52 protein-coding genes, 1 tRNA gene and 1 pseudogene (2 of these 54 cut by a window edge) are annotated in these 56,155 nt (G+C 73.9%); 34 read left to right on the top strand and 20 right to left on the bottom strand.

The genetic code is table 11. The features are described from left to right. The 18 genes from EDC57_RS10590 to EDC57_RS10505 form a co-directional block, all read left to right on the top strand. Window positions 1-225: the 3' portion of a c(7)-type cytochrome triheme domain-containing protein gene (locus EDC57_RS10590; protein WP_211331960.1), read on the top strand. It extends 156 nt beyond the left edge of the window; the window shows 225 of its 381 coding nt (coding positions 157-381); its start codon lies off the left edge, out of view; the stop codon is at window positions 223-225. Between the two features lie 7 nt (window positions 226-232). After that, window positions 233-1,090, top strand: coding sequence for an NHL repeat-containing protein (locus EDC57_RS10585; protein WP_123401808.1), 858 nt, complete (start codon window positions 233-235; stop codon window positions 1,088-1,090). After that, a complete protein-coding gene (locus tag EDC57_RS10580; protein ID WP_123401807.1) occupies window positions 1,075-2,148 on the top strand; it encodes a 6-bladed beta-propeller in 1,074 nt (357 codons plus the stop codon). Before EDC57_RS10585 ends, EDC57_RS10580 begins: the two co-directional genes overlap by 16 nt. 5 nt (window positions 2,149-2,153) lie before the next feature. After that, window positions 2,154-4,667 carry a cytochrome c3 family protein gene (locus EDC57_RS10575; RefSeq protein WP_211331959.1) on the top strand — a complete coding sequence of 838 codons (2,514 nt, stop codon included), beginning with the start codon at window positions 2,154-2,156 and terminating at the stop codon, window positions 4,665-4,667. Between the two features lie 4 nt (window positions 4,668-4,671). Further along, the gene (locus tag EDC57_RS10570; RefSeq protein ID WP_211331958.1) at window positions 4,672-5,721 is read left to right on the top strand and encodes a cytochrome c biogenesis protein ResB; all 1,050 of its coding nucleotides are present in this window, start codon (window positions 4,672-4,674) and stop codon (window positions 5,719-5,721) included. Next, the gene (locus EDC57_RS10565) at window positions 5,722-6,543 is read left to right on the top strand and encodes a cytochrome c biogenesis protein (protein WP_211331957.1); all 822 of its coding nucleotides are present in this window, start codon (window positions 5,722-5,724) and stop codon (window positions 6,541-6,543) included. It begins immediately after the preceding gene. Beyond that, window positions 6,540-7,799, top strand: a complete 1,260-nt coding sequence (locus tag EDC57_RS12845; RefSeq protein WP_123401805.1) for a hypothetical protein — start codon at window positions 6,540-6,542, stop codon at window positions 7,797-7,799. The genes EDC57_RS10565 and EDC57_RS12845 overlap by 4 nt, the downstream gene beginning before the upstream one ends. Further along, the gene (locus tag EDC57_RS10555; protein WP_148051456.1) at window positions 7,796-8,548 is read left to right on the top strand and encodes a tetratricopeptide repeat protein; all 753 of its coding nucleotides are present in this window, start codon (window positions 7,796-7,798) and stop codon (window positions 8,546-8,548) included. Before EDC57_RS12845 ends, EDC57_RS10555 begins: the two co-directional genes overlap by 4 nt. Continuing rightward, the gene (locus EDC57_RS10550; protein ID WP_123401803.1) at window positions 8,545-9,075 is read left to right on the top strand and encodes a TlpA family protein disulfide reductase; all 531 of its coding nucleotides are present in this window, start codon (window positions 8,545-8,547) and stop codon (window positions 9,073-9,075) included. The genes EDC57_RS10555 and EDC57_RS10550 overlap by 4 nt, the downstream gene beginning before the upstream one ends. Then, window positions 9,053-10,573 carry a sensor histidine kinase gene (locus tag EDC57_RS10545; protein WP_123401802.1) on the top strand — a complete coding sequence of 507 codons (1,521 nt, stop codon included), beginning with the start codon at window positions 9,053-9,055 and terminating at the stop codon, window positions 10,571-10,573. The genes EDC57_RS10550 and EDC57_RS10545 overlap by 23 nt, the downstream gene beginning before the upstream one ends. 3 nt (window positions 10,574-10,576) lie before the next feature. Continuing rightward, the gene (locus tag EDC57_RS10540; protein ID WP_123401801.1) at window positions 10,577-12,121 is read left to right on the top strand and encodes a sensor histidine kinase; all 1,545 of its coding nucleotides are present in this window, start codon (window positions 10,577-10,579) and stop codon (window positions 12,119-12,121) included. After that, window positions 12,118-13,470 carry a sigma-54-dependent transcriptional regulator gene (locus tag EDC57_RS10535; RefSeq protein WP_123401800.1) on the top strand — a complete coding sequence of 451 codons (1,353 nt, stop codon included), beginning with the start codon at window positions 12,118-12,120 and terminating at the stop codon, window positions 13,468-13,470. The genes EDC57_RS10540 and EDC57_RS10535 overlap by 4 nt, the downstream gene beginning before the upstream one ends. Before the next feature lie 16 nt (window positions 13,471-13,486). Further along, entirely contained in the window at window positions 13,487-14,149 is a 663-nt protein-coding gene (locus EDC57_RS10530; protein ID WP_170165113.1) for a tetratricopeptide repeat protein, read from the top strand. Further along, window positions 14,146-14,454 (top strand): c-type cytochrome, encoded by a 309-nt coding sequence (locus tag EDC57_RS10525; protein WP_123401798.1) that lies wholly within the window; start codon window positions 14,146-14,148, stop codon window positions 14,452-14,454. Before EDC57_RS10530 ends, EDC57_RS10525 begins: the two co-directional genes overlap by 4 nt. Continuing rightward, entirely contained in the window at window positions 14,451-15,692 is a 1,242-nt protein-coding gene (locus EDC57_RS10520; RefSeq protein WP_123401797.1) for a ligand-binding sensor domain-containing protein, read from the top strand. Before EDC57_RS10525 ends, EDC57_RS10520 begins: the two co-directional genes overlap by 4 nt. After that, a complete protein-coding gene (locus EDC57_RS10515; protein ID WP_170165112.1) occupies window positions 15,692-16,936 on the top strand; it encodes a ligand-binding sensor domain-containing protein in 1,245 nt (414 codons plus the stop codon). The genes EDC57_RS10520 and EDC57_RS10515 overlap by 1 nt, the downstream gene beginning before the upstream one ends. A gap of 39 nt (window positions 16,937-16,975) precedes the next feature. Next, window positions 16,976-17,617, top strand: a complete 642-nt coding sequence (gene cysC / locus EDC57_RS10510) for an adenylyl-sulfate kinase (protein WP_123401796.1) — start codon at window positions 16,976-16,978, stop codon at window positions 17,615-17,617. Window positions 17,618-17,708: 91 nt separating this feature from the next. Beyond that, complete coding sequence (locus EDC57_RS10505; protein WP_170165111.1) at window positions 17,709-18,530, top strand: Wzz/FepE/Etk N-terminal domain-containing protein; 822 nt, start codon at window positions 17,709-17,711, stop codon at window positions 18,528-18,530. 4 nt (window positions 18,531-18,534) lie between these two features. Here EDC57_RS10505 and EDC57_RS10500 read toward each other — a convergent pair whose 3' ends face one another. Genes EDC57_RS10500 through EDC57_RS10490 form a run of 3 tightly spaced genes read right to left on the bottom strand, consistent with a single transcriptional unit; the run spans window position 18,535 to window position 21,198 of the window. Beyond that, window positions 18,535-19,440, bottom strand: a complete 906-nt coding sequence (locus tag EDC57_RS10500) for an AEC family transporter (protein WP_123401794.1) — start codon at window positions 19,438-19,440, stop codon at window positions 18,535-18,537. Continuing rightward, window positions 19,427-20,068: a hypothetical protein gene (locus EDC57_RS10495; RefSeq protein WP_123401793.1), complete on the bottom strand. Its 642-nt coding sequence runs from the start codon at window positions 20,066-20,068 to the stop codon at window positions 19,427-19,429. Before EDC57_RS10495 ends, EDC57_RS10500 begins: the two co-directional genes overlap by 14 nt. Beyond that, window positions 20,053-21,198 carry an FAD-dependent oxidoreductase gene (locus EDC57_RS10490; protein WP_170165110.1) on the bottom strand — a complete coding sequence of 382 codons (1,146 nt, stop codon included), beginning with the start codon at window positions 21,196-21,198 and terminating at the stop codon, window positions 20,053-20,055. Before EDC57_RS10490 ends, EDC57_RS10495 begins: the two co-directional genes overlap by 16 nt. Window positions 21,199-21,295: 97 nt before the next feature. On the opposite strand from EDC57_RS10490, the gene EDC57_RS10485 reads away from it, so the two are divergent. Further along, window positions 21,296-23,116, top strand: a complete 1,821-nt coding sequence (locus tag EDC57_RS10485) for an RNB domain-containing ribonuclease (RefSeq protein WP_245995230.1) — start codon at window positions 21,296-21,298, stop codon at window positions 23,114-23,116. A gap of 6 nt (window positions 23,117-23,122) precedes the next feature. On the opposite strand, the gene amrA is transcribed toward EDC57_RS10485, so the two are convergent. The 5 genes from amrA to EDC57_RS10460 form a co-directional block, all read right to left on the bottom strand. After that, window positions 23,123-23,701 carry an AmmeMemoRadiSam system protein A gene (gene amrA / locus EDC57_RS10480; RefSeq protein ID WP_123401790.1) on the bottom strand — a complete coding sequence of 193 codons (579 nt, stop codon included), beginning with the start codon at window positions 23,699-23,701 and terminating at the stop codon, window positions 23,123-23,125. Continuing rightward, window positions 23,688-24,473: an AmmeMemoRadiSam system protein B gene (gene amrB / locus EDC57_RS10475; protein ID WP_123401789.1), complete on the bottom strand. Its 786-nt coding sequence runs from the start codon at window positions 24,471-24,473 to the stop codon at window positions 23,688-23,690. The genes amrA and amrB overlap by 14 nt, the downstream gene beginning before the upstream one ends. 63 nt (window positions 24,474-24,536) lie before the next feature. Then, a complete protein-coding gene (locus tag EDC57_RS10470) occupies window positions 24,537-27,422 on the bottom strand; it encodes a valine--tRNA ligase (protein ID WP_123401788.1) in 2,886 nt (961 codons plus the stop codon). A gap of 81 nt (window positions 27,423-27,503) precedes the next feature. Beyond that, the gene (locus tag EDC57_RS10465; RefSeq protein ID WP_123401893.1) at window positions 27,504-27,929 is read right to left on the bottom strand and encodes a DNA polymerase III subunit chi; all 426 of its coding nucleotides are present in this window, start codon (window positions 27,927-27,929) and stop codon (window positions 27,504-27,506) included. Between the two features lie 8 nt (window positions 27,930-27,937). Further along, window positions 27,938-29,434, bottom strand: coding sequence for a leucyl aminopeptidase (locus EDC57_RS10460; protein ID WP_123401787.1), 1,497 nt, complete (start codon window positions 29,432-29,434; stop codon window positions 27,938-27,940). A 145-nt stretch (window positions 29,435-29,579) separates the two neighbouring features. Here EDC57_RS10460 and lptF point away from each other — a divergent pair, with 145 nt between their 5' ends. Next, window positions 29,580-30,641, top strand: a complete 1,062-nt coding sequence (gene lptF / locus EDC57_RS10455) for an LPS export ABC transporter permease LptF (protein ID WP_170165109.1) — start codon at window positions 29,580-29,582, stop codon at window positions 30,639-30,641. Continuing rightward, the gene (gene lptG, locus EDC57_RS10450) at window positions 30,638-31,696 is read left to right on the top strand and encodes an LPS export ABC transporter permease LptG (protein ID WP_170165108.1); all 1,059 of its coding nucleotides are present in this window, start codon (window positions 30,638-30,640) and stop codon (window positions 31,694-31,696) included. The genes lptF and lptG overlap by 4 nt, the downstream gene beginning before the upstream one ends. Here the strand turns inward: lptG and EDC57_RS10445 are convergent. From EDC57_RS10445 to EDC57_RS10435, 3 genes are read right to left on the bottom strand one after another with little or no spacing between them, the layout of a single operon-like run. Next, the gene (locus EDC57_RS10445) at window positions 31,680-32,123 is read right to left on the bottom strand and encodes an RDD family protein (RefSeq protein ID WP_123401785.1); all 444 of its coding nucleotides are present in this window, start codon (window positions 32,121-32,123) and stop codon (window positions 31,680-31,682) included. The two genes, lptG and EDC57_RS10445, sit on opposite strands and share 17 nt — an antisense overlap. Then, a complete protein-coding gene (ppdK, locus tag EDC57_RS10440; RefSeq protein WP_123401784.1) occupies window positions 32,104-34,872 on the bottom strand; it encodes a pyruvate, phosphate dikinase in 2,769 nt (922 codons plus the stop codon). Before ppdK ends, EDC57_RS10445 begins: the two co-directional genes overlap by 20 nt. 31 nt (window positions 34,873-34,903) lie before the next feature. Next, complete coding sequence (locus tag EDC57_RS10435; RefSeq protein WP_123401783.1) at window positions 34,904-35,953, bottom strand: class I fructose-bisphosphate aldolase; 1,050 nt, start codon at window positions 35,951-35,953, stop codon at window positions 34,904-34,906. A gap of 228 nt (window positions 35,954-36,181) precedes the next feature. Between EDC57_RS10435 and EDC57_RS10430 the strand changes: the two genes are divergently transcribed. Beyond that, window positions 36,182-37,249 carry a porin gene (locus tag EDC57_RS10430; RefSeq protein WP_123401782.1) on the top strand — a complete coding sequence of 356 codons (1,068 nt, stop codon included), beginning with the start codon at window positions 36,182-36,184 and terminating at the stop codon, window positions 37,247-37,249. Window positions 37,250-37,297: 48 nt separating this feature from the next. After that, window positions 37,298-37,633, top strand: coding sequence for a hypothetical protein (locus EDC57_RS10425; protein WP_123401781.1), 336 nt, complete (start codon window positions 37,298-37,300; stop codon window positions 37,631-37,633). A 54-nt stretch (window positions 37,634-37,687) separates the two neighbouring features. Here the strand turns inward: EDC57_RS10425 and EDC57_RS10420 are convergent, their stop codons facing one another. The 5 genes from EDC57_RS10420 to EDC57_RS10400 form a co-directional block, all read right to left on the bottom strand. Then, a complete protein-coding gene (locus tag EDC57_RS10420) occupies window positions 37,688-38,119 on the bottom strand; it encodes a universal stress protein (RefSeq protein ID WP_123401780.1) in 432 nt (143 codons plus the stop codon). Window positions 38,120-38,130: 11 nt separating this feature from the next. Next, a complete protein-coding gene (locus tag EDC57_RS10415) occupies window positions 38,131-40,320 on the bottom strand; it encodes a TRAP transporter permease (protein WP_123401779.1) in 2,190 nt (729 codons plus the stop codon). Window positions 40,321-40,413: 93 nt separating this feature from the next. After that, complete coding sequence (locus EDC57_RS10410; RefSeq protein ID WP_123401778.1) at window positions 40,414-41,391, bottom strand: TAXI family TRAP transporter solute-binding subunit; 978 nt, start codon at window positions 41,389-41,391, stop codon at window positions 40,414-40,416. 106 nt (window positions 41,392-41,497) lie between these two features. Next, a complete protein-coding gene (locus EDC57_RS10405; RefSeq protein ID WP_123401777.1) occupies window positions 41,498-42,796 on the bottom strand; it encodes a pyridoxal phosphate-dependent aminotransferase in 1,299 nt (432 codons plus the stop codon). Window positions 42,797-42,958: 162 nt separating this feature from the next. Then, window positions 42,959-43,033 (bottom strand) — tRNA-Glu (locus EDC57_RS10400). 164 nt (window positions 43,034-43,197) lie between these two features. Between EDC57_RS10400 and pcnB the strand changes: the two genes are divergently transcribed. From pcnB to panD, 6 genes are all read left to right on the top strand, one after another. Further along, the gene (gene pcnB, locus EDC57_RS10395) at window positions 43,198-44,493 is read left to right on the top strand and encodes a polynucleotide adenylyltransferase PcnB (protein ID WP_123401776.1); all 1,296 of its coding nucleotides are present in this window, start codon (window positions 43,198-43,200) and stop codon (window positions 44,491-44,493) included. Then, window positions 44,490-45,002, top strand: a complete 513-nt coding sequence (folK, locus tag EDC57_RS10390) for a 2-amino-4-hydroxy-6-hydroxymethyldihydropteridine diphosphokinase (protein WP_211331955.1) — start codon at window positions 44,490-44,492, stop codon at window positions 45,000-45,002. Before pcnB ends, folK begins: the two co-directional genes overlap by 4 nt. Then, window positions 44,999-45,649 (top strand): deoxynucleoside kinase, encoded by a 651-nt coding sequence (locus tag EDC57_RS10385; RefSeq protein ID WP_123401775.1) that lies wholly within the window; start codon window positions 44,999-45,001, stop codon window positions 45,647-45,649. Before folK ends, EDC57_RS10385 begins: the two co-directional genes overlap by 4 nt. A 67-nt stretch (window positions 45,650-45,716) precedes the next feature. Then, entirely contained in the window at window positions 45,717-46,532 is an 816-nt protein-coding gene (gene panB / locus EDC57_RS10380) for a 3-methyl-2-oxobutanoate hydroxymethyltransferase (protein WP_123401774.1), read from the top strand. A 14-nt stretch (window positions 46,533-46,546) separates the two neighbouring features. Next, window positions 46,547-47,398, top strand: coding sequence for a pantoate--beta-alanine ligase (gene panC / locus EDC57_RS10375; RefSeq protein WP_123401773.1), 852 nt, complete (start codon window positions 46,547-46,549; stop codon window positions 47,396-47,398). Window positions 47,399-47,412: 14 nt separating this feature from the next. Beyond that, on the top strand, window positions 47,413-47,793 hold the full coding sequence (gene panD / locus EDC57_RS10370; RefSeq protein WP_123401772.1) for an aspartate 1-decarboxylase: 381 nt from the start codon (window positions 47,413-47,415) through the stop codon (window positions 47,791-47,793). Between the two features lie 14 nt (window positions 47,794-47,807). Here panD and EDC57_RS10365 read toward each other — a convergent pair whose 3' ends face one another. Both EDC57_RS10365 and glgA read right to left on the bottom strand, forming a co-directional pair. Then, window positions 47,808-48,011 (bottom strand): SAP domain-containing protein, encoded by a 204-nt coding sequence (locus tag EDC57_RS10365; protein WP_123401771.1) that lies wholly within the window; start codon window positions 48,009-48,011, stop codon window positions 47,808-47,810. 54 nt (window positions 48,012-48,065) lie between these two features. Beyond that, entirely contained in the window at window positions 48,066-49,532 is a 1,467-nt protein-coding gene (gene glgA / locus EDC57_RS10360; protein ID WP_123401770.1) for a glycogen synthase GlgA, read from the bottom strand. A 93-nt stretch (window positions 49,533-49,625) separates the two neighbouring features. On the opposite strand from glgA, the gene gnd reads away from it, so the two are divergent. The 4 genes and pseudogenes from gnd to EDC57_RS13365 form a co-directional block, all read left to right on the top strand. Continuing rightward, on the top strand, window positions 49,626-50,540 hold the full coding sequence (gnd, locus tag EDC57_RS10355) for a phosphogluconate dehydrogenase (NAD(+)-dependent, decarboxylating) (RefSeq protein WP_123401769.1): 915 nt from the start codon (window positions 49,626-49,628) through the stop codon (window positions 50,538-50,540). Beyond that, a complete protein-coding gene (gene zwf, locus EDC57_RS10350; protein WP_123401768.1) occupies window positions 50,537-52,018 on the top strand; it encodes a glucose-6-phosphate dehydrogenase in 1,482 nt (493 codons plus the stop codon). The genes gnd and zwf overlap by 4 nt, the downstream gene beginning before the upstream one ends. 16 nt (window positions 52,019-52,034) lie before the next feature. Beyond that, the gene (gene pgi, locus EDC57_RS10345; RefSeq protein WP_123401767.1) at window positions 52,035-53,678 is read left to right on the top strand and encodes a glucose-6-phosphate isomerase; all 1,644 of its coding nucleotides are present in this window, start codon (window positions 52,035-52,037) and stop codon (window positions 53,676-53,678) included. Between the two features lie 224 nt (window positions 53,679-53,902). Further along, window positions 53,903-54,583 (top strand): annotated as a pseudogene (locus EDC57_RS13365) (fibro-slime domain-containing protein); the annotation flags it as partial. A gap of 60 nt (window positions 54,584-54,643) precedes the next feature. Here the strand turns inward: EDC57_RS13365 and EDC57_RS13185 are convergent. Beyond that, window positions 54,644-55,402, bottom strand: a complete 759-nt coding sequence (locus EDC57_RS13185) for a YdcF family protein (protein ID WP_123401765.1) — start codon at window positions 55,400-55,402, stop codon at window positions 54,644-54,646. 26 nt (window positions 55,403-55,428) lie between these two features. Continuing rightward, window positions 55,429-55,782, bottom strand: a complete 354-nt coding sequence (locus EDC57_RS10330; RefSeq protein WP_148051454.1) for a hypothetical protein — start codon at window positions 55,780-55,782, stop codon at window positions 55,429-55,431. Window positions 55,783-55,896: 114 nt separating this feature from the next. Here EDC57_RS10330 and EDC57_RS10325 point away from each other — a divergent pair, with 114 nt between their 5' ends. Then, on the top strand, window positions 55,897-56,155 hold the 5' portion of the coding sequence (locus EDC57_RS10325) for a universal stress protein (RefSeq protein WP_123401763.1). 218 nt of this gene lie beyond the right edge of the window; the window shows 259 of its 477 coding nt (coding positions 1-259); the start codon lies at window positions 55,897-55,899; the stop codon falls past the right edge of the window.

Raw genomic sequence — 56,155 nt, 5'->3', positions numbered from 1 at the left:
CGCTTCCGTTGCCGGGTCTGCCACCTGGAGCTCGGCTTCGAGATGCGGGCGGGGGCCAACGACATCACCATGGCCGCGATCGCGGAGGGGAGGTTCTGCGGTGCCTGCCATAACGGGGAGATCGCCTGGAGTCCGGAGAACTGCTTCCTCTGCCACTCGGGCAGGCCGGGGCTCAAGAGCGGGGTGCGCGGTGGACACCAGACCTCGGGTCCCGGCCGGTACTGAACGGCGTGTGCGCGCGGCGGCGCTGGTGCTCGCCGGTACGCTGCTCGCGGGCTGCGCCGGCGTGGGGGGGGCCGGGGCCGGGGGCGGGCCGCTCGTGCCGCTGGCCACCTTCGGCGGCGCCGACGCCGTGCGCCTGGGGCTGCGCTATCCCACGGAGGCGGCCGGGAACCTGAGCGCGGTCTTCGCCTACGATGCGCGCAGCCGCCGCATCGTCGCCCTCGACCCGTTCCGCAGCGAGGCGGAGGTGGTGAAGGTGCCGGACCTCGTGCCGGTGACCGATCTCTGGTACACGGGGAGCGAGACGCTGTATCTCGCCGAGCCGACGCGCTCGCGGGTGCGCAGGATCGACCGCCGCGGGCGCGTGGAGCGGGTCTACTCGGCCCCCGCGGAGCTGCCGCGGCCGGTGGCGGTGGCGGTGGAAGGGGCGGGGCGGCGCGTGTGGGTGGCCGACGGCGCCTTCGCCCGCATCGGCCGCTTCGACGCCCTCGGGATGCTGCTCGAGACCCGCGAGCTGCCTCCCGGTGCGGCGCCGACGGCGCTGGCGCTGGACGGCCAGGGCCGGCTCCTGGTCCTCGACGGGCGGCGCGGCGCGGTGCTCCGGGCCGGCCCCGACGGGGGCTGGGAGACGGTGCTCGGACCCGGGCGGGTGCCGGATCCGGTGGCCTTCGCGGCGCTGCCGGGCGGGTGGCTGGCGGTGGCCGGGCGCGACGGGGCACTGCACCTGGCGGAGCAGGAGCCGGGCCGGCGGCGGCTGCCGGTGCCGGCCCTCACCGGCGTGCGCGACCTCTGGTTCTCGGGCATGGTCCTGGTGGCGGCACGGCCCCTGGAGGGCGAGGTGGTACTCCTGCAATGGCGCGGTCCCTGACACGCTGGCCGCTCTGGGTCCTGCTCGCGGGCCTGCTCGCAGGCTGCGCCGAGACCCGTCAAGTCATGCGCTACGGCGTCGAGGACCTCGCCCCGGCGGAGCGTCCGGTGTGGCCGCCGCCGCCGGAGGTGCCGCGCTTCCTCTATGCCGGCGCGCTCACGGGCGAGGACAATTTGGTGCCGGACCCGGCGACGCGGACGCGGTCGGGCGCCGCCCGTCTCCTGCGCTGGCTCGTGGGGCTCGGGGGCGGGCGGCGGCAGCCGCGGGTGCTGCAGCGACCGGTGGCAGTGGCCACCGACGCCGCGGGGCGGATCCTGGTCTCGGACATGAGCCGCCAGGGGGTGTGGGTCTTCGACCCGGCGGCGGCGTCTTTGGCGCTGTGGCGGCAGGCGACGCCGACCGAGCCCTTCGAGGCCCCGGCGCAGCTCGCCGTGGCCGCGGACGGCACGGTCTTCGTCGCCGACGCCGAGCTCGGCGTCGTCGCGCGCCTCGACGCCGAGGGTCGTCCGGGGGCGCCGTGGGGCCGCGGGGTCCTGGTGCGGCCCACCGGCGTGGCCTGGGACCCGAAGCGCCGGCGGCTCTACGTCGCCGACACCCACGCCCACGACATCAAGCTCTTCGACGCCGAGGGGCGGCTGGAGGCGGTGATCGGCGAGCGCGGGACCGCGCCGGGCCGGTTCAACTTCCCGACCCACCTCGCCTTCCGCGGCGACCGGCTCTATGTCGCCGACACCATGAACGCGCGCATCGAGATCCTCGACCCGGAGGGACGTCCGCTCGCCGTCCACGGCGAGCGCGGCCTGGTGCTCGGCAGCCTCGTCCGGCCCAAGGGGGTCGCGGTGGACGATGAGGGTCGCATCTACGTCGTGGAGTCGTACTATGACCGGCTCCTGGTCTTCGACGCGCAGTGGCGTCTGCTGCTGGTGATCGGCGGTACCGGCTCGGCGCCGGGCCGCTTCTACCTGCCGGCGGGACTGTGGATCGATCCTCAGAATCGCATCTACATTGCCGATATGTTCAACGGCAGGGTGGTGATGCTACAGTTCCTGGGGGAGTGAGTGCCGTGGGTGGACCGTTGCTGCAGTGGGTGGCGTGCATCGTCCTGGCGGGGCTCGCGCCGGCGGCCTGGGCGGCCCACGAGAACCTGCCCAACCGGGTCAACGACATCGCCAGCACCAAGCACAACCTCTCGGCCGCCTCGTCCAACACGGTGCGCGCCGCCGCCGGCGAGACCACCGAGATCTGCGTCTTCTGCCACACCCCCCACGGGGCCACCCAGGCCAAGGCGCCGCTCTGGAACCGCAAGCTCTCCAGCGCCACCTACACCACCTACGGCTCCGACTCCATGGACGCCAGCGTCAACCAGCCGGGGGGGAGCTCGAAGCTGTGCCTGTCCTGCCACGACGGCACCCTGGCCATCGGCATGGTCAACGTGCTGGAGGGACAGGGCGGGCCCTCGAACCAGCAGCCCATCACCATGCAGGGTGTGGGTGCGGGCGGCGAGATGCCGGCGGGGCAGGGCACCCAGACCGGCTTCACGCGCAACCTGGGCACGGACCTCACCAACGACCATCCCATCTCGTTCACCTACGACTCGGCCCTGGCCGCCGGCGACGGCGAGCTTCGCGACCCGGCCACGGCGAGCCACATCGGGCTGCGCGGCCCGGGGGTGCACCCGGCGGTGCCGCTGGAGCCCACCGGGCCCGCGGGCGAGGCGCAGGTGCAGTGCGCGAGCTGCCACGATCCGCACGTGCGCTCCACCGACCCCACGGAGAACATCAAGTTCCTGCGTCTGAACCGCTTCCAGAAGGTGGGGGCGCCGAGCGGCGGCTTCGACCTCAACAACGACATCGTCTGCCTCGCCTGCCACGACAAGGCGGGTGACCTCTGGGGCCTGTCGGCCCACGCCCACCCCGGCGTCGCCGACGAGCGCTACAAGGACACGGAGGCGGCGCTGCGCGAGTTTCCGAGCGGGATCCAGGTCTGGGAGGCGGGCTGCCTCAACTGTCACGATCCGCACACGGTGCAGGGGGCGCGGCGCCTGACGCGGGAGGGCACGGACAGCACCGCCAGCCCCAAGTCCGGCGGCAACCCGGCCATCGAGGAGACCTGCTACCAGTGCCACACCAACGCCACCGAGTCGATCCTTACGGCCGACGGCGGCGGTGCCCCCACCCAGGTCCCGAACATCGAGGACGACTTCCGCCTCGCCCGGCACATGCCCATCACCAACGCCGACCAGCCGGCGGGCACCGAGGTGCACGACATCGAGGACAAGGACTTCACCGAGGCCCAGGCCAAGCTCGGCAAGGGCAACCTCACCAACCGCCACGCCGAGTGCACCGACTGCCACAACCCCCACCGGGTGACCAAGACGCGCCGCTTCAACGACGACCCGGCGGTGCCGGCGGCGGCGGGCACCCACGAGCACACCACCGGCACCCTGCACACCAACCTCGCCTCCGGCGTCCTGCGCGGGGCCTGGGGGGTGGAGCCCATCTACGCCTCGGAGGAGTTCGGTCCGCCGGGGATTCCGACCGGGTTCGAGGTCAAGAAGGGGGTGCCCCCCATCGGCGGCTCGACGGCGGTGAGCGCCCCCTACGTCACCCGCGAGTACCAGATCTGCCTCAAGTGCCACTCCAACTACGGCTACGACGACGACGGCGGCCCCGACGCCAGCACCACCCGCCCGGCCCTCGGCAGCTTCGGCGGCGGCACGCCCTCGGGCACCAACGGCCTGACCCACTACACCAACCAGGCCATGGAGTTCCAGGCCCCGGTGGCCCATCGCGGCGAGGGCCAGAATCTCGGCGCCGAGGGCGGGGCCTCGCCCCTCTACGACACCAACAACCACCGCTCCTGGCACCCCGTGATGGGGCCCACGGGCCGCACCGCCGCGATCCGCAACGCCGACGCCAGCAACTGGCTCGAGCCCTTCGACAACGACGTGGGCAACCAGACCATGTACTGCACCGACTGCCACGGCTCGGCCACCGCAAACGGCACCGCCGTCCCCAGCGGTGGCGAGGACGGCAATCCCTGGGGCCCGCACGGCTCGAGCAAGAACTTCATCCTCAAGGGCGACTGGGACAGCGGCACGGGCAGCGGGCAGGGCGACGACCTCTGCTTCAAGTGCCACGATTTCCAGACCTACCCCCGCGACGGGGGCGGGCGCACGGGCTTCTACGGCGGCGGCAGGGGCGACCTCCACTCCTATCACGCCGATAAGATCGGCAGGATGCGTTGCACCTGGTGCCACATCGCCGTGCCCCACGGCTGGAAGAACAAGGCGCTGCTGGTGAACCTCAACGACGTCGGCCCCGAGGCGGGGCTGCCCAAGGGGACCGAGGTCTGCACCGGCAACGACGGCTGGGGGACGGGCAACCGGCCGCCGGGCTCCTCCGGCTGCAACGGGAAGAACTCGGGCTTCACCATGCCGCCCTACTACCTCAACGCCTTCCTCAAGGTGGTGAACTTCGCCCCCAGCGGGAGCTGGTCCGAGACCAGCTGCGGTTCGCGAAGCGGCGTAAAGGGGCGGGACTGGATGCGTGACACGGCCTGCGACAACCCCCCCTGACGCGATGGCCGCTGCACGCGCATCCCTCGAGCGGGGCTGGCTTGGGCCTGCTGCGGGCGCGCCGGCCGGGCGGGGCTGGCGGGCGCTGCGGCGGCTGGCCTCGCTGCGGCTGACCTTGGCGGTGCTGGTGCTGCTCGCGGTGGGCGTGATCTGGGCCTACCGCTTCGGCTCCGCCGCCGGCGGTTCCGCCACCTGGCCGCTGGTGGGGCCGCTGGCGCTGCTCGCCCTCAATCTCGGCGCCGCCGTCGCCACCCACCCCGCCTTCCGACGCCACCCGGCGCTGCTGGTCTTCCACCTCGCGCTGCTGGCGGTGGTGGGCCTCGTGGCGGCGGGGCGGCTCACCTACCTCAAGGGCCGGGTGGAGCTCTCCTCGGGGGAGGTCTTCGCGGGCGAGCTGGACGGTCATGAGGCGGGGCCGCTGCATCCCTGGCGGCTCGACCGCGTGCGCTTCGCCAACGAGGGCTTCACCATCGAGTACGCCCCCGGGCGGCAGCGGCGCGAGACCTTCAACCGGGTGCGCGTGTGGCACCCGGACGGGCGGGAGGAGGTGCTGGTGATCGGAGACCACCGCCCCCTCATCGTCGCCGGCTACCGCTTCTACACCACCTTCAACAAGGGCTTCGCGCCGGCCTTCGTGTGGCGGCCCGACGCCGGGCCGCCGGTGGCGGGCACGGTGCACCTGCCCGCCTATCCCCTCAACGAGTACCGCCAGGCCAACACCTGGCGGCCGCCGGGCTCGCGCACCGAGGTCTGGGTGCAGCTGCGCATCGACGGCGAGGTCCTGCCGCCCGACCGGCCGGCCCGCTTCGCCCCGCCGGCCCGCTACCGTCTCGTGGTGCGGGTGGGCGAGATGCGCCGCGAGCTCGCGCCGGGCGAGTCCGTGCGCCTGCCCGACGGGGTGCTGGTCTTCCAGGGGCTTCGCACCTGGATGGGCTACCAGGTCTTCTACGATCCCACCCTGCCGTGGCTGGTGGCCGCGGCGGTGGTGGGGGCGGCGGCCCTCGGCTGGCACTACCTCGCCCGCTTCCGCCGCCACCCTTGGCGGGAGGCCTGAATGGCGCGGCTGGCCCTCGAGTTCCAGGCCCTGTGGGGCGCCGTCCTCGCCTATGTCGGGGCGGGGGCCGCAGGCCTCGCCGGCGTCGTCCTGCGGCGCCTGCCCGCGCGCCTGGTGCTCGGTCTGCTGCTCGCCGGCATCGCCCTGCACACCCTCTCCCTCGGGCTTCGCTGGGCGCGCCTCGGCCACGGCCCCTTCACCAGCCTGTTCGAGATCCTCTCCAGCGGCGTCTGGGGCTTCGCCGCCGCCTACGCCGCCGCCTTCGCCTGGCTGCGGGTGATGCGCCCCACGGTGGTGGTGGTGATGCCGGTGCTGTACCTGATGCTGGGATGGATGATCCGGGCGGGCGCCCACGACACCGTGCTGCCGCCCACCTACGAGACGGTCTGGCTCTACGTCCACGTGGCCCTCAGCAAGCTCTTCCAGGGCACGCTGCTCGTCGCCGCGGGTGTCGCCGGGGTGGTGCTTGCCCGCCGCGCGGGGCTGCGCGGGGGGCTGCTCGCCGCCATGCCCGCCGACGAGGCCCTCACCGAGCTCGCCTACCGCTTCATGGCCGTGGCCCTGGTCTTCGACAGCCTGATGCTGGTGGCGGGGGCGGTCTGGGCCCAGGACGCCTGGGGGCGCTGGTGGGCGTGGGACCCCCTGGAGACGTGGTCGTTCCTCACCTGGCTGACGCTCGGCTTCGCCCTGCATACGCGCGTCACCCTGCGGCCGGGGCCCGTGCTCTCGGCGGCGATGGTGTGGGCGGTGTTCGCGCTCGCCTTCCTGACCTTCTTCGGTGTGCCCTTCGTCTCGCAGGCGCCGCACAAGGGGGCCGTATGAGGGCCGGGCCCGCGCAGGGGCCGCGCCGCGAAGGCGCGGCGGCGGGCCAGCGGCAGGGGAACGCCCCGGCCGCCGGCACGGGGCTCCATGCCTGGGCGGTGGTGGCGGCGGCGGCCCTGGGGCTTTCGTGCCTGGCCGCGCTGACGCTGGTCCTCGCCCGCACGCCCGGGATCGCGCCGTGGTTCGGGGACGTCGCGGGTTTTCGCCGGGCGCTCGCGGCGCACGTGGATCTCGCCCTCGGCGCCTGGTTCCTGGCCTGCGCCGGCCTCGTCTGGGGCGGCGGTCGCGTGGCCCGCGCGCTGCTTGCCGCCGGCATCGCCCTGGTGGCGCTGACGCCGCTTCTCACCGACGCGCCCGCGCTCGCGGTGGACTACTTCCCCCTCGTCGCGCACCCCGCCTATGCGGCGGGGCTTGCGCTGCTGCTTGCGGGTGCGGCGGCGGCGGCGCTGCCGGCGCTGGCCCGGCCGGGGCGCGGTCCCGCGCGCGGCGCCGCGCTGCTGCTGCTCCTTGCGGTGGCGCTCCTCGCGGCCGGGCTCGGGCGGGGGCTTCCCGGGTGGGAAGGGGCGGCGCTCGGGGCCTTGGTGTGGGCGCCGGCGCACGTGCTGCAGTCGGTCTTCGCCCTGCTGCTGCTGGCGGCCTGGGAGCGGCTCGCGGGGGCGCAGGCGCGGCCGCGGCTGGTGGCCGCGGCGGTGCTGGCCCCGTTCGCGGCGGCGGCGGGCGCGGCCGCAGGCGCCGGTCCCTGGGTCTACACCGCGGCGATGGCGGCCTCGGGGCTCGCGGTGCTGGCGGCGGGGCTGCGGCTCGGGCCGGCGTTGCTGCGGGCCGAGGCCGGGCGGCGGGAGGCGGCGCTGGTCACCGGCGGGCTCTACGGCGCCGGGGTCGTGCTGGGCCTCGCCATCCGCGGCGACGGGGCCCTGGTGCCGGCGCACTACCATGCCATGATCGGTGCCGTGACCCTGGCCCAGATGACGGTGATCCTGGAGATCACGGCGACGACCGCGGCGGCGCGGTGGCTTGCGCGGGCCTACGGCGGCGGGACGGCGCTGCTCGTGGCGGGGCTGGCGGTGGCGGACCTGCCGCGCAAACTGCCGGCGGCGGCGGTGGCCGAGGGTGGACTCCGTCAGGACCTCGGCCTGGGGCTGACCGCCCTCGGCGGCGGAATCGCGCTGGCGGCGGCGCTCGCCTTCGCGCTCTCGGTGCTGGCGCGCGCGGGGCGGCGGGCGCGGGCGGCGGCCACCCTGGAGGCGGGCCGGTGACGGCACGGGTGAACAGGCGGCTGTTGGTGGTCCTGGCCACGGCCGCGGCGGTGGCCGCGGGCGGCTGGCTGCTCGCGCGCCTGCCCCGCTTCTACGACCGGTCGCTGGCGGTGGAGGCGCCTGCGGCGGCCGCCGTGGCGCTGCCCGAGGAGCCGCCGGCCCTCGGCATCGCGGCCCGCCCCAAGGGCCCCGGTCAGGCGCCGGACCCGCGTCGGGACCCCCGCCAGGCGGAGATCCACGCCCGCTTCCAGCAGGGGGTGGCGATGCTGCACGCCCGGCGCTACGAGGAGGCGATGACGGCCTTCCACCGGGTCCTGGAGCTGGCGCCGCGGCTGCCCGAGGCGCAGGTGAACATGGGCTATGCGCTGCTCGGGCTCGGCAGGCCCGAGGCCGCGCGGGACTTCTTCCGCGCCGCCATCGAAGTCCGCCCCACCCAGGCCAACGCCTACTATGGGCTGGCCGAGGCCCTGGAGGCGCTGGGCGAGCTGGAGGGGGCGCTGGGGGCGATGCGCACCTACATCCACCTCTCGCCGCCGGACGATCCCTACCTCGCGCGGGCGCGCTCGGCGCTGTGGGAGTGGGAGGCGCGCCTCGGCCGCGGTCCCTGGGGCCGCCCCCCGCCGCCGGAGATCGCCGAGGCCCTGGAGGCTGCGCGCAGGCGGGCCGAGGCGGCCGCGGGCGGGGACGGCGCCGGGGCCGGGCCCGCCGGGTCGGGGCCGCGACGGGGTCCGGCAGGGGGGGGGCGGTGAAGGTCGGCCGGGGGCGGGTGCCCGGGCTCGGGCGGGTGCTCGCCGTCGCCCTCGCGGCGTTCCTCGCAGGCTGCGGCGGGGATCCCGCGGCCGGGCGGGTGCTGCCGGAGGGCAGGTTGTGGCGCCTCGACGGTACCGCGGTGGAGGCGTCCGCCTACCGCGGCCGGGCCGTGGTCCTCAACTTCTGGGCCACCTGGTGCGTGCCCTGCCGCGAGGAGCTGCCGAGCCTCGAGCGGCTGGCACGCAGCCTCGATCCCGCCCGCTTCGCGGTGGTGGCGGTGAGCGTGGACGACGACGTCAACCTGGTGCGGGAGTTCCTGCGCGAGACCCCGCTGGCCTTCGATCTGTACCTCGACCGGGACCGGTGGTGGCAGGGGCGGCTCGGCGTGCGGGCGATCCCGGACACCTTCCTCGTGGCCCCGGACGGGCGCATCGTGGCCCGCGAGACCGGGCCGCGGCAGTGGGACGCCCCGGAGATGCGCCGGCGCGTGGAGGCGGCCTATCATGGTGCCGATGCCGGAGGCTGAGCGCAGGCACGGGTCGGATCGGTGCGGGCGGCGGGTGCTGCGCGGGCTGAGCCTGCGCAGCAAGGGCCTCATCGTCTTCTTCCTCGTGGTGGCCTACACGGCGCTGGTGGCCGCCTTCGCCCTGCACGAGAAGCAGGTGCTGCTGTCGCGCTTCATGGCCCTGCAGCAGCTGCACGAGCGCGAGGGCGCGCTGCGCCAGGCGGACCTGGCCGAGTTCCGCGACGTGGTGGCGCTCTTCCTCACCATCGACCACATGGACGCCGCCGCGCGCGAGCGCGTCCAGGCCCATCTCAAGGACCTGGTGCGCCGCCATGCCACCCTCGTGGCGCAGTTTCCCGAGGTGGCGCCGGCGCTGGCGGGGCTCGGCGAGGCCCTGAGCCGGGCGGTGACGGAGCCGTCCCACGAGGGGCTGCTGGCGCTGCGGCGCGAGCTGGAGCGTACGCGGCTCGACCTGCGCCGGCTCGCCGACGACACCGCGCGCAGGCAGCGGGCGCTGGCCGAGGAGTACCGCGTGCTCGGCAACCGCGCGGCGCTCGCCTCGCTGCTGCTGGGCGTGGTGGGGGTGGCGCTCTTCGGCGCCGTCACCGGCGCCTTCTTCACCCGCCTGACCCGCGACCTGCGGCTGCTTCAGCGCCGCGCCGTGGACATCGTGCGCGGCTACCGCGGTCCGCCCATTCCGGTGCGGCGGGCCGACGAGGTGGGTCAGCTCCAGCAGGCGGTCAACCAGATGGCGCTCGAGCTGGACGAGCGCGAGCGGGCCCTGGAGCTGGAGCGGCGCAAGTACTTCCAGCAGGAGAAGATGGCGGCGATCGGCTCGCTGGCGGCGGGCATCGTCCACGAGATCGGCAACCCCATCGCCGCCATCTCGGGGCTGGTGCAGGCGAGCCTGGCGGAGGGGGAGCGGCTGCCCGAGGCGGTGCGGGCGAACCTGGAGCTGATCCTGCAGCAGACGGAGCGGCTCTCGGCGCTCGCGCGCGACGTCTCGGACTTCTCCACGCCCCGCGCCGGTGAGCGGCAGGTCCTCGACCTCAACGGGCTGGTGCGGACCACGGTGCGCCTGATGCAGCACGACCGGCGCTTCAAGGCCTTCGGGCTGCGCCTCGAGCTCGACCCCGCCCTGCCGGCGGTGGACGGCTTCCCGGACCAGCTCACGCAGGTGGTGATGAACCTCCTCATCAACGCCGCCGACGCGGTGGAGGAGGCGGGGCGCGAGACGCCGGAGGTTTGTGTGCGCACGCGGCTTGCCGAGGCCGGCGTGGTGCTGGAGGTGGCCGACAACGGCGTCGGCATGGACGCGGCCACCGTCGAGCGGGCGCCGGAGGCCTTCTTCACCACCAAGCCGCCGGGGCGCGGGACCGGCCTCGGGCTGTCGCTCTGCTACGCCATCGTCCGCGGCCACGAGGGCAGCCTCGAGATCGAGTCCGAGCCGGGGCGGGGGACGACGGTGCGCGTCGTGCTGCCGCCCTTCGAGGCCGCCCCGCGGCAGGTGGGGACCTGAGCCGTGGACGCGGTGGGGCTCCCCGTGCGGCGCTTCCGGCTCGCGCGCCATTTCGCGGTCATGAGCCTGTTCTCGGTGGTGGCGGCGGCGCTGGCGCTGGGGTATCTCTACCGGACGCTGGCGCTGCGCGACCTCGTCTTCGCCACGCAGCGCGGCAGCATCGCCTTCGCCCACACCCTGGCGGAGGTCATGGAGCCAGAGATCACCGCCGTGCTGGCGGGCCTGGGGCGGGGGGACCCCGCGGCGCGGCGCCGCCTCGATGAGGCGATCCGCCACCGGGCCGCCGACTTCGGCGCCGCCAAGGTGAGGATCTTCACGCCGGAGGGCCTCATCGCCTATTCCACGGACCCGCGCGAGATCGGGGGCGAGGCGCTGGGCAACGTCGGGGTGAGCCTCGCCGCCGGGGGCGAGGTGGTGAGCGGCATCGTCCACCGCGACCGCTTCAACGCCTACGACCGCGTGCGCGAGGACCGCGATCTCGTCCAGACCTATCTGCCCGTGCGCGACCGCGACGGTGCGGTGCGCGCGGTGTTCGAGGTCTACGCCGATGCCACCGACCTCGTCGCCCGCATGCACCGTACCCACCGGACGGTGGTCGGGGGGGTGGCGCTGGTGCTCCTGGCGCTGTACGGTTTCTTGTTCCTGGTGGTGCACCGGGCCGACCAGGTCCTGCAGGTGCAGGATGCGCGCCTGCGGGCGGCGCTGACCGATCTGGAGCAGGCCAACGAGACCCTGGAACAGCGGGTGGCCGAGCGCACCCGCGAGCTCGAGCGCGAGATGGCCGAGCGCGAGCGGGCGCAGCGCGAGCTGGAGGTGACCCGGCGCATGGCCTGGCAGCGTGAGAAGATGGCCGCCATCGGGACGCTGGCGGCGGGGATCGTGCACGAGATCGGGAATCCGCTCGCCGGGATCACGGGTCTGGTGCAGTCGGTGCTGGACGAGCCGGGGGCGGTCACGGATGCGGGGGCGCGCGAGCGGCTCGAGCTGGCGCTGCAGGAGGCGGCGCGCATCGAGCGCATCGGCCGCGATGTCTCCGAGTTCGCGGTGCCGCAGCACGAGCGGCGCGAGCTGCTCGACCTCAACGAGCTCATCGGGCGCACGGTGCGGCTGCTGCGCCACGACGAGCGGCTGCGGCGGATCGAGATCGGCCTCGAACTGGATCAGGGCCTGCCCGCGGTGGAGGGGGTGGCGGACCAGCTCATGCAGGTGGTGATGAACCTGGTGCTCAACGCCGCCGATGCGGTGCTCGACGAGCGTGCGCGGCCGGGCGGGGGGATCCGCCTGCGCACGCGCCGCGAGGGCGCGACGGCGGTGCTCGAGGTGGAGGACGAGGGCGTCGGGATGGAGCCCTCCGTGGCGGCACAGGCCACCGAGGCCTTCTTCACCACCAAGGGGGCGGGCCAGGGCACGGGCCTCGGCCTCGCCCTCTGCACCAGCATTGTCGGCGCCCACCGCGGCGAGCTCGCCATCCGCTCCCGGCCGGGCGAGGGGACGACGGTGACGGTGCGGCTGCCGCTGGCGGCGGCCGGGGAGGCACGCGAGGCATGAGTTCCCTGCAGGTGCTGGTGATCGACGACGAGCCGGCGATCCGCCAGGTGCTGGCCGCCTATCTGGGGCGGGCGGGCTACGTGGTGGACCAGGCGGCGAGCGGCACCGAGGCCCTGGAGCGGCTGGCCAAGGGCGACGTGGACGTGGCCCTCTGCGACATCCGCATGCCGGACATGACCGGCATCGAGGTCGTGCGCCGCGCGCGGGAGCAGGGCCTCGACACCCAGTTCCTGATGATGACCGCCTACGCCTCGGTGAGCACCGCCATCGAGGCCATGCGCGCGGGCGCCTACGACTACATGATCAAGCCGCTGCGCAACGAGGACGTGCTCCATCGCCTGGGGCAGATCGCCGACGTGCTCCGGCTGCGGGCGGAGAACCGCGCCCTGCGCAGTCTCGTGGTGGGTGAGGCGGGCGACCGCTGCCGGATGGAGTCGCCGCCCATGCGCCAGCTCGAGCGCATGGTGGCCAAGGTCGCCCCCACCGACAGCACGGTGCTCATCACCGGCGAGAGCGGGACCGGCAAGGGCGTGATCGCCAAGGAGATCCATCGCCTCAGCCGCCGCGCCGAGCAGCCCTTCATCCCGGTCAACTGCGGCGCGATCCCGGAGACGCTCATCGAGAGCGAGCTCTTCGGCCACACCAAGGGCGCCTTCACGGGGGCCGACCGGGCGAAGAAGGGGCTCTTCCTGGAGGCCGACCGCGGCACGATCTTCCTCGACGAGGTGGGCGAGCTGCCGCTGCCCATGCAGGTCAAGCTCCTGCACGTGCTGGAGGAGAAGAAGGTCCGCCCCGTGGGGAGCGAGACGGCACGGCCCGTGGACGTGCGCATCATCGCCGCCACCAACCGCGATCTCGCGGCCATGGTCGCCGAGGGGACCTTCCGCGAGGACCTCTACTTCCGCCTCAACGTCTTCCAGATCCAGGTGCCGCCGCTGCGCGAGCACCGCGAGGACGTGCCTAGGCTGGTGGAGCACTTCCTGCGCAGGCACGGCCACGGCGAATCCTGGCGGCTGGATCCCGAGGCCGAGGCGATGCTCATGGCCCACGACTGGCCGGGTAACGTGCGCGAGCTGGAGAACGTCATCCAGCGTGCCCTCATCCTCGCCGAGGACGGCGTCATCACGGTGGCGGACCTGCCGGCGCAGTTCGCCCGGCCGAGCACGCCGCGCGCCCAGGGCGCGAGGACCTTGCGCGAGCAAGTGCGGGAGTTCGAGGCCGGTGTTATCCTACGCGCGATCGAGGAGGCGGGGGGGGACCGCAGGGAGGCCGCGCGGCGGCTCGGCATCGGCCTCTCCACGCTCTACCGCAAGCTCGAGGAATACGAGCGCGCCGGGTATGCGTCCTGAGGAGCGGAACGGCGGCATGAGGGGAGGCGTGGCACGGCGGCGGCTTCTTCGTCACGGGTGCGCGGCCCTCGTGCTGGCGGCGGCCAGCGCCTGGGGCGACCCCGCCCAGGACTACCGCGACGGGGTCAGCGCCTACAACCGCGAGGATCTCGTCACCGCGATGGCGAAGCTCGAGCAGGCCGCGGCCGCCGACTACGTCCCCGCCCTGCTCTTCCTCGGCTACATCATGGACAAGGCCGAGGAGAACGAGCGTGCGGTGGCCCTCTACCGCCGCGCCGCCGAGCTGGGTGACGCCGAGGGCATGATGCGGCTCGGCCTGATGTATGCCAGCGGCGAGGGGGTCGAGCGCGACTTCGCCACCGCCCGCCGCTGGGTCCTGGCCGCGGTGGACCGCGGGCACCTGCCGGCGATGGTGGTGATGGGGCAGGCCTACCTGCGGGGCGGGCTCGGCGTGGAGCGGGACGTACGCACCGGGCTCGAGTGGCTGGAGCTCGCCGCGGCCCAGGACTACCTGCCGGCGATGCGCGAGCTCGCCGAGGTGTACCGCAGCGGCATTGGGGACGTGCTTCCCCCCGATCCGACCCTCTCCGCCCGGTGGACGGAGCGGGCGCAGGCGCTGGAGCGGCGCCGGCGCGAGGAGCGGGAGCAGGGGGGCGGACGGAAAGAGGAGCGGGGATGACCAGGATGCTCGCGCCGGCGGGGGTGCTCGCCGTTGCCATCTGGGCCGCGGGGGCGCAGGCGGCCGATCCCGCCAACGGGCGCCGTCTCTACGAGACCCACTGCGTCACCTGTCATGGTGCCGACGGGCGCGGCGTCATGCCCGGGGTGCCGGATTTCACGCGCCCGGAGACGCTGATGCGCACGGACCGCCGGCTGCTCTCGGCCATCCGCGACGGGACCGGGGCCGGCCCGGCCTTCTTCGGGATCCTCTCCGAGGCCGAGATCCTGGACGTCATCGCCTACCTGAGGACCTTCACGCAATGAGCACGAGGCAATGGATCGCCGTCGCGGCGCTGGCCGCGGCCCTGACCGCCTGCGACCGCGCCGACGAGGCGAGGGACCGTGCCGGGGCGCGGCCGGATGTGCCGCAGGCCGCGGTGACGCCCGCACCGGCCGCGCCGCCGCAGGCCCCGGAGGCGGCGCCGCCGCAGCCTCCGCCCGCTCCGGCCCCGAAGGCGCAGGCCGGGGCGGCGGGCGGGGACGGTGCCGAGGCGCGCCGGCGCTATCGCGTCGCCGACCGCTTCGAGGTCGGTCCCGGGGTCTACGTCCGCGCCCTCGCCTACGACCCGGGCGCCGACGCCCTCTGGGTGGGCACCTCCGCGGGCGTGCTGGAGGTGGGTCTCGACGACTACCGCGTGCGCAACACCTTCACCCGCAAGGACGGGCTCGCCAACGAGTACGTCTTCGCCATCGCCGTCGACCGCGACGGCAACAAGTGGTTCGGGACTAATGCCGGCGGCGTCTCGCGCTACCGTGACGGGCAGTGGAAGGTCTTCTTCCCCATGCACGGGCTGGCCGACTACTGGGTCTACTCCTTCGCCCAGCAGCGCTCCGGGGACATCTGGATCGGCACCTGGGCTGGGGTGAACCGCTACGACCCGCGCACGGGCCGGCTCACCACCTACGTGAAGGAGCTCGTCAACGAGTGGGTCTACGGCATCGCCGTGGACTCCAAGGACCGGGTCTGGTTCGGCACCGAGGGCGGCGTCTCCATGTACGACGGCCGCGCCTGGTACGAGTGGACCCACGACGACGGTCTCGGCGCCCCCAACGAGGCCGGCCTGCCGCCGAGCACCAACACCGGCCTCGGCACGCGCCAGCGGCACAACCTGGGCGTGCTCTCGGGCACGGGACCGACGTACAACCCGAACTACGTCTTCTCCATCATCGCGGCGCGGGACGACACCATCTGGGCCGGCACCTGGGGCGGGGGCGTGAGCCGGTTCGACGGCCGGCGCTGGACCAACTACACGCGCAAGGACGGGCTCGCGGGCAACATCGTCTATGCCGTGGCACAGGCGCCGGACGGCGCCCTCTGGTTCGGCACCGACGCGGGGCTGAGCCGCTTCGACGGGCGCGACTGGGAGTCGTTCAATCCGCATCACGGCCTCACCGGGCGGGACGTCTATGCAGTGGTGGCGACCCCGGACGGCAGCATCTGGGCCGGGACCCGGGGCGGTGTGACGCGGCTGGTGCGGGACGAGGCCTCGGAGGGCAGGTGATGAAGCTGGATGCCAGGACGCTGTTCCTTCTCGTGGTGGTGGCCCTGGGGGTGGGCGTGGTGGCCTACCGCATGGGGGCCGAGCAGGGCGGCGGGCCCGCCCCGCAGGCGACCGCGCCGGCGCCCCAGCCTGCGCCGGCGCCGGCCGCGGTCCCGCCGGCCCCCGCTCCGGAGTCCGCGGCCGCCGCGCACGCCCGCGCCGGGGTCGAGCTGCCCGCGGACAACGGGCGCTTCACCCGCTTCCGCACCGGCAACCGCAACGTCAAGGCCCTCCTCGTGGACGACGGCGTCGTCTGGGTCGGCACCTCCGGCGGTGTCGTGCGCTACGACCCGAGGACCGAGGACACCCGCTTCTTCGACGTCCGCTCGGGGCTCCTCTCCAACGGCATCTTCTACCTCGGCAAGCTCCAGGGGCGGCTCGCGGTGGGGACCTACGGCGGGGGCCTCTCCCTCCTCTACGACGCCGAGACCGGGAGCTGGGACAACTACAACATCCAGCACGGGCTCGCCGACGCCTTCGTCTACGACGTTCTGGAGGCCTCCAACGGCGACATCTGGATCGCCACCTGGTCCGGCGCCAACCGCGTGCGGGGCGGGCGCCTCGACGATCGCGCGGCGTGGGACACCTTCACCGTCAAGAACACCCAGGGCGGGCTCCCCAACGACTGGGTCTACGGCCTCGACGAGGGGCCCGACGGCAGCATCTGGCTCGCCACCGAGGGGGGGCTTGCGCGCTTCAAGGACGGCGCCTGGCAGCACTGGACCCACGACGACGGCCTCGGCGCGCCCTACGAGAAGGTCAAGGAGCAGAACCCGTTCCAGACCGATCCGGCGCAGGTCTCGGCCCACCACGCCCGCCAGAAGCAGGAGCAGGGGCTGACGCGCGTGAGCGGGGCCTACAACCCCAACTACGTCATCTCCATGGTGGTGACGCCGGACGGCGCAGTCTGGTGCGGCACCTGGGGCGGGGGGCTGGCGCGCCTCAAGGACGGGCAGTGGACCAACTTCACCATGGACGAGGGCCTGCCCGGCAACCACATCTTCATGCTGCACGTGGACCGCAGGGGACGTCTCTGGGTGGGGACCAACAACGGCCTGACCCGCTACGAGGACGGGCGCTTCACGCCCGCCATCACCCAGCGTGACGGGCTGGTCACCAGCAACGTCTTCTCCATGGCGGACGGCGAGGACGGGTTCTACTGGATCGGCACCTTCGGCGGCGTCACCCGCATGAAGATGGAGTAGGGCCCGAGGACGCTGCCGGGATCGGAGGGAAATGACGCCGTGGCCACGGACGAGAACTGGAAGGCGCGCAACGTCGTCTGGCACCGCGCCACCGTGACGCGGGCGAGGCGGGAGGCCCTCAACGGGCACCGTGCCATGCTGCTGTGGTTCACGGGGCTGTCGGGGGCCGGCAAGTCGACCCTGGCCCATGCCCTGGAGGAGGCGCTGCACCAGGAGGGGTGCCGCACCTTCGTCCTCGACGGCGACAACGTGCGCCACGGGCTGTGCGCGGATCTGGGCTTTTCGCCCGAGGACCGGCACGAGAACATCCGGCGCATCGGGGAGATGGCGAAGCTTTTCATCGAGGCGGGGGTGATCACGCTGACGGCGTTCATCTCGCCGTTTCGGCGGGACCGGGCGCGGGTGCGCGAGCTGGTGGGGGAGGATTTCATCGAGATCTACGTCCGCTGTCCGCTGGAGGTGTGCGAGCGGCGGGACGTGAAGGGGCTGTACCGGCGTGCGCGTGCGGGTGAGATTCCGGAGTTCACGGGGATCTCCTCGCCCTACGAGGAGCCGGAGGATCCGGAGATCGTGGTGGACACGGCCGAGCGCACGGTGGAGGAGTGCGTGGAGGAGCTGCTCGCCTACCTGCGCGGGCGCGGCCTCATCGCCCCGGCGGGCGAGCGCCTCTCGCTGCCCTGAGGCGCGCCGCGGCGGACGAGGGAGCCCGCCCTCCGGGTGTGTACCGGCCTCGATGGGCGGCGCGGGGACGCGACACGGAGGGGAGAAGCAAGTGAAGGAGACGGTCGGGCAGACGAAGGACGGGCAGGGGCGTCGCGAGGGCGAGCTGCCGCAGGTGTGGGCGCCGGCGTGGTATCCGCCCGAGGACGAGCTCAGCCTGGTGGACCTGTGGCTGGAGTTTCGCCGGCGCCGCCGCGTCTTCTGGGCCGTTTTCGCCGTGGTGCTCGTGGCGGGGCTTGCAGCGGCGGTGCTCCTTCCGGAGCGCTACAGCTACACCACGGTGATCCAGCTTGCGGGCGTGGTGAGCCCGGAAGGGACCCGCCCCCTGGTATCGCCGTCGGAGGTCCTGGAGCAGGTGCGTCGCGTCTACCTGCCGGCGGTGCTGGCGGGGTCGGCGCAGGGGCGCGGCGATGTGGGCGAGGGGCTCGTGGAGGCGGAGCGGCCCAAGGACACGGACCTCATCGTGCTGGAAAGCGTGGTGCCCGAGGCGGAGGCCGGGCTGGTGCGTCGGCTCCACGAGACGGTGGCCCGGAGGGTGGTCGTGGCGCAGCAGGATCTCGTGGAGGCGGCGAGGGCTGTCCGACGGGACGCGCTGGTGCGCCTCCGCGAGGTGATCGCGCGGCAGGGTGAGCAGGCGTTTGCCAAGGCCGAGCCGGACCTCGGGCGGCTCGAGGAGCTGGTGGCGGACCAGGTGCGGCCGGCCCGGATCGAGGTGCTGGCCCAGCGGGGGCTCGAGCCCAAGGGCCGGGGCAGGGCGGCGATCGCCGTGCTGGCGGTGGTGGCGGGGGTGTTCGCGGGGCTCGGGGCGGTCTTCGTCGACGCCTTCCGGGATCGGGTCCGCGAGGCCCTCGCCGAGGAGGAGGCCGCGGCTTGACCGCTCAGGCCGCGAGGATCAGCAGCGGCAGGTAGACGAGGCCGGCGAGCAGGGAGACGGAGACGAGGCCCGCCGCGAGCTCGCGGTCGAGATCCTGGGCGGCGGCGAAGACGAGGGTGTTGAAGCCGACGGGCGCGGCCGCGCCGAGGAGGACGACGCCCCGGTCGACGCCCTCGAGGCCGAGGAGCAGGGCCGCGCCGAGGCCGGTGGCGAGGCCCACGCCGAGACGCGCCGCGACCACGGCGGCGACGATCCCGAGGTGCCTGCCCGGGGCGCGGAAGTGCACGCCCAGGGCGAGCACCACCAGCAGCACGGAGGCGCCGCCGAGGGCGCGCAGGGCGGCCGCGGCGGGGCCCGGCGGGGCCAGTCCGGCGAGGTTGAGGGCGAGCGCGAGCGCGAGCGCCAGGGTCGGCGGAAAGGTGGCCAGCGCCCGCAGGATGCGGGCCGCAAGCGGCCGACCCGAGCCGTAGGCGCAGGCCAGGGCGTAGACGAGGGTCAGCACCAGGAGGCCGTTGCCGAAGTCGAAGAGGGCCAGCCGTCCCGCGCCCTCCGCCCCCCAGGCCGCCCACGCGAAGGGATAGACGGCGGCGAGGTTGAGGATCATCAGCCCGGTCACAACGACGCCCGCGGCGGGCCGCGGCAGGCGGAAGCCGCGGGCGAGGGCGAGCCCCGCGGGCCAGCCGGCGAGGATGGCGGCGGCCGCCACCAGGGGCAGCAGCGCCGCCCCGTGCGCGAGGTCCAGCGCGGGCACGGTGCCGAGGATCAGCGCGGGGAGGCCCGCGCGGACCATGAGGCGCAGCAGGGCATCGGCGTGACGCGGGGCGAACCACCCCAAGCGGCGGCCGGCGACGCCGGCGGCGAAGGCGGCGAGCACCGGCGCAAGCCGCAGCGCGAGCTCAGGCGGCGCCATCCAGGCCGATGCCGCGGCGCAGCTCCGCGATGCGGCGGGGCACGTACTCGGTGTGATCCTCCACCTCGGCCAGGCGCGCGCGCAGGAAGGCCGCCTGCGGCGCGCCCACCTGCTCCAGGAGGCGCCCGAAGATGACGTTGGCCTCGCCGCGCTCCAACGCCTCGGCCGCCGCCAGCGCCTCCTCCAAGGTCATGGTCTCGACCCCCCGGCGCAGGGCCCGCAGCCGCGCCAGGAGCTCGCGCACCTCGGGATCGCCCACCGTGGGCACGTAGCCGCCCGCCTCCGGCAGGCGCGCGGCGTGGAGGCACACGATCATGAGATGCGCGTGCTCGCGCTCCTCCTCGGCGAGGTGGTCGAACAGCGCCGCCGCCTCGGGGATGTGGCGGAAGCGCCGCGCGGCGCGGCGGTAGAACGCGGCCACCGCCTCCTCGATCAGGGCCGAGACGCAGTAGGCCCGCCCGGGCGCCCCCGGGAGCGGCACGCGGTGGTGGCGGTCGCGCTCGGCGACGATGGCGAGCAGCGTGCGCCGGCGCGAGAGCAGCGCACGCAGCCAGGCGCCGGCGCCGAAGAGGCGCACGATCTCCACGGGATGGGCGAGGCAGTACGCCTTCGTCACCAGGGCATCCATCCCTCTCCTCCTGCGATGGACGGCACGGCATGGCGGAAGTGGTCGCGCTCGAGCCAGTGCTTGGTGCGGGCCGCCGCGGATCCGCCGAGACACAGCGGTCCCAGGGCGACGAGGCCGCGCCGCGGCCCGAGGTAGACGGCGGTGGGCAGGGCCCGGGGCCGGTACGGGCGCGGTGCGCGCCCGGCGGCGAGGCGCAGGACGTTGGCCGCGGCGTGCGCCCCCTGGCGGCGCGCATGGGCGGCGCGGCGGGGCGGGGCCGGTGCGGGGGAGCGGGGCCGGGCGATGTCGCCGGCGACGAGGACCGCGTCGCTTCCCTGCGCGACGAGCCCGGCGGTGCAGGCGATCCCGTCGGCGCCGGCGTCGAGCCCGGCGAGGCCGAGGCGCAGGTCGGGCTCGGCCCCGGCGCAGCAGAGCGTGATGTCGGCCTCGAGGGCGCCGGCCTCGGTCTCGATCCGCCGGCCTTCGATCCCGTGCACGGCGCACCCGGTGCGCACGCCGACCCCGGCCGCGGCGAGCGCCGCCGCGAGCCGTGCCGCAAGCGCCGGCGAGCAGTCCGGGGCAAGCCGCGCTCCGCGCTCCAGGAGGAGGACGCGGAAGGCGTCGGGCCGTCGCCGGTGGCGGCGGGCGGCGTCGTCGAGGCGGGCGCGCACGGCGGCGGCGAACTCGATGCCGGTGAGCCCGCCGCCGACGATGCAGACGAGGCCCGACCGGCGCTCCGCGGCGAGCTGCTCGAGCTCGCCGCGCAGGCGCGCGAGGTGGCGCTCGCTCTTGGGGAAGACCAGCGGCGTGCGCTCGCCGCGCGGAAGGGTGCGCGCGCGCACGCCCACGGCGAGGATCAGGAAGTCCCAGGCCGTGGTGCCGGAGGCGGTCTCCACCCGGCGCGCGGGCGCATCCACCGCCTCGACGCGCTCGCTGCGCAGGCGCACGCCCGGGAGCAGGGGGGCGAGGGGCACGGCGAGGAGCGCGCGGGGGACGGGGTCCACCAGGTGGCGCGGCAGCACGGGGTAGTTGTAGAGCTCGGGGCGCGGGTTGAACACCGTGACCTCGACCCCCGGCGCCGCCGCGAGGCGGCGCGCCGCGGCGAGCCCGGCGAAGCCGCAGCCGACGATGGCGACGCGGATCCTCGGCACGTCCCCTGCCCCCCCGGATCCCCGCGGGATCCGTTTTCCGCATAATAGTGGCCCCCGGCCGGACGGCGCCAGTGCCGCCGGCGTCATGGAGCGAGGGATGGAGCAGCCCGCGGCAGACAGCCTCGTCCTCTACAAGCGCCGCCCCGCCCGCGTGGTGGCGGTGACCGACAAGCTGGAGATCGAGCTGCCCGGGGGCGGCGCCCGGCGGGTGCGCCCCAAGGACGTGGTGCCGCTGCATCCGGGGCCGCTGCGCAGCCTCGGCGAGCTGCGTCCCGTCGAGGGCGAGATCGAGGCCGCGTGCGAGCTGCTGGCGGGCCAGACCACCACGGTGGCGGAGCTGGCCGAGCTCGCCTTCGGCGCCTTCACCCCGGCCACCGCGTGGGCGGTGTGGGAGCGGGTGGAGGAGGGGATCGAGCTGGAGGGGGAGGCGCCGGACGCCATCCGCGTGCGCACGCCGGAGGAGGCCGCGGCGGAGCGGGAGGCGCGGGAGGGGCGCGACCGCCGGCGCCGCGCCTGGGGCGAGCTGCTGCAGCGGATCCAGGCCGGGCGCGTGCTGCCCGAGGACCGGCCGCAGCTCGCCGATCTCGAGGGCCTGGCCCTGGGGCGGCACGAGGGCAGCCGCATCCTGCGCGCCCTCGACCGCGCCGAGCGCCCGGAGGTGGCGCACGAGCTGCTTCTCAAGCTGGGCGCGTGGGGGCCGGAGGTGGATCCCCATCCGGTGCGCGAGGGCCTGCCGGAGGCGCCGCCGGCGCTGGAGCTGCCGGAGCTCGCCGCCGCGCCCAGGCGCGATCTCACCGCGCTCGAGGCCTTCGCCATCGACGACGAGGGCAACCAGGACCCCGACGACGCCGTGAGCTGGGACGGCCGGTGGCTCTGGGTGCACGTGGCCGACGCCGCCGCCCTGGTGCTGCCCGGGAGCGCGGCGGACGAGGAGGCCCGCCTGCGCGGCGCCACCCAGTATCTGCCGCACCGCCAGGTGCCGATGCTGCCGGTGCAGGCCGTGCAACGCCTCGGGCTCGGCCTCGCGCCGGTCTCGCCGGCGCTCTCCTTCGGGATCCGCATGGACGCCGAGGGGGAGATCCTGGACGTGGCCATCGTCCCGAGCACGGTGCGGGTGCGGCGGCTGAGCTACGGCGAGGCGGAGAGGCGCCTCCACGAGGAGCCCTTCGCCGGCCTCCACCGGCTCGCGCTGCGGCTGCGCGAGCGGCGTCTCGCGGCGGGCGCGGTGGACATCCGCCTGCCCGAGGCGCGGGTGCGGGTGGTGGCGGGCGAGGTCCGCATCGAGCCGCTGCCGCCCCTTGCGAGCCGGCTCCTGGTGAGCGAGCTCATGCTGCGCGCGGGGGAGGCGGCGGCGCGCTACGCCGCGGCCGAGGGCATCGCCCTGCCCTTCATCGCCCAGTCGCCGCCGGACGAGGCCGACCCCGGGGAGGGCCTGGCCGGGATGTACGCCCTGCGTCGGCGCATGCGTCCGCGCCAGATCGTCACCGCGCCGGAGCCGCACGCCGGCCTCGGGCTCGCCGCCTACTGCCAGGCCACGAGCCCGCTGCGCCGCTACACGGATCTGCTCACCCACCAGCAGCTCCGCGCCCACGTCACCGGCGGCGAGCCCCTCGACGCCGAGACCGTGCGCGCCCGCGCCGGCGCCGCCGAGCAGGCCATGGCCGCGGTGCGGCGCGCCGAGCGCGCCTCCAACCGGCACTGGACCCTGGTCTGGCTGCTGCGCCACGAGCGCTGGCGCGGCGAGGCGGTGGTGGTGGAGCCGCGCGAGCGCCGCAGCGTGGTCATCGTGCCGGAGCTCGCCCTGGAGGCGCAGGTGGCCCTGCGGGGCGTGCCGCAGCCCAACGAGCGGCTGCCGGTGGTGCTTACCGGTGTGGACCTGCCGAACCTGGAGGCGCGCTTCCGCCTCGAGCGGGGCTGAGGCCGCTCAGGCGGTGCCGAAGCTCTCGGTGCGGTAGCGCCAGACCCGCAGCCGCGGCGACCAGTGGTCCGGCGGCAGGCCGGCCTTGCGCCGCAGCTCGCGCAGGAAGTCGCGGGGTTCGGGGAGGGACTCCCACACCGCCGGGAGGAAGGTGGCCCGATGCGCCCCGTCGGCGATGATGAGGCCGTCCTCGCCCGGGACGAGCCGCGCGATCAGCTCCTCCTCGCTGGCGCAGGGCAGCGGCTCGGGCGGCGTCAGCACCGAGACCGAGACCGCGAGATCCTCCAGCTCCTCGGGGGCGAGGGGCGGGAAGCGGGGGTCCTCGAAGGCGGCGGCGAAGGCGTTGGCGGCCACGTCCTCCACCAGCGGCCGGCGCGCCTCGAGGCTGCCGATGCAGCCGCGCAGCGCGCCGCCGCGCTTGAGGGTGACGAAGCTCGCCCCCGGCTCGCGCAGGGCGCCCTCGTAGTCGGGTGCGCGCACCGGGAGCGGGGTGCCGCGCTCGAGGCCGTGACGGATGGAGGCCTGGGCGATGCCCAGGAGGACGTCGCGCTCGCGCGTGCCGAGGCGGCCGTCAGTGGAAGGCATAGGCGCCATAGCCCACGACCCGGTCCCTGGGGCCTGCGGTGTCGCCCGAGTTGCGCAGGTCCAGGGTGCGGGCCTGGAGCCCGCGGCGGCGCGCCGCCACCAGCAGGCCCTGCAGGGGGTGACGGCCGCAGGCCTGCTCGTAGCCGATGCGCTCCGGCGCCAGCGCCTCCACCGCCATGGAGGTGGCCGCGTCCATCCGCCGCGCGGTGTGGTAGTCGTGGTAGTGGGAGAGGTCAGAGCTGACCACGATCAGGGTCTCGTCCCCGCCCCACAGGCGCTCGATGACCTCGGCCACCTCCTCGGGGGCGGCGTCGCCCACCACCAGCGGCACGAGGCGGAACCCGCCGAGGACGCGCTGCAGGAAGGGCAGGTGCACCTCGAGGCTGTGCTCGAGGGCGTGGGCCTCGTCGAGGATGCACACCTGGGGCAGGTCGCGGATGGACTCGATGGCCTCGCGGTCCACCGGGACGTCGCCGAGGGGCGTGCGGAAGTAGTCGGTGGAGGGCGCCGCCAGCCCGTCGAACGGGACGCGGTGCGACGGCCCGAGCAGGACCACGCGCTCGATGCGCCCGGCGAGCGGGCGCAGGGCGGCGTAGGCGGTGGCGGCCACGGGGCCGGAGTAGACGTAGCCCGCGTGGGGGGCGACGATGGCCTTCGGGGGCGGACCCGCGGCCTGTGCCCCGGCGAGCAGGGCGTCCACGGTGCGGGCGAGCTCCTCGCGCTGCTCGGGATAGAACAGGCCGGCGACGGCGGGGGGTCTGACGGTGGCCATGCGGCACCTCCCTTACGGCATGGCGTCGGCATCAGTATAGCCCCGCCGGCGCCGGTCCCGCCGCTAGAGCGCCGCGATGCGCCGGTGCTGCTCGCGCAGCCGCGCCAGCGCCGCCTCCGCCTCGGCCAGGCGGGTGCGCTCCTTCTCCACCACCGCCGCCGGCGCCTTCTCCACGAAGCCGGGGTTAGCGAGCTTGGCGCGGCTGCGCGCAAGCCCCTCCTCAAGGCGGGCGATCTCCTTGTCGAGGCGGGCGAGCTCGGCCGCCTTGTCGATGAGCCCCGCCATGGGGATGAGGATGCGAAGCTCGCCGGCAAGGGCGGTGGCGGCCTCGGGGGCGGCCTCGCCTGCCTCCAGCCAGCGCACCGACGCGAGCCGCGCCAGCGCGGTCAGGGCCGGCAGGTGCCGCTCGACGCGGGCGCGGTCCTCGGCCGTGCCCTCCGCGAGCAGCACGGGCAGGGGGCGCGAGGGGGCGATGTCCATCTCGCCGCGGATCCGCCGTACCGCGAGGACGAAGGCCTTGAGCCAGGCGATCTCGGCCTCGGCCTCCTCGTCGCGCGCGGCGGGGTCGGACTCGGGATAGGGGGCGAGCATGATGCTCTCGCCCGCCACCCCGGCCACCGGCGCCACCCGTTGCCAGATCTCCTCGGTGATGAAGGGCATGATGGGGTGGAGGAGCCTGAGCAGCGTCTCCAGCACCGTGACCAGGGTGCGGCGGGTGGCGCGGCGCACCGCCTCCGGCGCGTCGGGATCCTGGAGGACGGGCTTGGAGAGCTCCAGGTACCAGTCGCAGAACTCGTCCCAGGTGAACTCGTGCAGAACGTTGGCCACCTGGTCGAAGCGGTAGGCGGCGATGGCCTCGTGGACCGCGGCCACGGTGCGGTCGAGGCGCGAGCGGATCCAGCGGTCGGCCGCGGTGGGCGCCATCTCGCCCCCTCCGGTGCCGCAGTCCTCGCCCTCGGTGCGCATGAGCACGTAGCGGGCGGCGTTCCAGAGCTTGTTGCAGAAGTTGCGATAGCCCTCGATGCGGCCGAGGTCGAACTTGATGTCGCGCCCGGTGGAGGCGAGCGCGGCGAAGGTGAAGCGCAGGGCGTCGGCGCCGAAGGCGGGGATGCCCTCGGGGAACTCCCGCCGCGTCGCCTCCTCGATGCGTCTGGCCATCTGCGGCTGCATCAGCCCGGTGGTGCGCTTGCGCACCAGCGACTCGAGGTCGATGCCGTCGATGAGGTCGAGGGGGTCGAGGATGTTGCCCTTGGACTTCGACATCTTCTGGCCGTGGGCGTCGCGCACGAGGCCGTGGATGTAGACCTCGCGGAAGGGGACGTCGCCCATGAACTTGCAGCCCATCATCACCATGCGGGCGACCCAGAAGAAGATGATGTCGAAGCCGGTGACGAGCACGTCGGTGGGGTAGAAGGTGCGCAGCTCCGGGGTGTCGTCCGGCCAGCCGAGGGTCGAGAAGGGCCACAGGGCGGAGCTGAACCAGGTGTCCAGCACGTCCGGGTCCTGCACCAGGCGGCTGCCGCCGCAGCGCGGGCAGCGCGCCGGGCGCGACTCGGCGACGATGGGGCGGGCCTCGCCGCGGACCTGCACCGCGCGCGCGGCGGCGAGGGCCTGGTCGAGGTCCCGCCCGGCGGCAAGCAGCTCGGCCGCGGTGGCCGCGCCCTCGCCGGCGCCGAGGAGGACGATGTGCGCGCCGTCGCAGTCGGCGCAGTACCAGGCCGGGATCTGGTGCCCCCACCAGATCTGGCGCGAGATGCACCAGTCCTCGATGTGCTCGAGCCACTGGTAGTAGGTCTTGGTCCAGTTCTCGGGCACGAGGCGGATCCGCCCCTCGCGCACGACCCGGATCGCCTCCTCGGCGAGCGGTGCGGTGCGCACGAACCACTGGTCGGTGAGGAAGGGCTCGATGACGGCGTGGGAGCGGTCGCCGCGGGGGACCATGAGCCGGTGCGGCTCCACCTTCTCCAGCAGCCCCTGCGCCTCGAGGTCGGCGACGATGCGCCGGCGGGCCTCGTAGCGGTCGAGGCCGCGGTAGGGCTCGGGGGCGTTGTCGTTGATGCGGGCGTCCTCGGTGAGGACGTTGATCATGGGCAGGCCGTGGCGCAGCCCCACCTGGTAGTCGTTGAAGTCGTGGGCGGGGGTGATCTTGACGCAGCCGGTGCCGAACTCGGGGTCCACGTAGGCGTCGGCGATGACGGGGATGCGCCGGCCGGTGAGGGGCAGGATCACCTCGCGGCCGACGAGGTGGCGGTAGCGGGCGTCCTCGGGGTGCACGGCCACTGCGGTGTCGCCGAGCATGGTCTCGGGCCGGGTGGTGGCCACCACCAGGTGGCCCTCGCCGTCGGCCAGCGGGTAGCGCATGTGCCAGAGGTGGCCCTCCTCCTCCTCGCTCACCACCTCCAGGTCGGAGACCGCGGTGTGCAGCACCGGGTCCCAGTTCACCAGGCGCTTGCCGCGGTAGATGAGCCCCTCCTCGAAGAGGCGGACGAAGACCTCGCGCACCGCGCGCGAGAGGCCCTCGTCCATGGTGAAGCGCTCGCGCGACCAGTCCACCGAGGCGCCGAGGCGGCGCAGCTGCCGCGTGATGGTGCCGCCGGAGGCCTCCTTCCACCGCCACACCCGCTCGAGGAACCGCTCGCGGCCGAGGTCGTGGCGGGTCTTGCCCTCCTGCTCCAGGAGCCGCTCCACCACCATCTGGGTGGCGATGCCGGCGTGGTCGGTGCCCCCCTGCCAGAGGGTGTTGCGGCCCCGCATCCGGTGGTAGCGGATGAGGGCGTCCATGATGGTGTCCTGGAAGGCGTGCCCCATGTGGAGGCTGCCGGTGACGTTGGGCGGCGGGATCATGATGCAGTAGGGCTCGCCCCTGCCCGAGGGGCGGAAGTAGCCCTTGCGCTCCCAGTGCTCGTACCAGCGGCGTTCGATGGCTTGGGGGTCGTAGCTCTTGTCCATGGTCCCTCGGCCGATGCGTGCAAGGCGGAAAGGGCTGAAGATTCTAAAGGATGCGTGCGGCCGCGTCTCGCCGCCGGCGGCTCAGCGGCCGAGCCGGTGGGTGTGGAGCGGGTAGCCGCGCTGCTGGTAGTGGCGGTAGCGGGCGCGGGCGGCCGCGCGGGTGTCGGGGGTGACGATCTCGGCCAGGCGCCCGAAGCGGCTGAAGAAGGGCGGGACGTCGGGGTGGAGGTTGACGAGGACGTCGCTCATGTCCGCGGGCGGCGCGCCGGCGTCGATGAGCACGCGCACGGTCGCGGCGAGGGGATCGCCCGGGCGCGCATGGGGGACGAAGCTGCCGGCGCGGAATGTCCAGAGCAGCTCGTCCAGGGCCGCCGCCTCGGCCTCGTCGGCGGCGTGGAGAAAGACGGCGTGGCCCTGGGCGAAGGCCTTCTCCGCGAGGCGGCAGGCGAGGCGCCGGCGCGGCTCCGTCCCCGGCTCCTCGAGGACGTAGAAGTCGATCCGGGTCACCGCCGGGGTCACGCCCCTGCGGCGCGGTCCAGCAGCCACTGCACCAGCAGCGGCACCGGCCGCCCCGTGGCCCCCTTCTGCTCGCCGGTGAGCCAGGCGGTGCCGGCGATGTCCAGGTGGGCCCAGCGGTACTTCTCGGCGAAGCGGGCGAGGAAGCAGGCGGCGGTGATGGCGCCGGCGTCGCGGCCGCCGACGTTGGCCATGTCGGCGAAGTTGCTCTTGAGCTGCTCCTGGTACTCGTCCCACAGCGGCAGCTCCCAGGCGCGGTCCCCGGCGCGGCGGCCGGCCTCGAGCAGCTCGTGGGCAAGCCCGGGCTGGTTGGCGAAGAGGCCGTGGGCGTGCCGCCCCAGCGCGATGACGCAGGCCCCGGTGAGGGTGGCGATGTCCACCACCGCGCGGGGCTCGTAGCGGCCGGCGTAGGTCAGGGCGTCGCACAGGATGAGCCGCCCCTCGGCGTCGGTGTTGAGCACCTCGATGGTCTTGCCGGACAGGGAGGTGACGACGTCGCCCGGCTTGTTGGCGGCGCCGTCGGGGAGGTTCTCGCAGCTCGGGATCAGGCCGACGAGGTTGACGGGCAGGCCGAGCCTCGCGGCGGCCCGGAAGGTGCCGAGCACGGCGGCGGCGCCGCACATGTCGAACTTCATCTCGTCCATGGCCGCCGCCGGCTTGATGGAGATGCCGCCGGAGTCGAAGGTGATCCCCTTGCCCACCAGCGCGTAGGGGCGCTCGTCCTCGGCCGCGCCCCGGTAGTGGAGCACGATGAGCTTGGGGGGCTGGCGGCTGCCCTTGGCCACCGAGAGCAGCGCCCCCATGCCGAGCCGCTCCATGTCCTCGCGCTCGAGCACCTCCACCGAGACCGCCTCGTGGGCCTCGGCGAGGCGTCGGGCCTCGTCGGCGAGATGGGCCGGGGTGCAGATGTTGCCGGGCAGGTTGCCCAGGTCCCGCGCGAGGCGCACGCCCTCGGCGATGGCCTCGCCGTGGCGGACCGCCTCCTCGCCCACGGCGCGCTCGCGCCGCCCCGGCACCATCAGGGTGAGGCGGCGCAGGGGGCGGCGGCGCGGCGTCTTCTCGCTCTTGAGGGTCTCGAAGCGGTAGAGGGCGTCCTCGGCCGCCACCACGGTCTCGCGCACGCGCCAGTAGAGGTCGCGCCCCTTCACCGGGAGCTCGCACAGGCACACCGTGGCCTCCATGGCGCCGCCCTCGTCGAGGTGGGCCACCGCCGCGCGCACCACCTCGCGGTAGCGGCCGTCGGTGAGCTCCCGCTCGCGCCCGAGGCCCACCAGGAGGACGCGGTCGGCGAGCACGCCCGGGACCTGGTGGAGCAGCAGGAGCTGGCCGCGCCGCCCGTCCATGTCGCCGCGGCGCAGGATGGTCGAGAGCAGGCCGCCGGCGGCGCGGTCCACCGCCTCCGCCGCCGCCGACAGCCGCCGCGGCTCGAAGACGCCGACCACGAGGCAGGCGCTGCGCTGCTTGTCCGGGCTTCCGCTCTTGAGCTGGTATTCCATCTCCTCCCTCCGCGGTTCCGGGTGGACGCCGTGCTATGCTGTGGGCCCCGTCGTGGGGGCGAGAGTTTCGAATTCGGGCAGTTTACATGAATCCGGCGCAAAGGGCGCGAAAAGGACAAGAAAAGCGGCCCGCGGGAGGCCCGCCGTGGCGGTCCTGACCCGCTATGTGGGCGGGGACGTGGCGCGCGCCTCGGTGCTCGCGCTCCTGGTCCTGGTGGCGATGCTCCTCAGCAACCGCTTCGCCGCCCTCGCGGCGCGGGTCGCCGCCGGCGAGCTGCCCGCGGACGTCCTCGGCACCCTGCTGCTGCTCAAGGTGCTGAAGACCCTGCCGGCGATCCTGCCGGCGGCCTTCTTCGTCGCCGCCATGGCGGTCCTGGGCCGCCTCTACCGCGACAGCGAGATCACCGCGATGCTCGCCTGCGGGGTGCCGCCCGCGCGCATCTACCGCGGCGTCCTCGCGGTGGCGCTGCCGGCGGCGGGGCTGGTGCTGGTCGTCGCGGGCTGGGCGGCGCCCTGGGCCGAGACCGCGGCCGAGCGCATGGAGCGCGAGGCGGAGCTGCGGGCCGAGGCGAGCGCCTTCGAGGCGGGCCGCTTCCGCTCCTCGGAGGACGGTCGCGTGACCTTCTACGCCGAACGCATCTCGCCCGACCGGCGCCGCTTCGAGGCGGTCTTCGCCGAGGTGCGCGGCCCCGAGGGGCGTACGGTGCTGCGCGCGCGCTGGGCCGAGCGGGTCACCCTGCCCGACGGCGAGCGCCACCTGATCCTCCACGACGGGGTGCGCTACGAGGGCGAGCCGGGGCGGCGCGACTGGCGGCTGCTGCGCTTCGCCGCCCACGGGCTGCGCGTGGCCGAGCCGCGGCTCGACCCCGGGGCGGTGGAGCGGGCGCGCGACCTGGGCGAGCTCCTCGCCGACGGCGCCCCCGCCGCGCGCGCCGAGCTGCACTGGCGCCTGGCGCTGGCGCTGGCGATCCCGGTCCTGGGGGTGGTGGCGTTGCCGCTGGCGCGCACCGATCCGCGCCGGGGCAGGGCCTGGCCGCTGCTCGCCGCGCTCGTCCTCTATCTCGTCTACTTCAACCTGCTGCTCGCCGGGCGCAGCTGGCTCGAGGGCGGGCGGGTGCCGGCGGCGCTGGGCCTCTGGTGGGTGCACGGCGCGGCGCTGCTGCTCTGGGCCGGGCTCGCCCTGCGCCCGCTGCGGGGGCGGCGGTGATCGGGATCCTCGACCGCTACATCGGGCGCACGGTGGCGGCGGCGACGCTGCTCGCGCTCGGGGCGGTGGCGGCCCTGGACACGGTGGTGGGCCTCATGGGGGAGCTTGCGCGGGTGGACGCCGCCTATCCGCCCGCCGCCGCCCTGCGCCACGTGCTGCTGGGCCTGCCCGGGGAGGCGGTGGCGCTGATGCCGCTGGCGCTGCTCCTCGGGACCCTGATGGGGCTCGGGGCGCTCGCCGCGCGCAGCGAGCTCGTGGTGATGCGGGCGGCGGGGATCTCGGTGCCGCGCATCGGGGCCTCGGTGATGGTGGCGGCCCTGCCCCTGGCCGCGGCGGCGGCGGTGCTGGGCGAGTGGGTGGTGCCGCAGACCGAGCGCCTCGCCCGCGCCACCCGCGCGCACGCCGAGTCGCTGGGCATCATGTACAGCGAGAGCGGCTTCTGGGCCCGCGCCGGGGGGCACTTCGTCCACGTCCAGCGCATCCTGCCGGGCGGGCGGCTGGTGGGGGTGACCGTCTACGAGACGGACGAAGAGGGGCTCCGCCGCGTGCGCACGGCGCGTCTCGCGACCCTCGAGGAGGGTGCATGGGTGCTGCACGACGTGCGCACCACCGACTTCGGCGAGGGGACAGTGGGGGCGCGGGACGCGGCGCGGGTGCAGGCGCCGGCGCTGCTGGACCCGGAGACGGCGCGGGTTCTCGCCACCCCTCCGGAGGAGCTCTCGGTGCGCGGCCTTCTGCGCTACCGCGCCTATCTGCGCGCCAACGGCCTCGATGCGCGCCGCTACGAGGCGGCGCTGTGGGCCAAGCTCCTCTCGCCGCTGACCAACCTGCTGATCGTGGCCCTGGCGGTGCCCTTCGTCTTCGGGCCGCTGCGCAGCAGCTCCGCGGGGGCGCGGCTGGCGGCGGGGATCTTCCTCGGCATCGCCGTGCACCTGGGGGCGCGCCTCAGCGAGCAGGCCGGACACGCCTTCGGCTGGCCGCCGGTGCTGGGGGCCGCGCTGCCGGCGGCGGTGCTGGCCCTCGCGGTGGGGGTCGCGTTCAGGGCCGTGCGCTGAGCCCGCCCTTCGGCAGCCGCAGCACGCGCGTGCCGCAGGCGAGGTCGTGCCAGGCGCGCCGCTCGCGGTCGACCAGCACCCAGAGGATCCCCAGGCCGCCGAGCCCCCACGAGAGCCAGGCCAGGAGGTAGCGGCAGGCGGCGCGCCCGGCCCGGGGCGGGCGCCCGTCGGGCCCCACCAGGCGCAGCCGCCAGGCGCGCATGCCCAGCGTCTGGCCGCCGCGGCTCCAGAAGTAGACGAAGAAGAGCCCGCCCACCGCCACGAGATACGCCTCGTAGCGCAGATCCCCGGGCGGGATCGCGCCGCCGGTGAAGGGCATCAGGGCGAGGGTGGCGAAGAACCACAGGGCGAGCAGCAGCAGCCCGTCGTAGAGGGCGGCGCCGAGGCGCCGCCCCAGCCCCGCCGGCTCAGTCGAAGCGGTACTCATCCTCGCGCAGCCTCGCATGGGCGGCGGCGAGCCGCGCGATGGGCACCCGCGGCGCCGAGCAGGAGACGTAGTCGAGGCCGATGTGGTGACAGAAGCGGATGGACTCGGGGTGCCCGCCCTGTTCGCCGCAGATCCCGACCTTGAGGTCGGGGCGGCTCCTGCGACCCCACTCCACGGTGATCTGCATCAGCCGTCCGACGCCGTGCACGTCCAGCACCTCGAAGGGGTTGTCCTGGAGGATGCCCTTCTCGTTGTAGAGGGGCAGGAACTTGTTCTCGGCGTCCTCGCGGGAGAAGGAGAAGGTCGCCTGGGAGAGGTCGTTGGTGCCGAAGGAGAAGAACTCGGCCACCTCGGCGAGGCGGCCCGCGCGCATGCAGGCGCGCACCACCTCGATCATGGTGCCGAAGCGGAACGGCACCTTCACGCCGGCCTCGCGCTCCACCTCCGCGTGGATCTCGTCGACGTAGGCGCGCACGTACTCGAGCTCCTTGGCGGTGCAGACCTGCGGCACCATGATCTCGGGGTCCACCGCGATCCCCTCCTGCACACAGCGGGCCGCGGCCTCGAGGACGGCGCGGATCTGCATGCGGTAGATCTCGGGGTAGGTGATGCCGAGGCGCACGCCGCGGTGGCCCAGCATGGGGTTGACCTCGCGCAGCTCGCGCACCTTGGCCAGCATCCCCTCCTTGCGCGCCAGCGCCTGCTCCACGGTCTGGCCTTGCAGCGAGGCAAGCGCCCGCGCCGCCTCGGCGCCGGCCCCCTCCGCCGGCAGCGCCTGGCCGAGGACGGCGAGGCCGGCGAGGGTCTCGCGCAGGTGCCGCAGGGCCTCGATCTCGCGCACCAGCTCCTCCTCGCGCGGGAGGAACTCGTGGATGGGCGGGTCGAGCAGGCGCACGGTCACCGGGCGCGGCGCCATCACCTTGAAGATGCGGTAGAAGTCCTCGCGCTGCATGGGCAGGAGCCGCTCCAGGGCGGCCGCCCGCGCCTCCGGCGTCTCGGCCAGGATCATGTCCACCACCACCGGCAGGCGCGCGGGATCGTTGAACATGCGTTCGGTGCGGCACAGGCCGATCCCCTGCGCACCGAAGCGCAGCGCCCGCTCGGCGTCGGCCGGCGTGTCGGCGTTGGCCCGCACGCCGAGGCGCGCCACCTCGTCGGCCCAGCCGAGGAGCGTGGCGAGGTCGCCGGTGAACTCCGGCTCCACCATGGGTGCCTCGCCGGCATAGACGTGGCCGGTGCTGCCGTCGATGGTGATGACGTCGCCCTCGCGCAGCACCGTCTCGCCCACGACGGCGACCCGGGCCGCCTCGTCGACCCGGATGCCCTCGGCGCCGGCGACGCAGGGCTTGCCCATGCCGCGGGCCACCACCGCGGCGTGGGAGGTCTTGCCGCCGCGGCTGGTGAGGATGCCCTGGGCGGCGAAGAAGCCGTGGATGTCCTCGGGCTTGGTCTCGACCCGGACCAGGATCACCTTCTCGCCGAGGCGGCCGCGGGCCTCGGCGGTGTCGGCGTCGAAGACGATGCGCCCGCTCGCCGCGCCCGGCGAGGCCGGCAGCCCCGTGGCGAGGGGCCGGCCGCGGAAGCCCGGGTCGAGGCGCGGGAAGAGGAGCTGCTCCAGGTGCTCGGGACGGATGCGCAGCAGCGCCTGGCGGCGGTCGATGAGGCCCTCGCGCTCCATCTCCACCGAGGTGCGCACCATCGCCGGGGCGTTCATCTTGCCGTTGCGGGTCTGCAGGCAGTAGAGCACGCCGCGCTCGACCGTGAACTCGAAGTCCTGGACCTCGCGGTAATGGCGCTCCAGGCGCTCGCGCAGCTCCAGGAGCTGGCGGTAGATGTCCGGCATCTCCTGCGCCATCTCCTGGATCGGTTTCGGGGTGCGGATGCCGGCGACCACGTCCTCGCCCTGGGCGTTGACCAGGTACTCGCCGAAGAGGCGGTTCTCGCCGGTGGCGGGGTCGCGGGTGAAGGCCACCCCCGTGCACGAGTCCTCCCCCATGTTGCCGAAGACCATGGCCACCACGTTCACCGCAGTGCCGTTGGCGATGTCGGGGGTGATGTGGAACTCGCGCCGGTAGTCCACCGCGCGCTTGCCCATCCAGGAGTCGAAGACCGCCCGGACCGCGGCCTCGAGCTGGGCGTGGACGTCGGCGGGGAAGGGGCGTCCGGTGTGGGCCCGCACCACCTCGAGGAAGGCCTCGGCGGCCTCGGCGAGCTCGTCGGCGCCGAGGTCGAGATCGCTGCGAGCGCCGACGCGCGCCTTGATGGCCTCGAAGCGCTCGTCGAAGAGCTCGTCCGGCACCTTGAGGGCGACCTTGCCGAAGAGCTGGATGAAGCGCCGCCAGGCGTCGTAGGCGAAGCGCGGATTGCCGGTCTGGCGGATCAGGCCCTGCAGCGTCTCCGCGTTGAGGCCGAGGTTCAGGATGGTGTCCATCATCCCCGGCATGGAGATCGCCGAGCCCGAGCGCACCGAGACCAGGAGGGGGTTGGCGGGATCGCCGAAGCCCTTGCCGGTCTTGGCCTCGAGCCGGCGGATGTGCTCGCGCACCTCGTCCATGAGACCGGGCGGCAGGCGCCGCTCGGGGTCGGCGAGGTAGGCCAGGCAGGCCTCGGTGGTGATGACGAAGCCCGGGGGCACGTTGAGGCCAATGCGCGTCATCTCGCACAGGTTCGCCCCCTTGCCGCCCAGCAGCCGCTTGTCGCCGCCGTCGCCCTCCTCGAAGTCGTAGACGTACTTGGGCCGGTCGCTCATGTCCCCTCCCCAGCCTCGGGTGTCGAGATCCTCAGGCGATGGTGACGTCCTTCGAGAGATAGACGTCCTGGATCGCGTGCAGCAGCCGCACGCCCTCCTCCATGGGCTTCTGGAAGGCCTTGCGCCCGGAGATCAGCCCCATGCCGCCGGCGCGCTTGTTGATCACCGCCGTGCGCACCGCCTGGTGGAGGTCGTTCTGCCCCGAGGGGCCGCCGGAGTTGATCAGCCCCGCGCGCCCCATGTAGCAGCAGGCCACCTGGTAGCGCACGAGGTCGATGGGGTGGTCGGAGGTGAGGGCCTCGTAGACCTTGGGGTGGGTCTTGCCGAAGCCGAGGGCGGTGTAGCCGCCGTTGTTCTCGGCCTGCTTCTGCTTGACGATGTCGGCCTCGATGGTCACGCCCAGGTGGTTGGCCTGGCCGGTGAGGTCGGCGGCGACGTGGTAGTCCGTGCCCTCGTGCTTGAAGGCGGGGTTGCGGAGATAGGCCCAGAGGACGGTGGCCATGCCCAGCTCGTGGGCGCGGGCGAAGGCCTCGCTGATCTCCAGGATCTGCCGGCGCGACTCCTCGGAGCCGAAGTAGATGGTGGCCCCCACCGCCACCGCGCCCATCTCGAAGGCCTGCTCCACCTGCGCGAACAGCGTCTGGTCGTGGATGTTGGGGTAGGTGAGCAGCTCGTTGTGATTGAGCTTGACGATGAAGGGGATGCGGTGGGCGTAGCGGCGCGCCACCGCGCCCAGCACCCCCAGGGTCGAGGCCACCGCGTTGCAGCCGCCCTCGATGGCCAGGCGCACGATGTTCTCGGGGTCGAAGTAGATGGGATTGGGGGCGAAGGAGGCCCCGGCCGAGTGCTCCACGCCCTGGTCCACGGGCAGGATCGAGAGATAGCCGGTGCCGGCGAGCCTCCCGGTGTCGAACAGCGTCTGCAGGCTGCGCATCACCGCCGGGCTGCGGTCGCTCTGCGCCACCACGCGGTCGACGAAGTCGGGGCCCGGCAGGTGCAGCCGCTCCTTGGGGATGGTGGTGCAGCGGTGGGTCAGGAGATCCTCGGCCTCCGGGCCGAGCAGGGCCTCGATGGTGTTCATGGCGCACCTCCCTGACGGGGACGGGTCGGGATCCGCGGAGGCGTCCACGATAGACAATTCGCCGGGAGGGGACAACGTGGTTGCAATCTCCGTGGCTTGGTCTTTACACTGATTCCGCGGCCCGCCGTCGGGCTGCAGTCCTCCGGAGGGGCGGTGGACCGCCGGGTCCGCCAGGAGGGCGCAACGATCGCGTCGTTACGCTTCTGCCACCCTTCAGGGAGGACCACGATGATGCGCATGCCTGTCCTGACCGCCGCCGTGACCGCGGCTCTCGCGGGCGGCCTCGCCGCTGCACCGGCATCGGCCATCGAGGCCAAGATCTCCGGGCACGTGGCCCGGGCCCTCATGTTCGTCGACGACGGCGACCGCTCCGACAGCTTCTTCGTCGATCCGGAGACCAGCAACACCCGCTTCCGCTTCGTCGGCGCCGGTGACATCGGCGGCGGCATGAAGGCGGGGATCAATTGGGAGGTGGAGATGGTCTCCAACAACTCGAGCAAGGTCTCGTTCGCCGAGCGCAACACCGGCGGCCTGGACCTCAACGAGCGCCATCTCGACGTCTTCCTCCAGGGCGCCTTCGGCAAGGTGAGCCTGGGTCAGGGCGACGGCGCCGCCAACGGCGGGGTCGAGGTGGATCTGTCGGGCACCAGCATCGTCAACTATGCGGGGGTGACCGACATCGGCGCCAGTATCAGGTTCCAGGACGGAGGAACCGCAGGGCCCAAGATCGGCGAGGTGATCGATCAGTTCGATTTCGAGAGCCGCTACGACCGCGTGCGCTACGACACGCCCCCGCTCGGCCCGTTCGGGCTCGCGGTCAGCTTCGGCAGCAAGGGGGGCGATGGGGACGACGTCATCGAGGTGGCGGGGCGCTATGCCGGCGAGCTCGGCGGCGGCGGGCGCCTGGCGGCGGCGGTGGGCTTCTCCACGAGGGATACCAAGGACAAGGGCGACGTGGAGACCAGCGGCGGCTCCATCTCGTGGCTGCACCCGAGCGGCTTCAACGTCACCGCCGCGCTTTCCCACCGTGAGGACGACGACATGCTGGATGCCGACTACTGGTACCTGAAGCTGGGCTACCGGCAGGGCCGCCACGCGGTGTCGGTGGACTTCGCGAGCGCCGAGGACGAGGCGCAGCAAGGCGATGACGCCGACATGGTGGGGATCGGCTACGTCTTCAAGCCGATCGCGAGCGTGGAGCTCTTCGCCGGGGTCAAGGTGCACAGCCTCGATCGGTCCGGCGCGAACTTCGACGACATCACCATCGCCACGCTGGGCAGCCGGGTGAAGTTCTGACCCATCGCGGGGGCGCACCGCGGGGGTGCGCCCCCCTGAGGAGTTCCGATGCGCTGGCCGATCCCGATTCTGGTGCTGCTCGTCGCCGGCTGTGCCGGCCGCCCGTTCGCCTACCGCTCGCAGAACGAGATCCCCGAGGGTCCGGGCATCCTGTCCGGGGCGTCGGGCGAGGTCGCCCTCGGGCGGTCCGACGCGGCGGCGGCTCCCAAGGCGGCGCAGGATGCCGCGCAGGCTGCGACGGCGCAGGGGGAGGACGATCTGGAGACCTTCCGTGCCTGGCGCGCCTACATGCGCTGGCGCGAGGCCAACGAGGGCACCGAGGCCTGGCGCGAGTTCCAGGAATGGCGCGCCTGGCAGGCCTGGAAGCGCCGCCAGCAACGCTGAGACCGCGCCGCCGCCGGCGGCACGGCGCCGGGGCGACGCGGTCCCGCCGCGGCTTCAGTCGCGCACCACCAGCACCGAGCAGCGGGCGTGGCGCACCACCTTCTCGGCGGTGGAGCCGAGGAGGAAGCCCTCCATGGTGCCCATGTGGCGGCTGGGGATGACGATGAGGTCGATGCGGTGGCGGCCGGCCTCCTCGAGGATCTGCTCGTAGGGGCGGCCCTCGCGCACCACCGCGGTGACCGCGACCCCCTCCGGCACGTGCCGGCGCACGAAGTCGGCGAGCTGCTGCTCGGTCTCGCGCACGGCCGCCGCGCGCGCCTCCGGCGGGAAGAAGGAGGCCACCACCGGCAGGCCGTAGTCGGGCAGCACCTCCAGCACGTAGAGATGGGCTCCGTCGCGGCGCGCATACTCCAGCGCCGCCTCCAGGGCGCGCGGGCTGTGCGGCCCCTCGGTCAGGTTCACCGGCAGGAGGATGTTGCGGAACATGTCGCCCTCCCTCAGGGTGAGGCGGCCTGCGCCGCCGTGCGCCGGCGGTGGCGCGCCTTCTGGTGGAGATAGAGCAGCCCGTAGAGGAGCAGGGTCGCGGCCTGCACCGCCTCGTCCGGGACGGGGACCAGCTCCTCGTAGAGGCCGGGCCGGAAGAGGGCGATGGCGATGGCGAGCAGCAGCAGCCGCTCGGGCCAGGAGCAGCGGTCGCCGGACCAGCCCTGCATGAACGAGGCGAAGGCGAACATGGCGGCGAGCGAGGCGACGAAGACGAAGGCGATCTTGAGGGCGTTGGTCTCCCAGATGATGCCGCCGTCCGGGGTCGCCCCCGCGATCATGAGGAGATCCAGGTTGAAGATGAAGACGAAGGGCAGGATCGCGGTGCGCAGATCGTAGGTGAAGCCCTGGATGCCGGTGCGGATGGGGTCGGCGCGGGCGATGGCCGCAGCGGCGTAGGCCGCCAGCCCCACCGGCGGCGTGTCGTCGGCGAGGATGCCGAAGTAGAAGACGAAGAGGTGCGCGGCGATGAGGGGGAAGACGAGCCCGGCGTCGGCGCCGAGATGGACGATGACGGGGGCGGTCAGGGTCGCCATGATGATGTAGTTGGCGGTGGTGGGCAGCCCCATGCCGAGGACGATGCTGGTCAGCGCCGTCAGGATCAGCATCAGGTAGACGTTGCCCAGCGAGATCACCTCGATCACGGTGACGAAGCGGCCCACGAGCCCGGTGATGGTCACCACGCCGACGATGATCCCCGCGGCGGCCGTCGCCACGCCCACCGCGATCATGTTGCGGGCGCCGGCGATGAGCCCGTCCCAGATGTCGCGAAGCCCCTGAAGGAGGGCGCGGCCCAGGACGGCGCCGAGCCGCGTCTCGGGATCCAGGGTCCCGGCGCGGCGGCGTGCGCCGAGGGCGAGGTAGGCCATGATGGGCCGCTGCACCAGCATGATCACCACCAGGGCCTCGATGGCGAGCAGCGCCGACTGGATCGCCGAGCGCCGCAGCACCACGAGGAAGAGGATCAGGATCGCCAGCGGGATGACGTAGTGCAGCCCGCGCAGCACCGTCTTCAGGAAGGGCGGCAGCTCGCTGCGCGGCAGGGCCTGGATGCCGAGCTTCACGGCCTCGAGGTGGACCACGTAGAAGAGCGCCATGTAGGAGATGACGGCGGGGAAGAAGGCGGCGCGGACTACGTCGAGATAAGGGATCCCGAGGATCTCGGCCATGATGAAGGCCGCGGCACCCATGATGGGCGGCATGAGCTGGCCGTTGGTGGAGGCCGCCACCTCCACCGCGCCGGCCTTGTAGGCGGGCAGGCCCACCTTCTTCATGAGGGGGATGGTGAAGGTGCCGGTGGTGACGGTGTTGGCGATGGACGAGCCCGAGACCAGCCCGGTCAGGCCCGAGGCCACCACGCAGGCCTTGGCGGGGCCGCCGCGCAGGCCGCCGAGGCCGGCGAAGGCGACGTCGATGAAGTACTTGCCTGCGCCCGCCTTGTCCAGGAGCGCGCCGAAGAGGACGAAGAGGAAGACGAAGCTGGTGGAGACCCCCAGCGGCACCCCGAAGATGCCGGTGTCGGAGAGGTACATGTCGTTGATGACGAACTCCAGCGGGATGCCCCGGTGGCGCAGGATCTCCGGCATGTAGGGGCCGGCGAAGGTGTAGACGAGGAAGATCAGGCACAGCGTCGGCAGGGCCGGCCCCAGCGCCCGGCGCGCCGCCTCCAGCAGGAAGACGATCATGACCACGCCCATCCAGACGTCGAGCCGGGTGGGCAGGCCCGAGCGCATGACGATGCCCTCGTAGTCCCACCAGATGTAGAGGGCGGCGCCGGCGGCGACGGCGGCGAAGACGAAGTCGTAGACCGGCACGTACTCGCGGTGCGGGCGGGTGCCGAGCCGCGGGAAGAGGCGCTGCAGTCCGCGCAGCCAGAAGGGCGGGCGGCGGTGCTTGTAGAGCGGGTAGGCGAGGTAGACCAGGGCGATGGCGAAGGCGAGGTGCCAGGCCCGCGCGATGATGGCGTTGATGGGCCGGAACGCGATGTAGAGCTGGAAGCCGGACCACGCCAGGCACAGCAGCGTGATCAGGGCGGTGGTGAAGCGGCTCGCCGGCTCGCGCGGGCCGGTCTCCACCTCGGCGGCGATGCGTCGCGCCTCGGCCTCGGCCTCTGCGTCCACGACGTGCTTCTCGATCTCGGACATGGGCGGGTCACGCGGCGGGCGCCGCCCGCGCGGGCGGCGCGAGGAGTGGACGGCAAAGGAGAAGGGGGCGCCCGCGCCCCCTTCTCCGCTGCCTTACTCGGCGAGCGTCTTGGGGATCCTGAAGCCGCGCTCGCGGTAGTAGCGCAGCGCCCCCGGATGGAAGGGGGCCGACAGACCGCCGAGCATCTCCTCGGGCTGGAGGTGGCGGAAGGCGGCGTGGGCCCCGCGCAGCTCGTCCAGGTGCTCGAAGACGATCTTGACCACGTCGTAGACCATCTGCTCCGAGGCCTTGGCGCTGGTGACCACGGTGGCCTTGACGGCGTAGGTCTCCACGTCCTCGTCCACGCCGCGGTAGGTGCCGGCGGGGATCTTGGTCATGACGTAGTAGGGGCGCTCGGCGACGAAGCGCTTGATGGCCGGCGAGTTGATGGGGATGATGCGGATGTCGGTGGAGTTGGCCGGCTCCTCGATGGCCGCGCTCGGGTTGCCCACGGTGTAGAAGAAGGCGTCGATCTTGCGGTCGACGAGGGCGCGCGAGGCGTCATGCTGCTGCAGGCCCTCGGCCTGGATGTCCTTGTCGACGTCGATGCCGTAGAGGCGCAGCACGTCCATGGCGTTGCCCCGCTGGCCCGAGCCGGGGTTGCCGATGTTGACCCGCTTGCCCTTGAGGTCGGTCACCGAGCGGATGCCCGTGTCCTTGCGCGTGACCAGCAGCACCGTCTCCGGGTGCACGCTGAAGACGCTGCGCAGGTCCTTGACCGGCTTGCCCTCCCAGTCGGCGTTGCCGGTGTAGGCCTGCCAGTTGCGGTCGGACTGGGCGACGCCGAAGTCGAGCAGCCCGCGGTTGACGGCGTTGATGTTGAACACCGAGCCGAGGGCCGGCCGGCCGACGCAGTTGTACTTGCCGTCCGAGTACTTGTTGACCAGGCTGCAGACCTGGAGCGCGACCTGGTAGTAGACGCCGGTGACGGAACCGCCGCCGATGAGCAGGTCCTGCGCGGCGCGTGCCGGGGTGGCGGCGAAGGCCGCCGCAAGCGCCAGGGCGCCGAGGGTGCGGACGGGGATGCGCATGGTGATCCTCCTGTTGTCGTTGTCCTCATGGGCGTGCGGGGCCGCCCCGCGCGCCGTCGCCGCATTATAGCCTAGCGCGCCGCCCCCCCTTTTCCAGTCGGACGGGTCAGTCCGCGGTCCAATCCACCACGCGCTGCACCGCCGCGAGCACCCGGCCGCAGTAGGTCTCGAGGAAGTCGTCGTCGAGCTCCTGGTGGGGCGGGACCGCCTCGGCCGCGACCAGGGCGCGGGCCCCGTCGAAGTCGACGAAGGCCAGCCGTGCCGTGAGTTCCGCCGCGGGCCGGCCGAAGTCGGTGCCGGGAAGGATCGCGACCCCGGTCTCCTCCAGCAGCCGGTCGCAGAGCTCGCCCGAGGCGGTGATGCCGCGGCGGGCGAGGCGCTCGCGCAGGGGGCAGAAGTCCGGGAAGAGGTAGAAGCCGCCCTCGGGGGCGGCGCAGTCGATGCCCGCCGCGGTCAGCATCCCGTGCAGCCGCTGGGCCAGCGCGCGCAGGATGCGGCGCGAGTTGTGCAGGTAGCGCTCGATCTCGAGGCCGCCCTGGTAGGCGCGGATGGCCGCGTACTGGATCGGCGCGCTGGTGGAGGTGTAGGTCTCGCTCGCCACCGCGGCCATGGCGTCGAGCAGCCAGCGCAGGCTGGGCGGGAAGGTGAAGGTGCCGAGGCGCCAGCCGCCCGCGCCGGCCCACTTGCTGAGCCCCGCGCTGATGATGGTGCCCTCGGGGTAGAAGCGGGCGATGGAGGCGTGGCGGCCGTGGAAGTGGAGCTCGCCGTAGATCTCGTCGGAGATCAGGATGACGCGGTAGCGGCGCGCCACCTCCGCCAGCGCCTCGAGCTCGTCGGGTCCGTAGGTGGTGCCGGCCGGGTTGTTGGGGTAGTTGAGGATCAGGATGCGCGGGCGCGTGGGATCCGGGCGGCACAGGCGGTCCAGCGCCTCCGGCGTGATGCGCCAGCCGTCCTCGGCCCGGGTCGGCACCCAGCGCACGTGGCGGCCGATGATGGCGGCCTGGGGCGCATAGGAGACCCAGCTCGGGGTGGGGATGACGAGGTCGCCGTAGTAGACGAGCTGGACCAGGAACATCAGCTCCTTGCTGCCGGGGCCGATGAGGACGTCGGCGCCGCTGTACTCGACCCCCTCCTGGCGGCGGTGGTACTGGGCCACCGCCTCGCGCAGCTCCCGCAGCCCCTTCACGGGCAGGTAGGCCTTCTGGTGGGCCTGCGCCTTGAGCTCGTCCACCACCGGCTGCGGCACCGGGAAGGGCGACTGGCCGAGGCCGAGGCGGAAGACGTCGCGTCCTTCGTGGGCGAGCTGGGCGCAGCGCTCGTTGATGGCGAGCGTCGCCGAGGGGCCGAGGCCGCGCACGTTGAGGTTGAGGTGGATGGCGGGCACGTAGCGGTCGTCGAGGTTCATGCCGCTTCTCCGGCGGGGGTGGGTGAGGCGGGGGCCGGCGCGACGGGCGCGGGGCCGCTCCCGGGACGGGACCGGCGCGGGGGGCTTGATCTTGCCCCGGTCATGGGTGGCCGGGCCGGGATCGGGCGGTGCGGGCGGCGGGGACCGCCGCCCGCGGGTTGTTGGCGCTCCGTAGGGGATTCGAACCCCTGTTACCGGCGTGAGAGGCCGGCGTCCTGACCCCTAGACGAACGGAGCGTTCTGCTTGCACGCTCTGCTGCCGACGGTGTGCGGGCAACAAGAAAGCCTTCCGGCCTGTACGGCGCGAAAGGCGGGGCGTATTATACGCGCGCGTTTCGTCCTTGCACACCCCCCTCGCACGAAGCGGGAGGCGCCCCGGCGGCGGGGCGCTCGAAGGCCCCATGGAGAGTCCGGCACTGACGCGACAACCGATCATCGTCCCGCGCCCGGAGCACAACATCTCCCGCGCGAGCATCAGCGACAACGCCCTCAAGGTCCTCTACCGCCTGCGCAAGGCCGGCCACGAGGCCTATCTGGTGGGCGGCAGCGTGCGCGACCTCCTGCTCGGGCGCGAGCCCAAGGACTTCGACGTCGCCACCGACGCCCGGCCCGAGCGGGTGCGCGAGATCTTCCGCAACTGCCGCCTCATCGGACGGCGCTTCCGCCTCGCCCACGTCCACTTCAAGGGCGAGATCGTGGAGGTGGCGACGTTCCGGGCGCTGCACGACGGCGAGGGCGAGCGCGAGGTGGTCGACGGCATCATCGTCGCCGACAACCTCTACGGCACCCTCGAGGAGGACGCCTTCCGGCGCGACTTCACCGTCAACGCCCTCTACTACAACATCGACGACTTCTCGGTGGTGGACTACGTCGGCGGCATGGCCGACCTGCGCGCCGGGGTGCTGCGGCTCATCGGCGAGCCCGAGCGGCGCTACCGCGAGGACCCGGTGCGGATGCTGCGGGCGGCGCGCTTTGCCGCCAAGCTGGGCTTCCGCATCGACCCGGACACCGCCGGGCCCATCCTGCGGCTCGCGCCGCTGCTGCGCGAGGTGCCGCCGGCGCGGCTGTTCGAGGAGGTGCTCAAGCTCTTCCTCGGCGGGTACGGACTCGAGAGCTTCGAGCGGATGCGCGCGCTCGGGCTCTTCGGCGAGCTCTTTCCGGAGGTGGAGGCGCTGCTCGCCGAGGAGGAGGCGGGCTACCCGCGGACCTTCCTCGCCCACGCCCTGGCCAACACCGACGAGCGCGTGGGCGAGGGCCGACCGGTGACGCCGGCCTTCCTCCTCGCCTGCCTGCTGTGGGAGCCGGTGCGCCGCCAGGCCGCGATCCACCGCGCCGCCGGCATGGCCGAGACCGAGTCGCTGCACGCCGCCGCCGAGGACGTCATCGCCCGCTGCCAGGCGCGGGTGGCCATCCCGCGCCGCTTCGCCACGCCGATGCGCGAGATCTGGACCCTGCAGCCGCGGTTCGCGCGCCGAAGCGGCCGCCGCCCGCAGCGCTTCCTGACCCATCCGCGCTTCCGTGCCGCCTACGACTTCCTGCTTCTGCGCGCCCGCGGCGGCGAGGACGTCGAGGAGCTGGCGCAGTGGTGGACCCGCTTCCAGGAGGCCGACCGCGACGGGCAGCAACGCATGATGGAGGGCCGCGCCGCGGGCGGGCGGCGCAGGCGCCGTCGGCGGCGGCGCAAGACGGCGGAGTGAGGGCGGCCGCGCCGGTGCCCTGCGCCGTCGCCCTCGGCGCCAACCTGGGCGATGCGGCGGCGACCCTGCGCGCGGCGGTGGCGGCGCTCGCGGCCCTGCCCGGGACGCGGCTCCTCGCCTGCTCGGCCCTCTACCGCACGGCGCCGGTGGGCCCGCCGGGGCAGCCCGACTACCTCAACGCGGCCGCCCTCCTCGCCACCGGGCTCGACCCCGAGGGGCTGCTGGACGCGCTCCAGGCCATCGAGCGCGCCCACGGACGGCGGCGCGACGGTTCGCGCTGGGGGCCGCGCACCTTGGACCTCGATCTGCTAACCTACGGCGGCCTGCGCTACCGCAGCCGGCGGCTCGAGGTGCCCCATCCGCGCATCGCCGAGCGGCCCTTCGTGCTGGTGCCGCTGGCCGAGATCGCCCCCGGGCTCGAGATCCCGGGGGTCGGCCGGGTGGAGGCACTGCGGCGCCGCGGCGGCGAGGCGGGCATCCTGGAGCGCATCGGGGGGCAGGGGGCGTGAGCGGCGCCGGCGGGCGCTACATCGTCGTCGAGGGGCCGATCGGGGTAGGCAAGACGAGCCTGGCGCGCAGGCTCGCGGCGAGCCTCGGCGCCGAGCTGCTGCTGGAGGCGGCTGAGGAGAACCCGTTCCTCGAGCGCTTCTACCGCGACCCGCGCGGGGCGGCCCTGCCGACCCAGCTCGCCTTCCTGATCCAGCGCGTGCAGCAGCTCGAGGCCCTGCGCCAGGGCGACCTCTTCCGCGGCGATCTCGTCGCCGACTATCTCCTCGCCAAGGACCGCCTCTTCGCCGAGGTCACCCTGGACGCCGACGAGCTGCGCCTCTACGAGGCCTTCCACCGGCGGCTCGCGCCCAACCCGCCGCCGCCGGACCTCGTGATCTACCTCCAGGCCCCGGTGGGCGTGCTGCTGGCGCGCATCGCCCGACGCGGCCGGCCGTGGGAGCGCGGCATCGAGGCCGGGTACCTGGAGCGGCTGGCGGAGGCCTACACCCGCTTCTTCCACCACTACGACGAGGCGCCGCTACTCATCGTCAACGCCGCCGAGATCGATCTCGTCGACAGCGAGGCCGACTACGAGGCCCTGCTGCGGCACGTGCGCGCCACCCGCCACGGGCGCCACTATCTCAACCCGGCGCCCATGGGCCTGTGAGCGGGGCGGGTCGGGGCGGCTGCTGCGCTGCGATATAATCGCCGCCTTTCCACAGCGGGGGCATCCCATGACGGGGTCGGACGCCGACAAGCCGGTGACGGTGGCGCGCCTGCGGCGGATGAAGGAGGCCGGCGAGCGCATCGCCGCCCTCACCGCCTACGACGCCAGCTTCTGCGCCCTCCTGGAGGAGGGCGGCGTCGAGGTGATCCTCGTCGGCGACTCGCTGGGCATGGTGGTGCAGGGCCATGACACCACGGTCCCGGTCACCGTCGAGCAGATGGTCTACCACACCGCCTGCGTCGCCCGCGCCCGGCGTCGGGCGCTGCTCGTCGCGGACCTGCCCTTCCTCAGCTACACCACGCCGGAGCAGGCCCTGGCCAGCAGCGCCCGGCTGATGCAGGAGGGGGGCGCGCAGATGGTCAAGCTCGAGGGCGGGGCGACGCAGCTCGCCACCGTCGAGGCCCTGGCCGCCCGCGGCGTGCCGGTCTGCGCCCACCTGGGCCTGCAGCCGCAGTCGGTGCACAAGCTGGGGGGCTTCCGCGTGCAGGGGCGCGACGCCGAGGCGGCGCGGCGGATGCTCGCCGATGCCCGCGCCCTGGAGGCGGCGGGCGCCGATCTGCTGATCCTCGAGTGCGTGCCGCGCGCGCTCGCGGCCGACATCGCCGCGGCGCTCGCCATCCCCGTGATCGGCATCGGCGCGGGGCCGCGCTGCGACGGCCAGATCCTGGTCAGCTACGACATGCTCGGGATCTACCGCGGGCGCCGCCCGCGCTTCTCGCGCAACTTCGCCGAGGGGTCGGCGGACCTGCTGGCGGCGGTGCGGGCCTACGTCGCCGCGGTCAAGGACGGCAGCTTCCCGGGGCCCGAGCACGGCTTCGACTGAGACGGGGGATGGCCATGACCGAGCTCGTGCACACCCGGCAGGCGGTGGCGGCGCAGGTCGCCGCCTGGCGCGCCGAGGGCCTCGAGGTCGGCTTCGTGCCCACCATGGGCAACCTCCACGAGGGCCACCTGCGGCTCGTGGATCGGGCCCTGGAGATGGCGCCGCGGGTGGTGGTGAGCGTCTTCGTCAACCCCATGCAGTTCGGCCCCGGCGAGGACTACGAGCGCTATCCGCGCACCCTCGAGGCCGACCTCGCGCTGCTCGAGGCGCGCGGCGCCCACCTGCTGTTCGCGCCCGAGGTGGCGGAGATCTACCCCCGCCCCATGGAGGAGACGACGCGGGTGGAGGTGCCGGGGCTGTCCGACATCCTCTGCGGGGCCTTCCGGCCCGGCCACTTCGTCGGCGTGGCCACGGTGGTGGCCAAGCTGCTGCACATCGTGCGCCCCGACGTCGCCGTCTTCGGCCGCAAGGATTACCAGCAGCTCGTCATCATCCGCCGCATGGTGGAGGACCTTTGCATCCCGGTGCGGATCGAAGGCGTGGACACCGTGCGCGAGCCCGACGGGCTCGCCATGAGCTCGCGCAACGCCTATCTGACGGCGGACGAGCGCGTCCGTGCCCCCGAGCTGCATGGGGCGCTCGCGGAGGCGGCGGCGCGGCTGCGCGCCGGCGAGGACGACTTCGCCGCCGTCGAGGCCGCGGGGCGGGCGCGCCTGGAGGCGGCGGGGATGCGGCCGGACTACTTCGCCGTGCGCCGCGCGGCGGATCTCGCCGAGCCGGCCCCCGGCGAGCGGGCGCTGGTGGTGCTCGCCGCCGCCCGTCTCGGCTCGGCGCGCCTCATCGACAACGTGGTGGTGGAACGCTAGGGGAGGAGCGGCGGATGCGGCTCACCATGCTCAAGGCCAAGCTGCACAAGGTCACCGTGACCCACGCCGAGCTCGAGTACGAGGGCTCCTGCGCCATCGACGGCGCGCTGCTGGATGCCTCCGGCATCCGCGAGTTCGAGCAGGTGCACATCTACAACCTCGCCAACGGCGAGCGCTTCACCACCTACGCCATCCGCGCCGAGGAGGGCTCGGGGGTGATCTCGATGAACGGCGCCGCGGCACGCAAGGCCGCGCCCGGCGACCGCGTCATCATCTGCGCCTACGCCGTCCTCGACGAGGCCGAGCTCGAGGGCTTCGAGCCGGTGCTGCTCTACTTCGACGGCGCCAACCGCATCGTCCGCCGCGCAGGCTCCATCCCCAAGCAGGCCGCCTGAGGGCGCCCGGCGGCTCAGGCCGCGCCCCGCCTCGACAGGGCGAGGCAGTCCTCGCGCCAGCGGCAGCCGAGCTGGTCGCACTCGCCGTCGTAGGCGGTGGCGAAGCAGTCGAAGTTGCCCTCCGCGCGCTGGATGGTCCGGACCAGCTCCACCTTGCGGAGGCGGCCGGGGTGGACGCCCTTCTCCCGGGCGATGAGGCGGATCTCCTTCATGTTCATAGGCGACGCTCCGGGGCGCGGTGATGCCCGCGCCGTCGACAGGGGATTGCGGTGTCAGGTTAGCACGGCGGCGTCGCGGTCGGCGACAGCGGCGCGATAGACCGCGAGGTACTGCCGCGCGCTCTCGGGCCAGCCGAAGTCGAGGCCCATGCCGGTGTCCTGGAGCCGCCGCCAGGCGCGCCGGTCGCGGTACAGGTCGAGGGCGCGGCCGAGGGCCTCGGCCAGCGCCCAGGGCTCGGCCTGGTCGAAGACGAAGCCGGTGGCGAGCCCCGCGCGCAGGTGGTGGGGGAGGGCGTCGATGACGGTGTCGGCAAGCCCCCCCGTGCGGCGCACCACCGGGAGCGTGCCGTAGCGCAGGCTGTAGAGCTGCGACAGGCCGCAGGGCTCGAAGCGCGAGGGCATGGCGAAGAGGTCGGCGCCGGCCTCCATGCGATGGGCCAGGGCCTCGTCGTAGCCGATGCGCGCCGCCATGCGCCCGGGATGGGCCGCGGCGGCGTCGCGCACCGCCCGCTCCAGGGCGGGGTCGCCGGTGCCCAGCACCGCAAGCTGGAAGCGCCGGCGCGGCCAGAGCGCGGCCGCGGCGTCGACGAGCAGATCGACCCCCTTCTGCGCCACGAGGCGGCCGACGTGGACCACCAAGGGCGCCGCGGGATCCGGCTCGAGGCCCAGCTCCGCCTGGAGGGCGGCCTTGCAGGCGGCCTTGCCCTGCAGCCGGCCGGGCCCGTAGCGGCAGGGCAGGTGGGGGTCGTGGCGGGGATCCCAGAGCGCGTAGTCGACCCCGTTGAGGATCCCGTGCAGCCGCTCCGAGCGCGCCCGCAGCAGGCCGTCGAGGCCCTCGCCGTGGGTCGGGGTGCGGATCTCGCGGGCGTAGGTGGGGCTGACCGTGGTGATGCGGTCGGCGAACGCGAGCCCGCCCTTGATGAAGGCCATGGCGCCCCAGAACTCCAGCGCCTCGGGATGCCACCAGGCCGCGGGCAGGCCGAGGGCGTCGAAGACCTCGCGCCCGTAGATCCCGCGGTAGGCGAGGTTGTGGATGGTGAAGACGGTGGCGGGGCGGTCCCGCTCGGCGGCGAGAAGGGCGGGGGCGAGGGCGGTCTGCCAGTCGTGGGCGTGAAGGACGTCGGCGCGCCAGCCGAGGCCGCAGCGGTCGAGGGCGATCTCCGCCGCGGCGCGGGCAAGCAGCGCGAAGCGCTGCGGGTTGTCGGGCCAGTCGTGGCCGCCGGGGGCGGTGTAGGGGTGGCCCTCGCGGCGGAAGGCGGGGGCGTCCAGGAGCCAGAGCGGGACCGAGGTGCCGGGCAGGCGGCCGGCGAGGAGCACCGCCTCGCCCAGCGGCGGCAGCGTCAGGCGCGCCGCCGGGCGCAGCCGCCCGGCCCGCGCGCGGGCCTCCGGGTAGGCGGGCAGCAGCAGGCGCACGTCCTGGCGCAGCCGCCGCAGGGCCGGGGGCAGGGCGCCGGCGACGTCGCCGAGACCGCCGGTCTTGACGAGGGGCACCGCCTCGCTGGCAACGAACAGGACGCGCATCCGGTCTCCCCTTCCGTGAGCAGGTGCGGGCACGGGCCGGACTATACTGGTCCGTCCGGCGTGGGAGAAGCGCGAGAGAGGGGGGAGCGAACGGTGCGGATCGCGATCGCGGGACTCGGCCGCATGGGCGGCAACATGGCGCGGCGGCTGCGCCGCGCGGGCATCGGGGTGGTGGGCTGGAACCGCACCCGGGCGGTGACCGACGCCCTCGCGGCGGAGTGCGGGGTGGAGCCTGCGGCGAGCCTCGCCGAGGCGGTGCGGCGGCTGCGCGCCCCGCGCGTGCTGTGGCTGATGCTGCCCGCCGGGGGGGCCACCGAGCAGGCCTTCGGCGAGGCCTTGGGGCTGCTCGAGGCCGGCGACGTCCTCGTGGACGGGGCCAACAGCGACTACCGCGACAGCCAGCGCCGCGCGCAGGAGGCGGCGGCGCGCGACATCCGCTTCGTCGACTGCGGCACCTCGGGCGGGATCTGGGGCCTGGAGGCGGGCTACTGCCTGATGCTGGGCGGCGAGGCCGAGGCGGTGCAGATCCTGCGCCCGGTCCTGGACGCCCTCGCCCCGCCGAAGGGCTGGGCCCACGTGGGGCCGGCCGGCGCCGGGCACTACGTGAAGATGATCCACAACGGGATCGAGTACGGGATGATGCAGGCGCTGGCCGAGGGGCTGGCGCTGCTGCGCGCCAAGGAGACCTTCGGCATCGATCTTGCCCAGGTGGCGGAGCTGTGGCGTCACGGCTCGGTGGTGCGCAGCTGGCTGCTCGATCTCACCGCGGAGGCGCTCGCGCGCGACCCGGACCTGCGCGGGGTGGCGCCGTGGGTGGAGGATTCGGGCGAGGGGCGCTGGACCGTGCGCGAGGCGGTGGATCTCGCGGTGCCGGCGCCGGTGATCACCCTCTCGCTCATGGCGCGCTTCCAGAGCCGCGACGAGGACGGCTTCGCGGCGCGGGCCCTGGCGGCGATGCGCAACGCCTTCGGTGGCCACCGCATCCGCGCCGCGGAGGCGCCGCGATGAGGGGCGGCGGGCGCTGCACCTTCGTCATCTTCGGCGCGAGCGGCAACCTCTCGCGCACCAAGCTCATGCCGGCGCTCTACCACCTGGACGCCGACGGGCGGCTGCCCCCGGGCGTGGACATCGTGGGCATCGGGCGGCGGGACTGGGACGAGGGGCGCTTCCGCGAGGAGGTGCGCGGCTGGATCGAGGGGCGCGTCCGCGGCGGCCTCGACGAGGCGGCGTGGGGGCGCTTCGCGCAGCGGCTCGGCTTCCAGCGCGGGGATCTCGCCGACGCCGCCCTCTACGAGGCCCTGGGGCGGCGCCTCGGGGACGGCGGGACGCCGGCGAGCGCGGTCTTCTACCTCGCCATCCGCCCGGCGGAGTTCGCGGTGGTGGCCGAGCGGCTGGCGGCGGCGGGGCTCAACCGGGCCGAGGGCGGGTGGCGGCGCCTGGTGGTGGAGAAGCCCTTCGGCTACGACCTCGACAGCGCCCGCCGGCTGGAGGCGAGGCTGCACCGCGCCTTCGACGAGGAGCAGATCTTCCGCATCGACCACTACCTCGGCAAGGGCACGGTGCAGAACATCCTCGTGCTGCGCTTCGCCAACCTGCTCTTCGAGCCGCTCTGGAACCGCAACCACATCGACCACGTGCAGATCACCCACGCCGAGGCGCGCGGCCTCGAGGGGCGGGCCGAGTACTACGACGGTGCGGGCGCACTGCGCGACATGGTGCAGAGCCACCTGCTGCAGGTGCTCACCCTGGTGGCCATGGAGCCGCCGGCGAGTCTCGACGCCGAGGCCCTGCGCGACGAGAAGGTGAAGGTGCTGCGCTCGATCCGGCCGATCCCGCGCCGCGCCGTCCACGCCCACGCCTTCCGCGCCCAGTACGCCGCGGGCCGGATCGGGGACGAGCGGGTGCCGGGCTACGTGGAGGAGCCGGGCGTGCCGCGCGACAGCACCACCGAGACCTTCTGCGCCCTCAAGCTCTACATCGACAACTGGCGCTGGCGCGGTGTGCCCTTCTACATCCGCACCGGCAAGCGCATGGCGCGCGACAGCTCGCTGGTGGCGGTGCGCTTCCGCCACGTGCCGCAGCAGCTCTTCCGCGAGACCCCGCTGGAGCGGGTCGCGCCCAACTGGATCGTGATCGGGATGCAGCCGCAGGAATGCCTGCGCGTGGAGCTGCAGGTCAAGCAGCCGGGGCTGGAACTGCGCACGCAGCCGAGCATGCTCGACGCGAGCTACTGCGGCATGCCGGCGCCGCCTCTGGACGCCTATGAGGCGCTGCTGCTGGACGTGCTCGAGGGCGACCGCTCGCTGTTCCTGCGCGCCGACGAGGTGGAGTGGGCCTGGCGCGTGGTGGATCCCATCCTCCAGGTCTGGAGCACCGAGCGCGACTTCATCCACACCTACCCCGCCGGGAGCTGGGGGCCGGCGGAGGCGAGCCGGTTGTTCGAGGACGAGGATCAGGAATGGCGGCACACGCTGGATCCCACCTGAAGGGGAGGAGGGCAAGGTGAGCGAGACGCGGCTCGGCTGGCCGGAGTGGCAGGCGCTCGAGGCCCACGCGCGCGCGGTGCGGCAGCTGCACCTGCGCCGGCTCTTCGAGGAGGACCCGGGGCGCTTCGAGCGGCTCTCGTTCCGCTTCGACGACCTGCTGCTGGACCTGTCCAAGAACCTCGTCACCGACGAGACCCTGCGCCTGCTGCTGCGCCTGGCCGAGCGCGCCGACGTGCCCGGCTGGATCGCGCGCATGTTCGCGGGGGAGCGCATCAACCACACCGAGGGGCGGGCGGTGCTGCACGTGGCGCTGCGCAATCGCAGCGGGCGCCCGATCCGGGTCGACGGCGAGGACGTGATGCCCCGGGTGGAGGCGGTGCTCGCGCGCATGCGCGCCTTCAGCGAGGCGGTGCGCACCGGCGCATGGCGCGGCCACACGGGCCGGCGCATCACCGACGTGGTCAACCTGGGCATCGGCGGCTCCGACCTCGGCCCGCGCATGGTCTGCCGCGCGCTGCGCCCCTGGGGCGGGCCGCTGCGGGTGCACTTCGTGGCCAACGTGGATGGGGCCGACCTCGCCGACACCCTCGCCGGCCTCGACCCCGAGCGCACCCTCTTCATCGTCGCCTCCAAGAGCTTCACCACCCAGGAGACGCTGACCAACGCGCGCTCGGCGCGCGCCTGGCTGCTGGAGCGCCTCGCCGACGAGGCGGCGGTGGCCCGGCACTTCGTCGCCGTCTCCACCCACCGCGAGGCGGTGGCCGCCTTCGGCATCGACCCCGCCAACATGTTCGAGTTCTGGGACTGGGTCGGCGGGCGCTTCTCCCTCTGGTCGGCCATCGGCCTGCCCATCGCCCTCTACGTGGGCATGGACCGCTTCGAGGCGCTGCTCGCCGGCGCCCACGAGATGGACGAGCACTTCCGCACCGCGCCGCTGGGGGCGAACCTCCCGGTGCTGCTGGCCCTCGTGGGCGTCTGGTACGTGGACTTCCTCGGCGCCGAGACCCAGGCCGTGCTGCCCTACGACCAGCGCCTCGAACGCCTCCCGGCCTATCTGCAGCAGGCGGAGATGGAGAGCAACGGCAAGTCGGTGGACCGCGCCGGCCGCCGCGTGGGCTGGCACACCTGCCCGGTGGTCTGGGGCGAGCCCGGCACCAACGGCCAGCACGCCTTCTTCCAGCTCCTGCACCAGGGTACGCGGCTCGTGCCGTGCGACTTCCTCCTCGCCGCCGAGGGCGGCGACCCCTACCCGGAGCATCACCGTATCCTGGTGGCCAACGCGCTCGCCCAGGCCGAGGCCCTGATGCGGGGGCGGACCGAGGCCGAGGCCCGTGCCGAGCTGGAGGCGGCAGGCCTCTCCGGCGAGGCCCTGGAGCGGCTCCTGCCGCACAAGGTCTTCCCCGGCAACCGTCCCAGCACCTTCATCCTCTACCGCCGCCTGGACCCGCGCACCCTCGGCCGCCTCATCGCCCTCTACGAGCACAAGATCTTCGTCCAGGGGGTGATCTGGGACGTCAACGCCTTCGACCAGTGGGGCGTGGAGCTCGGCAAGCAGCTCGCAAGCGCCATCCTGCCCGAGCTGGAGGGGGGCGCGACGGGGGCCCACGACGCCTCCACCGTGGGGCTCATGCAGCACTGGCGCAACCTCGTCGGCGGCTGAGGCCGGCGCCTGCGGGGCGCATCCCCTGCGTCCGCGCCGGGCAGCCCGGACGGCGGCCCGGCGGCGCGGGCGCGCAGCCCTCCCCGGGGGTGTCGGTTTTCTTTACACCCGGCCGCCCGATCCCCCGCCCGAACCGGGAAGGAAGCCGAGCAATCAACAGGGTGCATCATGCGGCACGATGGTTGCATGGGGAGGGATCGAGGTCTTCCCTGGAGGTGTGCAGAATGAGATTGCTGGCAGACGGACGCACGGGCCGCGCGCTCGGCCTTGCCGTGCTGATGCTCGGCTCGGGCGCGGCGGGGGCGGTGACGCTGACGGGGACCATCCGGGACTTCTGCGCCCCCGACATCCCGGGCACGTGCACGCGCCTTGCCGACTTCGAGGGTGCCATCACCGGCGTGGTCACGGGCATGGTGAGCCCGACCCTCAACGCCGCGGGACTTCCCGACTACGTGGGCGGCGGCGCGGGCGCCACCAACGCCGCCAACTTCGCCCGGTGGTACACGGACGCGCCGGGCTTCAACACGCCCATCCCCTATGCGCTGACGCTGACCGAGACGGCGCCCGGGAGCGGGGTCTTCAGCTTCGCCAGCAGCGCCTTCTTCCCCGTCGACGGCATGGGGTTCGGCAATCAGGGCCGGTCGCACAACTACCACTTCACCCTGCACCTGGAGGGGCAGACGAGCTTCCGGGCCGCGGACAGTTTCACCTTCACCGGCGACGACGACCTCTGGATCTACGTCGGGGGGCGGCTCGCCATCGACCTCGGCGGGGTGCACGGCGCCGCGTCGAAGACCATCACGGGAGCGGACCTGCTGGCGTTGGGGCTCGAGGAGGACACCCTGTACGACCTCGACGTCTTCTTCGCCGAACGGCACACGGTGGCCTCCAACTTCAACATCACCACCAGCTTCCGCATCGCCCCCCCGTCGAGCGTGCCGGAGCCTGTGGGCCGCGCGCCGCGCTCAGGGGCGCAGGCCGAGGGCGTAGACCGCGCGCCCGATCCACTCGTGCAGGGCGCGTCGGGTCTGCACGAGGGCGTCCGCGTTCGGAAGCAGGGCGCGCCAGCCGCGGGTGGTGGGGTCGGCGGTGGTGAAGCCCGTGGGTGAGGGGATCACCTCGAAGCCCGCCGCGCGGAAGGCCTGCACGGCCCGTGGCATGTGCCAGGCGTGGGTGACGAGGGCGATGCGGCGCACCCCCTCGGGCAGGAGCAGGGCGGCGGCGTAGCGGGCGTTGTCGAAGGTGTGGCGGCTGCGCCCGTCGGCCCAGCGCACGGCGACACCGAAGTCGCGCGCGAGCACCCGGGTCATGATCTCCGCCTCGGCGGTGCCCGTGCCGAGGGGATCGCCGCCGATCACCGCCAGCGGCAGGCCCGTCTCCCGCTGCAGCCTCGCCGCCCAGCGGAGGCGCACGAGCTCCCCGGCCCCGGAGGTGTCGCCGCCGTACTCGGGGGCGTCGGGATAGCGCGTGTAGGCGAGGACGACGATGGCCTGCGCCCCCCGCGCCCGCACCGCGGCCGCATCAAGGGCCGGATCGCGCTCCAGGGGCGCCGTGACGAGGCGCGCAAGCCACGGCGTGGCGCCGAGCCAGAGCGCGGCCAGCGCAAGCCCCACCAGGAGCCTGCGCAGGCGGCCGCGCAGGGCGAGCGCCGCGAGCGCCAGCAGCAGCGGCCCTGCGGGCGGATAGAGCAGCGTCTCGAGGGTCCGTGCGGTGAGGATGTCCATGGTCCCGGGGGCGGCCTGGGCGCCGCTCAGGGATCGGGGGCGACGCGGCGGACGAAGAGGATCTCGGGGAAGGTGCGGTCCAGGCGGCGGCTGTGGAAGTTCCGCATGAGCACGCCGGGTCCGAAGCGGATGCGCCCGTGATCGGGCAGCGCCGTACGCGGGGCGGCGAGCCAGAGCTCGCGGCCCGCCGTCTCCACCCGCAGGTAGAGGTAGCGGTTGCTGGGGATGTGCTCGAGCACGCGCCCGCGGTAGGGCAGGGCGACCGGATCGGGGATGCCCAGCAGCCCGGAGGCCTCGTCCGGGGTCGGGTGCCCGGGCGGCGGTGCGGCCGCCGAGGCGGCGGCGGCGAGGACGAGGGCTGCGGCGGACGCGCGCATCACGGGAACGATCGCAGATGCGGCACCGCGGCGCAAGGGGCGCCCCAGCGGCGGGTGGCGGAGCGCCGCGGGAGGGTCCATGATGGGGGGGGCGGTGGACGTGGTGGAGCGAGGGTGATGATGCCGGAGTATCGCAAGGTCCTCTGCGCGGTGGAGGTGGGCGAGCACGGCGAGCCCGTGGTCGCCCATGCGGCGGGGCTCGCCCTGCGCTACGGGGCGGCGCTGACGGTGCTGCACGTGGTGGAGGCGGCGAGCGGGTTCGCCGAGGCCCTGGTGGAGGAGCACATCCCCCACGAGACCCGCCGCCGGATCTGGGAGGAGGGGCTCGCGCGCATCCGCGGCGAGCTCGAGGCCATGGCCGCCCGCGTCGTCGCCC

Source organism: Inmirania thermothiophila (genome assembly GCF_003751635.1).
Lineage (GTDB): Bacteria > Pseudomonadota > Gammaproteobacteria > DSM-100275 > DSM-100275 > Inmirania > Inmirania thermothiophila.
This window is presented reverse-complemented; position numbering and strand designations above follow the sequence as displayed.

Bases quoted from the DNA above. Each gene is read 5' to 3' on its own strand.
- EDC57_RS10420 (WP_123401780.1), bottom strand. From the start codon at position 38,119: ATGTTCCGCAACATCCTCCTGCCGGTGAACCTGACCGAGGGGCCGCAC.
- EDC57_RS10430 (WP_123401782.1), top strand. From the start codon at position 36,182: ATGATGCGCATGCCTGTCCTGACCGCCGCCGTGACCGCGGCTCTCGCG.
- panC (WP_123401773.1), top strand. From the start codon at position 46,547: ATGACCGAGCTCGTGCACACCCGGCAGGCGGTGGCGGCGCAGGTCGCC.
- EDC57_RS10405 (WP_123401777.1), bottom strand. From the start codon at position 42,796: ATGAACCTCGACGACCGCTACGTGCCCGCCATCCACCTCAACCTCAAC.
- EDC57_RS10365 (WP_123401771.1), bottom strand. From the start codon at position 48,011: ATGAACATGAAGGAGATCCGCCTCATCGCCCGGGAGAAGGGCGTCCAC.
- EDC57_RS10565 (WP_211331957.1), top strand. From the start codon at position 5,722: ATGGCGCGGCTGGCCCTCGAGTTCCAGGCCCTGTGGGGCGCCGTCCTC.
- amrB (WP_123401789.1), bottom strand. From the start codon at position 24,473: ATGGCCACCGTCAGACCCCCCGCCGTCGCCGGCCTGTTCTATCCCGAG.
- EDC57_RS10485 (WP_245995230.1), top strand. From the start codon at position 21,296: ATGGAGCAGCCCGCGGCAGACAGCCTCGTCCTCTACAAGCGCCGCCCC.
- pcnB (WP_123401776.1), top strand. From the start codon at position 43,198: ATGGAGAGTCCGGCACTGACGCGACAACCGATCATCGTCCCGCGCCCG.
- EDC57_RS10535 (WP_123401800.1), top strand. From the start codon at position 12,118: ATGAGTTCCCTGCAGGTGCTGGTGATCGACGACGAGCCGGCGATCCGC.
- EDC57_RS10545 (WP_123401802.1), top strand. From the start codon at position 9,053: ATGGTGCCGATGCCGGAGGCTGAGCGCAGGCACGGGTCGGATCGGTGC.
- EDC57_RS10500 (WP_123401794.1), bottom strand. From the start codon at position 19,440: ATGGCGCCGCCTGAGCTCGCGCTGCGGCTTGCGCCGGTGCTCGCCGCC.
- EDC57_RS10580 (WP_123401807.1), top strand. From the start codon at position 1,075: ATGGCGCGGTCCCTGACACGCTGGCCGCTCTGGGTCCTGCTCGCGGGC.
- EDC57_RS10530 (WP_170165113.1), top strand. From the start codon at position 13,487: ATGAGGGGAGGCGTGGCACGGCGGCGGCTTCTTCGTCACGGGTGCGCG.
- glgA (WP_123401770.1), bottom strand. From the start codon at position 49,532: ATGCGCGTCCTGTTCGTTGCCAGCGAGGCGGTGCCCCTCGTCAAGACC.
- EDC57_RS10520 (WP_123401797.1), top strand. From the start codon at position 14,451: ATGAGCACGAGGCAATGGATCGCCGTCGCGGCGCTGGCCGCGGCCCTG.
- ppdK (WP_123401784.1), bottom strand. From the start codon at position 34,872: ATGAGCGACCGGCCCAAGTACGTCTACGACTTCGAGGAGGGCGACGGC.
- EDC57_RS10425 (WP_123401781.1), top strand. From the start codon at position 37,298: ATGCGCTGGCCGATCCCGATTCTGGTGCTGCTCGTCGCCGGCTGTGCC.
- EDC57_RS10495 (WP_123401793.1), bottom strand. From the start codon at position 20,068: ATGGATGCCCTGGTGACGAAGGCGTACTGCCTCGCCCATCCCGTGGAG.
- EDC57_RS10445 (WP_123401785.1), bottom strand. From the start codon at position 32,123: ATGAGTACCGCTTCGACTGAGCCGGCGGGGCTGGGGCGGCGCCTCGGC.
- EDC57_RS12845 (WP_123401805.1), top strand. From the start codon at position 6,540: ATGAGGGCCGGGCCCGCGCAGGGGCCGCGCCGCGAAGGCGCGGCGGCG.
- EDC57_RS10460 (WP_123401787.1), bottom strand. From the start codon at position 29,434: ATGGAATACCAGCTCAAGAGCGGAAGCCCGGACAAGCAGCGCAGCGCC.
- EDC57_RS10570 (WP_211331958.1), top strand. From the start codon at position 4,672: ATGGCCGCTGCACGCGCATCCCTCGAGCGGGGCTGGCTTGGGCCTGCT.
- EDC57_RS10415 (WP_123401779.1), bottom strand. From the start codon at position 40,320: ATGTCCGAGATCGAGAAGCACGTCGTGGACGCAGAGGCCGAGGCCGAG.
- EDC57_RS10470 (WP_123401788.1), bottom strand. From the start codon at position 27,422: ATGGACAAGAGCTACGACCCCCAAGCCATCGAACGCCGCTGGTACGAG.
- EDC57_RS10410 (WP_123401778.1), bottom strand. From the start codon at position 41,391: ATGCGCATCCCCGTCCGCACCCTCGGCGCCCTGGCGCTTGCGGCGGCC.
- panD (WP_123401772.1), top strand. From the start codon at position 47,413: ATGCGGCTCACCATGCTCAAGGCCAAGCTGCACAAGGTCACCGTGACC.
- zwf (WP_123401768.1), top strand. From the start codon at position 50,537: ATGAGGGGCGGCGGGCGCTGCACCTTCGTCATCTTCGGCGCGAGCGGC.
- panB (WP_123401774.1), top strand. From the start codon at position 45,717: ATGACGGGGTCGGACGCCGACAAGCCGGTGACGGTGGCGCGCCTGCGG.
- EDC57_RS13185 (WP_123401765.1), bottom strand. From the start codon at position 55,402: ATGGACATCCTCACCGCACGGACCCTCGAGACGCTGCTCTATCCGCCC.
- EDC57_RS10515 (WP_170165112.1), top strand. From the start codon at position 15,692: ATGAAGCTGGATGCCAGGACGCTGTTCCTTCTCGTGGTGGTGGCCCTG.
- EDC57_RS10435 (WP_123401783.1), bottom strand. From the start codon at position 35,953: ATGAACACCATCGAGGCCCTGCTCGGCCCGGAGGCCGAGGATCTCCTG.
- EDC57_RS10525 (WP_123401798.1), top strand. From the start codon at position 14,146: ATGACCAGGATGCTCGCGCCGGCGGGGGTGCTCGCCGTTGCCATCTGG.
- amrA (WP_123401790.1), bottom strand. From the start codon at position 23,701: ATGCCTTCCACTGACGGCCGCCTCGGCACGCGCGAGCGCGACGTCCTC.